This is a genomic window from Coleofasciculaceae cyanobacterium (assembly GCA_036703275.1).
Classification (GTDB): domain Bacteria; phylum Cyanobacteriota; class Cyanobacteriia; order Cyanobacteriales; family Xenococcaceae; genus Waterburya.
Window position 1 is genome coordinate 1 of the sequence record DATNPK010000108.1, and the last position, 57,671, is coordinate 57,671.

At 39.7% G+C, this 57,671-nt stretch carries 56 protein-coding genes and 1 pseudogene (1 of these 57 running past the window's edge); 10 read left to right on the forward strand and 47 right to left on the reverse strand.

The window, feature by feature from the left end; all coding sequences use genetic code 11:
• The first annotated feature begins 435 nt into the window (after positions 1-435).
• A complete protein-coding gene (locus tag V6C71_23710; GenBank protein ID HEY9771463.1) occupies positions 436-651 on the forward strand; it encodes a hypothetical protein in 216 nt (71 codons plus the stop codon).
• Between the two features lie 225 nt (positions 652-876).
• Here the strand turns inward: V6C71_23710 and V6C71_23715 are convergent, their stop codons facing one another.
• The 35 genes from V6C71_23715 to V6C71_23885 form a co-directional block, all read right to left on the reverse strand.
• A complete protein-coding gene (locus V6C71_23715; GenBank protein HEY9771464.1) occupies positions 877-3,480 on the reverse strand; it encodes a condensation domain-containing protein in 2,604 nt (867 codons plus the stop codon).
• Between the two features lie 48 nt (positions 3,481-3,528).
• Positions 3,529-3,792 carry an acyl carrier protein gene (locus V6C71_23720; protein ID HEY9771465.1) on the reverse strand — a complete coding sequence of 88 codons (264 nt, stop codon included), beginning with the start codon at positions 3,790-3,792 and terminating at the stop codon, positions 3,529-3,531.
• A gap of 112 nt (positions 3,793-3,904) precedes the next feature.
• Positions 3,905-5,035 (reverse strand): 3-deoxy-7-phosphoheptulonate synthase, encoded by a 1,131-nt coding sequence (locus V6C71_23725; GenBank protein ID HEY9771466.1) that lies wholly within the window; start codon positions 5,033-5,035, stop codon positions 3,905-3,907.
• Between the two features lie 12 nt (positions 5,036-5,047).
• On the reverse strand, positions 5,048-6,577 hold the full coding sequence (locus V6C71_23730) for an AMP-binding protein (protein ID HEY9771467.1): 1,530 nt from the start codon (positions 6,575-6,577) through the stop codon (positions 5,048-5,050).
• A 76-nt stretch (positions 6,578-6,653) separates the two neighbouring features.
• Positions 6,654-7,250, reverse strand: coding sequence for a chorismate pyruvate-lyase family protein (locus V6C71_23735; GenBank protein HEY9771468.1), 597 nt, complete (start codon positions 7,248-7,250; stop codon positions 6,654-6,656).
• A gap of 47 nt (positions 7,251-7,297) precedes the next feature.
• A complete protein-coding gene (locus V6C71_23740) occupies positions 7,298-8,509 on the reverse strand; it encodes a GDSL-type esterase/lipase family protein (protein HEY9771469.1) in 1,212 nt (403 codons plus the stop codon).
• A gap of 53 nt (positions 8,510-8,562) precedes the next feature.
• Positions 8,563-9,885 (reverse strand): Gfo/Idh/MocA family oxidoreductase, encoded by a 1,323-nt coding sequence (locus V6C71_23745; protein ID HEY9771470.1) that lies wholly within the window; start codon positions 9,883-9,885, stop codon positions 8,563-8,565.
• An 88-nt stretch (positions 9,886-9,973) separates the two neighbouring features.
• Positions 9,974-10,522 carry a dTDP-4-dehydrorhamnose 3,5-epimerase gene (gene rfbC, locus V6C71_23750; protein ID HEY9771471.1) on the reverse strand — a complete coding sequence of 183 codons (549 nt, stop codon included), beginning with the start codon at positions 10,520-10,522 and terminating at the stop codon, positions 9,974-9,976.
• Between the two features lie 90 nt (positions 10,523-10,612).
• Positions 10,613-11,434 (reverse strand): sulfotransferase family 2 domain-containing protein, encoded by an 822-nt coding sequence (locus V6C71_23755; protein HEY9771472.1) that lies wholly within the window; start codon positions 11,432-11,434, stop codon positions 10,613-10,615.
• A gap of 66 nt (positions 11,435-11,500) precedes the next feature.
• Positions 11,501-13,813 (reverse strand): YCF48-related protein, encoded by a 2,313-nt coding sequence (locus tag V6C71_23760; protein HEY9771473.1) that lies wholly within the window; start codon positions 13,811-13,813, stop codon positions 11,501-11,503.
• 130 nt (positions 13,814-13,943) lie between these two features.
• The gene (locus V6C71_23765) at positions 13,944-16,313 is read right to left on the reverse strand and encodes a YCF48-related protein (protein HEY9771474.1); all 2,370 of its coding nucleotides are present in this window, start codon (positions 16,311-16,313) and stop codon (positions 13,944-13,946) included.
• 47 nt (positions 16,314-16,360) lie between these two features.
• Positions 16,361-17,782, reverse strand: a complete 1,422-nt coding sequence (locus tag V6C71_23770; GenBank protein HEY9771475.1) for a DUF4038 domain-containing protein — start codon at positions 17,780-17,782, stop codon at positions 16,361-16,363.
• Positions 17,783-17,828: 46 nt separating this feature from the next.
• Positions 17,829-18,629, reverse strand: a complete 801-nt coding sequence (locus V6C71_23775) for an acyltransferase (protein HEY9771476.1) — start codon at positions 18,627-18,629, stop codon at positions 17,829-17,831.
• A gap of 47 nt (positions 18,630-18,676) precedes the next feature.
• A complete protein-coding gene (locus V6C71_23780; protein ID HEY9771477.1) occupies positions 18,677-19,687 on the reverse strand; it encodes a beta-1,6-N-acetylglucosaminyltransferase in 1,011 nt (336 codons plus the stop codon).
• Complete coding sequence (locus V6C71_23785; protein HEY9771478.1) at positions 19,644-20,513, reverse strand: heparin lyase I family protein; 870 nt, start codon at positions 20,511-20,513, stop codon at positions 19,644-19,646. The genes V6C71_23780 and V6C71_23785 overlap by 44 nt, the downstream gene beginning before the upstream one ends.
• Positions 20,514-20,533: 20 nt before the next feature.
• Positions 20,534-21,610, reverse strand: a complete 1,077-nt coding sequence (locus V6C71_23790) for an SDR family oxidoreductase (protein ID HEY9771479.1) — start codon at positions 21,608-21,610, stop codon at positions 20,534-20,536.
• Positions 21,611-21,713: 103 nt separating this feature from the next.
• On the reverse strand, positions 21,714-22,946 hold the full coding sequence (lhgO, locus tag V6C71_23795) for an L-2-hydroxyglutarate oxidase (GenBank protein HEY9771480.1): 1,233 nt from the start codon (positions 22,944-22,946) through the stop codon (positions 21,714-21,716).
• Positions 22,947-22,978: 32 nt separating this feature from the next.
• Positions 22,979-23,749, reverse strand: coding sequence for a glucose-1-phosphate cytidylyltransferase (rfbF, locus tag V6C71_23800; protein ID HEY9771481.1), 771 nt, complete (start codon positions 23,747-23,749; stop codon positions 22,979-22,981).
• A 17-nt stretch (positions 23,750-23,766) separates the two neighbouring features.
• The gene (locus V6C71_23805; GenBank protein ID HEY9771482.1) at positions 23,767-24,729 is read right to left on the reverse strand and encodes a glycosyltransferase family 2 protein; all 963 of its coding nucleotides are present in this window, start codon (positions 24,727-24,729) and stop codon (positions 23,767-23,769) included.
• Between the two features lie 27 nt (positions 24,730-24,756).
• Entirely contained in the window at positions 24,757-25,491 is a 735-nt protein-coding gene (locus V6C71_23810; GenBank protein HEY9771483.1) for an acyltransferase, read from the reverse strand.
• The gene (locus tag V6C71_23815; GenBank protein HEY9771484.1) at positions 25,484-26,023 is read right to left on the reverse strand and encodes a glycosyltransferase; all 540 of its coding nucleotides are present in this window, start codon (positions 26,021-26,023) and stop codon (positions 25,484-25,486) included. The genes V6C71_23810 and V6C71_23815 overlap by 8 nt, the downstream gene beginning before the upstream one ends.
• 32 nt (positions 26,024-26,055) lie before the next feature.
• On the reverse strand, positions 26,056-26,505 hold the full coding sequence (pssD, locus tag V6C71_23820) for a PssD/Cps14F family polysaccharide biosynthesis glycosyltransferase (GenBank protein HEY9771485.1): 450 nt from the start codon (positions 26,503-26,505) through the stop codon (positions 26,056-26,058).
• Between the two features lie 40 nt (positions 26,506-26,545).
• The gene (gene hepA / locus V6C71_23825; protein HEY9771486.1) at positions 26,546-28,399 is read right to left on the reverse strand and encodes a heterocyst formation ABC transporter subunit HepA; all 1,854 of its coding nucleotides are present in this window, start codon (positions 28,397-28,399) and stop codon (positions 26,546-26,548) included.
• Positions 28,400-28,426: 27 nt separating this feature from the next.
• Positions 28,427-29,164 carry an acyltransferase gene (locus tag V6C71_23830; protein HEY9771487.1) on the reverse strand — a complete coding sequence of 246 codons (738 nt, stop codon included), beginning with the start codon at positions 29,162-29,164 and terminating at the stop codon, positions 28,427-28,429.
• 67 nt (positions 29,165-29,231) lie between these two features.
• Positions 29,232-30,056 carry a sulfotransferase domain-containing protein gene (locus V6C71_23835; GenBank protein HEY9771488.1) on the reverse strand — a complete coding sequence of 275 codons (825 nt, stop codon included), beginning with the start codon at positions 30,054-30,056 and terminating at the stop codon, positions 29,232-29,234.
• Between the two features lies 1 nt (position 30,057).
• Positions 30,058-31,014: a glycosyltransferase gene (locus tag V6C71_23840; GenBank protein ID HEY9771489.1), complete on the reverse strand. Its 957-nt coding sequence runs from the start codon at positions 31,012-31,014 to the stop codon at positions 30,058-30,060.
• A gap of 310 nt (positions 31,015-31,324) precedes the next feature.
• On the reverse strand, positions 31,325-32,185 hold the full coding sequence (locus tag V6C71_23845) for a sulfotransferase domain-containing protein (protein ID HEY9771490.1): 861 nt from the start codon (positions 32,183-32,185) through the stop codon (positions 31,325-31,327).
• Position 32,186: 1 nt separating this feature from the next.
• Entirely contained in the window at positions 32,187-33,062 is an 876-nt protein-coding gene (locus tag V6C71_23850) for a sulfotransferase family 2 domain-containing protein (GenBank protein ID HEY9771491.1), read from the reverse strand.
• Positions 33,063-33,086: 24 nt separating this feature from the next.
• Positions 33,087-34,211 (reverse strand): glycosyltransferase, encoded by a 1,125-nt coding sequence (locus V6C71_23855; protein HEY9771492.1) that lies wholly within the window; start codon positions 34,209-34,211, stop codon positions 33,087-33,089.
• On the reverse strand, positions 34,208-35,410 hold the full coding sequence (locus tag V6C71_23860; protein ID HEY9771493.1) for a glycosyltransferase family 4 protein: 1,203 nt from the start codon (positions 35,408-35,410) through the stop codon (positions 34,208-34,210). The genes V6C71_23855 and V6C71_23860 overlap by 4 nt, the downstream gene beginning before the upstream one ends.
• A 42-nt stretch (positions 35,411-35,452) precedes the next feature.
• A complete protein-coding gene (locus V6C71_23865; GenBank protein HEY9771494.1) occupies positions 35,453-36,844 on the reverse strand; it encodes an O-antigen ligase family protein in 1,392 nt (463 codons plus the stop codon).
• Between the two features lie 6 nt (positions 36,845-36,850).
• Positions 36,851-39,091 (reverse strand): P-loop NTPase, encoded by a 2,241-nt coding sequence (locus V6C71_23870; protein ID HEY9771495.1) that lies wholly within the window; start codon positions 39,089-39,091, stop codon positions 36,851-36,853.
• 48 nt (positions 39,092-39,139) lie between these two features.
• Complete coding sequence (locus tag V6C71_23875) at positions 39,140-40,183, reverse strand: glycosyltransferase (GenBank protein HEY9771496.1); 1,044 nt, start codon at positions 40,181-40,183, stop codon at positions 39,140-39,142.
• A gap of 565 nt (positions 40,184-40,748) precedes the next feature.
• Positions 40,749-41,156 (reverse strand): hypothetical protein, encoded by a 408-nt coding sequence (locus V6C71_23880; protein ID HEY9771497.1) that lies wholly within the window; start codon positions 41,154-41,156, stop codon positions 40,749-40,751.
• A gap of 650 nt (positions 41,157-41,806) precedes the next feature.
• Positions 41,807-42,622: a DUF3102 domain-containing protein gene (locus V6C71_23885; GenBank protein HEY9771498.1), complete on the reverse strand. Its 816-nt coding sequence runs from the start codon at positions 42,620-42,622 to the stop codon at positions 41,807-41,809.
• 1,081 nt (positions 42,623-43,703) lie between these two features.
• Between V6C71_23885 and V6C71_23890 the strand changes: the two genes are divergently transcribed.
• Together V6C71_23890 and V6C71_23895 are read left to right on the forward strand one after the other, a co-directional pair.
• Entirely contained in the window at positions 43,704-43,931 is a 228-nt protein-coding gene (locus tag V6C71_23890) for a hypothetical protein (GenBank protein HEY9771499.1), read from the forward strand.
• 248 nt (positions 43,932-44,179) lie between these two features.
• Positions 44,180-44,563: an Hsp20/alpha crystallin family protein gene (locus V6C71_23895; protein HEY9771500.1), complete on the forward strand. Its 384-nt coding sequence runs from the start codon at positions 44,180-44,182 to the stop codon at positions 44,561-44,563.
• Positions 44,564-44,687: 124 nt separating this feature from the next.
• On the opposite strand, the gene V6C71_23900 is transcribed toward V6C71_23895, so the two are convergent.
• The 7 genes from V6C71_23900 to V6C71_23930 form a co-directional block, all read right to left on the reverse strand.
• Positions 44,688-44,825: a hypothetical protein gene (locus V6C71_23900; GenBank protein ID HEY9771501.1), complete on the reverse strand. Its 138-nt coding sequence runs from the start codon at positions 44,823-44,825 to the stop codon at positions 44,688-44,690.
• Between the two features lie 20 nt (positions 44,826-44,845).
• Positions 44,846-45,373 (reverse strand): hypothetical protein, encoded by a 528-nt coding sequence (locus tag V6C71_23905; GenBank protein HEY9771502.1) that lies wholly within the window; start codon positions 45,371-45,373, stop codon positions 44,846-44,848.
• On the reverse strand, positions 45,333-45,956 hold the full coding sequence (locus V6C71_23910) for a transposase (GenBank protein ID HEY9771503.1): 624 nt from the start codon (positions 45,954-45,956) through the stop codon (positions 45,333-45,335). Before V6C71_23910 ends, V6C71_23905 begins: the two co-directional genes overlap by 41 nt.
• Entirely contained in the window at positions 45,887-46,189 is a 303-nt protein-coding gene (locus tag V6C71_23915) for a hypothetical protein (GenBank protein HEY9771504.1), read from the reverse strand. The genes V6C71_23910 and V6C71_23915 overlap by 70 nt, the downstream gene beginning before the upstream one ends.
• Positions 46,190-46,785: 596 nt before the next feature.
• Positions 46,786-47,247, reverse strand: a complete 462-nt coding sequence (locus V6C71_23920) for a hypothetical protein (protein ID HEY9771505.1) — start codon at positions 47,245-47,247, stop codon at positions 46,786-46,788.
• A gap of 6 nt (positions 47,248-47,253) precedes the next feature.
• Positions 47,254-47,379, reverse strand: a complete 126-nt coding sequence (locus tag V6C71_23925; protein ID HEY9771506.1) for a hypothetical protein — start codon at positions 47,377-47,379, stop codon at positions 47,254-47,256.
• A gap of 7 nt (positions 47,380-47,386) precedes the next feature.
• Positions 47,387-47,722 carry a dynamin family protein gene (locus V6C71_23930; GenBank protein ID HEY9771507.1) on the reverse strand — a complete coding sequence of 112 codons (336 nt, stop codon included), beginning with the start codon at positions 47,720-47,722 and terminating at the stop codon, positions 47,387-47,389.
• A 611-nt stretch (positions 47,723-48,333) separates the two neighbouring features.
• Between V6C71_23930 and V6C71_23935 the strand changes: the two genes are divergently transcribed.
• The 6 genes from V6C71_23935 (at position 48,334) to V6C71_23960 (ending at position 52,680) form a co-directional block, all read left to right on the forward strand.
• Positions 48,334-49,134, forward strand: coding sequence for an SDR family NAD(P)-dependent oxidoreductase (locus V6C71_23935; protein HEY9771508.1), 801 nt, complete (start codon positions 48,334-48,336; stop codon positions 49,132-49,134).
• A 77-nt stretch (positions 49,135-49,211) separates the two neighbouring features.
• On the forward strand, positions 49,212-49,673 hold the full coding sequence (locus tag V6C71_23940; protein ID HEY9771509.1) for a BON domain-containing protein: 462 nt from the start codon (positions 49,212-49,214) through the stop codon (positions 49,671-49,673).
• A 458-nt stretch (positions 49,674-50,131) separates the two neighbouring features.
• Positions 50,132-50,281, forward strand: coding sequence for a chlorophyll a/b-binding protein (locus V6C71_23945; GenBank protein ID HEY9771510.1), 150 nt, complete (start codon positions 50,132-50,134; stop codon positions 50,279-50,281).
• 206 nt (positions 50,282-50,487) lie between these two features.
• Entirely contained in the window at positions 50,488-51,159 is a 672-nt protein-coding gene (locus V6C71_23950; GenBank protein ID HEY9771511.1) for a cytochrome b N-terminal domain-containing protein, read from the forward strand.
• Positions 51,146-51,952 (forward strand): fatty acid desaturase, encoded by an 807-nt coding sequence (locus V6C71_23955; protein HEY9771512.1) that lies wholly within the window; start codon positions 51,146-51,148, stop codon positions 51,950-51,952. The genes V6C71_23950 and V6C71_23955 overlap by 14 nt, the downstream gene beginning before the upstream one ends.
• Positions 51,953-52,101: 149 nt before the next feature.
• Positions 52,102-52,680 (forward strand): hypothetical protein, encoded by a 579-nt coding sequence (locus tag V6C71_23960; GenBank protein ID HEY9771513.1) that lies wholly within the window; start codon positions 52,102-52,104, stop codon positions 52,678-52,680.
• 226 nt (positions 52,681-52,906) lie between these two features.
• On the opposite strand, the gene V6C71_23965 is transcribed toward V6C71_23960, so the two are convergent.
• The 4 genes from V6C71_23965 to secD form a co-directional block, all read right to left on the reverse strand.
• Positions 52,907-53,122 carry an acetyltransferase gene (locus V6C71_23965; protein ID HEY9771514.1) on the reverse strand — a complete coding sequence of 72 codons (216 nt, stop codon included), beginning with the start codon at positions 53,120-53,122 and terminating at the stop codon, positions 52,907-52,909.
• Between the two features lie 118 nt (positions 53,123-53,240).
• On the reverse strand, positions 53,241-53,615 hold the full coding sequence (locus V6C71_23970; GenBank protein ID HEY9771515.1) for a hypothetical protein: 375 nt from the start codon (positions 53,613-53,615) through the stop codon (positions 53,241-53,243).
• Between the two features lie 18 nt (positions 53,616-53,633).
• Positions 53,634-54,587 carry a protein translocase subunit SecF gene (secF, locus tag V6C71_23975; protein ID HEY9771516.1) on the reverse strand — a complete coding sequence of 318 codons (954 nt, stop codon included), beginning with the start codon at positions 54,585-54,587 and terminating at the stop codon, positions 53,634-53,636.
• 8 nt (positions 54,588-54,595) lie between these two features.
• Positions 54,596-56,014, reverse strand: a complete 1,419-nt coding sequence (gene secD / locus V6C71_23980; protein HEY9771517.1) for a protein translocase subunit SecD — start codon at positions 56,012-56,014, stop codon at positions 54,596-54,598.
• 342 nt (positions 56,015-56,356) lie between these two features.
• Between secD and V6C71_23985 the strand changes: the two are divergent.
• Positions 56,357-57,177: pseudogene (locus V6C71_23985) on the forward strand (IS5 family transposase).
• 123 nt (positions 57,178-57,300) lie between these two features.
• On the opposite strand, the gene V6C71_23990 reads toward V6C71_23985, so the two are convergent.
• Positions 57,301-57,671: the 3' portion of a hypothetical protein gene (locus tag V6C71_23990; GenBank protein ID HEY9771518.1), read on the reverse strand. It continues 61 nt past the right edge of the window; only the last 371 of its 432 coding nucleotides appear in the window; the start codon falls outside the window, past its right edge; it ends in the stop codon at positions 57,301-57,303.

Consider the following 57,671-nt stretch of genomic DNA (forward strand, 5'->3'; position numbering starts at 1 on the left):
TACCGTTAATTTCTGTTGTCATGTATTTTATTTATGGTGCGAGAATTAAGCACAGCCTTACACAAAGGCTATATTTATATTCTTCCCAAACAACTAGTGAAAATTAAAAGCTACATTGTTAGATAGTGAAGATATGGCAAAAAGTAATAATTATATAACTATGCAACAGCAGTGCTTACAGCAGACAAAATACTATGAATTACTCACGGCAAGCTTATGCTTCCATTTAAAACTTTCGGCAATATTATGCTTCCTTAGAAGGTAAAATCATAAAAATTGCTTAACGTAAGAATAGGCATTCTCCGAGTTTGTTGTGGCAATATTATGCTTCCTCTTGTGGCAAAGTTATGCTTCCAGTCACAGCTTTGGTAGCTAAAACAACAGATTACTCTACTTTACTTGAATAATTAGGCAGCATCTATTCATGGCGGATTGATGGTTGCTGCAGAAGGAATATTATTTGGCATAGCTGCGATCGTGGCTAGAATTTTACCAAGATGGTCAGGATTATTGTTAATACTTGGAGTCAGTTTAAATCTTCTCTGCCGTCTGCTAGCATTTCCCGATCTGAGTCAGATTGTTGGCAGTATAGTTAGAAATATTGCTTTGGTTGGCATGGGTAGAGCTATTTTAACGTTACTTTCGGGTTAAGAGAGTTAAATTGTTAGAATAGCTCTAAGCTCTAAGCTCTAAGCCTTTTCAAAGTTTTTTTATCTCTTCAATTTTAAAATTGAACTAAGAAAGCGGTTTTTCAATTAACCGAATAGTAAAGGATTCAGCTTATCCCGAATTCAGGTTATTTTAAGTACCAGACAACAAAATAATAATACTTAAAAATGTAGTGTTATTTTTATGAGAATGGATGCCGTCTTTATTTTAAAATTTTAAATCCAAGCAATCTCTTAACTTAGCTGCCAAAATTCCCACGTAAGGTTCTTGGTCAATGGTGCCGTGGCTACCACCAACGAAATGACATTCAATCCCTTCTGTGGCTAATTTGTTCCAACTATCTTGCTGATCTAGTCTTAAAGTACCGCTAGCAAAGATCGTAATTTTGCCAGGATAACTACTCGATGGCATATAATTAGCTCTTGCTTTGAGATGACTGCGAAAAACCCGTCGTACATTTGCCATTAAAGGATCTGGAGATGTATTATCAGGGAAAAATCTCGCTTTCAGTTTTCGCAACTGCTGTCGATATCGATATTGAAGGATGGTCAATAATTGACCATTACGACAAAAATAAGCAAAACTTTGCCAATATTCAGCTAGAGACTTCTCTTTTTTACTGCCATCAGCGTTTCTTAACTTTGAATAAATATTGGGAGGTAATCCACCATCAATCAAAGCCAATAAAGCTACCTTTTGTCGCTGCTCTACGAGTTGTCGTGCCATTTCAAAAGCGACAATACCACCAAAACATCTTCCTCCCAGATAATAAGGACCGACAGGTTGAATTGTTTGGATTTCCTGAATATAGTGTGCCGCCATATCTTCTACTCGTTCATGGGGAGTCGTTTCTGCTTCTAAGCCCAGTGGTTGAGGAACATAAAAAGGCTGATCTGCACCCAGATGATGTACTAAATTGGCAAATCCTAAGAGGCTATTTCCAGCAGGAGGAATACAAAATAAAATCGGACGAGAATTTCCTGGTTGTGGGGGATTTAACCAAGAGCTAGCATTAGTATTCCCTTCTTGGCCGATTAGTTTGGCTAACTTTTCAATTGTTGGTGCTTGTAGCAAAGCAGATAGGGGTAACTTCTTGCCAAAAGAGCGATCGATTTCCGCAATTAAGCGAAATGCCAGTAGGGAACTGCCTCCCACCTCAAAAAAGTTATCTTGAAGCTGAATCTGTGGGATGTCTAAAATTTCTGACCAGAGCTTAGTAAGTCTTAATTCTAAGGCATTTCTCGGCTTGAGATTAGTGGCTTGAGATTTGGCTCGCTCGGGAGACAAACGATTTGCTTGTTTAGCTCGTAGTTGCTGGCGATCGCGTTTATTGAAGATTAATAAAGAATCAATAGGTTGCGTAGGATCGGCTACAATTTTTTCCAGCACTGTTTGCCAATGCCCTGCCATGGTTGCGATCGACGGAGATGAAAATAGATCGCTATTGTATTTCCAAACTCCAATTAGTCGATCGCGATCCTCCGTCAAAGACAGCGATAAATCAAAATCAGCCGTACCGTTATCGCTCTCTAATTGTTCAACAGTTAAACCAGATAGAGTTGGCGTACTGCTTGCGTTATTTTGGAGAACAAACATAACTTGAGATAGGGAAATTTGTCCCAGCCCCAAATCTTGGACTAGCTGTTGTAGCGGAAAATCTTGGTGAGCATAAGCCCCAGTTACAGTTTTACTTACTCGACCTAGTAATTCCTGAAAACTAGGATCGCCAGATAAGTCACTCCGCAGAATCAGGAGGTTAACCAAGTAACCCATAAGCTGTTTGAGTTCTGGGCGATTACGGTTGGCAATAGGAGTACAGACAAAAAGATTATCTTGCTCGGTATAGACATGAAGCAGAATCTTAAACGTAGTTAATAAAGTAGCAAAAAGAGTTGCACCAGATTGATAACTAAGCTGTTTTAGCTTATCAGTGAGTGAGGGAGAGAGAGTTAACTTATAGGTAGAGCTTTTACGGGTCGGTAGGGCTGGCGCAGGATAGTCTGTCGGTAAGGCTAATTCTTGAAGATTTGTGCCAAGTTTTGCTTGCCAATAAGAATTTAATGCGGCTAAAAAATCATTTTGTAACCACTGGCGTTGCCAAACTGCAAAATCAGCATACTGGACCGATAATTCTGGTAGAGATGAAGATTTACGCGCGGCAAAAGATTCGTAGAGTGCCGCTAATTCTCGCCAAAAAATTCCTTCAGACCAACCATCAAAGGCAATATGGTGAACGGTTATCAGTAATAGATGTTCTGTGGGTTCAAGCTGAACTAGACAAGCCCTTAAAAGATATCCACTGGTGAGATCGAAGGGTTGTCGAGCAACTTCTTGAATAAGCCGTGCGATCGCCGTTTCTCGTTCTTGGGAAATTAGCGATGATGGCAGTTGCTTTACGGTCAAACTCCAGTCGTCCTCAGTCTCAGTAACTATTTGAACTGGATAATTATCCACGGTAGCAAATTGGGTTCTTAAAGCTTGCTGGCGACGTAAGATTTCTTTAAAACTTTGTTCTAGGGCTGTAATATTAAGCTGACCTTGCAAACGGAGTGCGAAGGGAATATTATAAGCCGTACTTTCCGAGGATAGTTGTTCGAGCAACCAGAGCCTTTCTTGGTTAAAAGATAGGGGTAAATCGCGATCGCGATCGACAGGCACTAATGGTGGTGCTTGATTTTGCAGACCAATAATAGTTTTAATCGCTTGCCAAAGATCGTTTGGTGCTTCGAGTTTAGTCTCGGCAAGCGCGATCGCCTTGTTGTTCTGAGCTGTTGATGAGATGCTAGGCAATTCGGTTTCTATAGGTTTCATTGTTTATTACTTATTACCAATTTCTGCTGTGTAGTGGAACTAGATTTCTTACTCGATCTCTTGCTTTTTCTCAATTAATTCGACAATTTTGGCAACAGTTTGAAAATTATCAAAGCTAATTTCATCACTTTCAAACTTGACATCAAAAGCATCTTGCAAGCTAAAAATGAGAGACATAGCATTAATTGAATCTAGTCCCAGACTAAAAATATCGCATTCATCTGAGAGATTTTGCCCCTCAACATTTGGTAATAACTCTAAAATTACATTTTGAGTTTTTTGTTTTAATTCTTCAACAGTCATAGTTTTCATCGTGCTTGGCAAATATTAAATGTTTTGTAAAGTAAGTAAGTAAGTAAGTAAGTAAGTAAGCAAAAATTGCTGCTAATTCTATTACTTTCGCTGTTTAAAGAGCTAGCAATTTCTATCCTTTTGTAGTTAGCAAATTGCGGACGGGTATCCCAGACACAACCGTTCCACAGGAGTAAATAGTAATGTTTCTATCTGTATTGAGTCGCTCGTAAGCAGACAAAATAATTTTTTCGGTATCTGACCAACCTATGCATTTATCGGTCACGGAAACACCATATTTCAATTCTTCTAAATTTCGAGGAATCTTCTGATTACCTTCAAACAAATTAGATTCCAGCATCATGCCAACTATCGATTGATTGCCATCGGCTATTTGTTGCAGAATATTCTCCAGCACCGAAGCCTGTAATTGATGGTTTTTACTAGAGTTTCCATGGCTGCAATCAATGACGATCTTCTGAGGCAAACTGAGAGCTGCTAATTGATTTTCTGCCCTCGTTACCGTCGCAGCATCAAAATTAGAGGCGCGATCGCTGCCTCGCAAAATAAGATGACCGTAATGATTACCTTTAGTTTTAAACGTGCTGACTTGCCCTTGGCGACCGAGTCCGAGAAAATTGTGAGGCATCCTGGAAGATTGAATGGCGTTTAAAGCCACTTGAAAGTTGCCATCAGTATTGTTTTTAAACCCGACTGGCATAGACAGCCCACTAGCCATTTCCCGATGAGTTTGCGATTCAATTGTCCTCGCGCCAATTGCCGACCAAGAAATTAACTCGGCTAGATACTGAGGGGTTATGGGATCTAAGGCTTCGGTAGCAGCAGGTAGACCGATTTCGGCAATTTTAATGAGTAAATTACGTGCCGTAAATAGACCTTTGTGCACATTAAAAGAATCATCTAGATCGGGGTCGTTAATTAATCCTTTCCAGCCTACAGTTGTCCTGGGTTTTTCAAAATAAACCCTCATCACAATCAACAATTTATCTTTAACTTTTTGAGCCAAGGCTTTTAGCTTTTGAGCATAATGTTGCGCTCCTTCTGGATCGTGAATCGAACATGGGCCGACAATCATAAATTTTCTGGTGTCTTTTCCCTCAAGAATATTTTGTAATTCTTGCCTTCCTTGCAAAACCGTCTTAGCAGCAGCTTGGGTTAAAGGTAACTGATTTTTGAGTTGAACTGGGGTCAATAAAGCTCTAGAGGATTCGATGTTGACATCTAGTATGGCTTCGATATTCATAACTTATTACTTTTAAACCAGAGCTTTGCGCAGAATTTTGCCTAGTGGACTTTTGGGAATTTCTTCGCGGAATTCGATAATTCTGGGTACTTTAAATTCAGCCAATCTGGCTTTGCAGTAGGCGGAGATTTCTTTGGCATCACACTGTTGCGAACCTTCGGTAACGATGACTGCTTTAATTATTTCTCCAGCAAAAAAGCCTTTAACACCAACGACAACTGCTTCTTTGATGTTCGCGTGAGTAATCAAAACATCTTCTATTTCAATTGGATCGACCTTACGACCTCCCGTATCAATTAAGATTTTCTTTCTGCCAGTAATATAAAGATGACCAGACTCATCGATTTTCCCTAAGTCACCAGTAAAAAATGCTCTATCTTTAAAGGTTTGTTGATTGAGTTCTGGCATATTGTGGTATTCACTGGTTAGTGTCTCGCTTTTAATCACGATTTCGCCAATTTCTCCTACGGGCAATTGAGTTTCGCGATCGCCGATAATTTTAAGTTCGACATTTTGCATCGGACGACCAACCGAACCATAAGGTTTATCTGAATCTTCTAAGTCGATCGCCACCGAACCTGCTTCTGTGCAACCATAAAGTTGTTTGATAGAGATGCCAAATCTTGCCCGAAATCGTTCATAAATATCCTGAGAGAGAAAATTACCAGCAGAGAAGCATAGTCTTAAAGAGCTTAAATCGGCTTGAGTATCGGTCGGTGTTTCTGCCAAAGTATTAAAGATATAAGGTACTGCTGGCAAAATAGTAATTTGCTCTTGTTCGATTAGCTCTAAGACTCTCAAACGTCTAAAAATAAAGGGAACTTCCACTGGCGTTCCCTGTTGCCGAAACTGCTCTAAAATAACTAAAGTCGCTCCGTTATCAATAGAAGCAAGCAAGCAATTTCCCAAGCCATGAGCGTGATACATGGGAACTAAACATAAAATATTGTCTGCTGAAGTTATTTTGGCGGTTTGCGTAAAATTATTAACCTCATGGTATAAATTGTATTGAGTTCTGCCTACTCTTTTGGGTCGGCCTGTAGAACCTGAAGAATATTGATACAAGAAATTTTCCCCAGCCAAAACGATATTGTCTTCGATTTTGGTTTCTTCAGGCAAGATGAGATCGTAAAAATAAGTTGAAGAGGGATTAGCCCCATCAATCGTAATTAACTCGATTTGTCGCTCTGATTTTGAAATAATCTGGTGGCAAAGGTCGGCTCTTATAGTATCGGTAATAATTACTTGGGCATCACTATCATTGATATAGTAACTAAGCTCTTCTTCCTTAAATAGATGGTTTAATGGCAAGAAAATAGCATTTAGTTTGGCAGCAGCATAAAAGCTAACCACAAATTCGCTGCAGTTGGGCAAGACAACCGCAACACAGTCACAGTGAGAGATCCCTAAAGAGCTAAGACCTTTACTAAAGCCTTTAATTCGATCGTATAGCTCTTGATAGGCAATATTCGAGCGATCGTCAACAATAGCAGTCTTTTTAGGATATTTTTGGACAATCTTAGCCAAATTTTGTTCTAGCATATTTAACCTTTAACTACTGTACGGGCGAACGGTCGTTCGCCCCTAAATACTAATCAACATCAACCCATGTACTGATTCAAAACCCCGATTGAAAATAACTTGCGGGAAATTTTTCAGTAATCGTCATAATCGGCTGACCTTGAGAAAAGACGCGATAAGTGCGCGAAAAAATCTTATCTTCTGGTTTGAGTGGAAAATAAGCTAATAGTTGCTCCGCAGTTTCTTCAGCAGTATCGATTATTTCCTTGAATGTTTCCAGCTTGTGTTCCAACCAAAGTCTACCTAGGGGAGTTTTTGAATGTAACAATTCATTTTTAAACTTTTCGTCTAATCTTTCAATAACTAGAATTGATTCGGCATAAATAAAATTTTTGCGGCTGATTTTCCCTTGAAGTAAGACTTTTCGTTCGATTACTTCGCTACCCTGTTTTACTGCTAATGGCGCAATATTTTGGGTAATGGAAACTATTCCTTCAGAAAGTTTAACTATCCGAATTTTTTCAAATAAATAGGCTTCTAATATTTCGGTTAGCGTTCCATCAGTGGTCAGCACAATACGTTGCAGGGTACTTAGTTCTGACGGATTGATATGATTGCGGATTAAGGATTGATTTAAATCCTGACGCATCGTATCATTTTGATTTGCTGTGGTGGTAATCGTTTGAGCTGACATCTTTGTAATTCTCCTAAAGCTGTAAATCTTTTGAATTGAGGGAAAAACTAGGCGACAATCGTAATCTGTTCTGGGCTAAGAGAAGGTATGTTAGACAATATGGCAATTTCAGAGGCAACAATCGAGCCACTACCATCAGGATCGAAACTAAGTAGACCAGTATCAGTTTCGTAGAAAAAACTAGCCCCAGTTGCCAAAGAGTAAGAATTTGTACTACTAATAAAGTCTCCAGTTTCCGAATCGACTTCTGTTAAGTTTGTGCCAGCAACTAAGCCACCATCAAAACCAGAAGCGGAGAATAACAGGCGATCGCCGATGCTAAAATCTGTGATGGTATCAATCTCTAAATCGAGATTTTCATAAACGAAGCTATCTGCACCTTCACCACCACTTAAAGAATCTGCGCCACCATTACCAAACAAAATATTTGCCTGCTCGTTACCTGTTAAGCGATCGCTATATGCCGTCCCCGTAATGTGGTTGACTCCAGTGAGGGTAACTTGCCCTACCAGAGAGTCATACCAAGCATTACCGATCTCTTGATATCCCGCAGCATTGGGATGGATTCCGTCAGCTATTAGATCGTCGAGATTTAGCGCTCCGCCACCGTTGACGTAGGTTACTTGTGAACCCTGCTGTTGGGCTAGTTCTGGTAACTCTAGGTTAACTTCTTTGACAATACTGGCTCGCAGTTCGCCCCTAAATGCAGGATCGATAGGTGCAATAGAAGAAACCAATATCGGTACATCGGGTAGCTTATCTTGCAGGCGATCGATTAGTCGATTGAGATCTTCAATTACTGTAGCAGCATCATCAGAGTGCAAGATATCGTTAGTTCCTGCCATCACCAGCACGACATCAGGTTGATAGTTTTTTAATAACCCGCCCTCTACTAACCCTGTCAGCTGATCAATCGTCCATCCTGGGTGTCCTTCATGTTCTGCATCATCTAGATTAGTCTTATCATTAGTTTTAGAACCGATAAAATCGATACTCAAATCATCAGCAACAAAATTATTCTTTAACTGTATGCGATATGCACCAGGTGTAGGCTCAACGGGGTATTGGCCTGAGGTAATAGAATCCCCAATTGTGAGGATTTTTGGTTGCTCAATGGTTCCATATATCGGAGTAAGTACCCGAGCTGTAGCAAGATTGGCAATAATAACACTGCTACCTTGACTATAGTCAGCAGTGTTATTAAGATCGACAGTTAAGTTGCTAGAAGGATTGTTGAGCGAGATGAGATCGATTGCCATGACAAATATAATTAGAGAAACAACTTAATTAACCTAGAAATTGATTTTCAGCCCTAAGATAGAGCTATTTTCTGAACCCGTTTAGCAACTACGCCAAAATAGGCATCTTGTTCGGCTCTTAGGCGATCGCATAGTCTGCCACTAGGGAGTTCTACATCGTCATAGGTCAGTACAGAATCTTTAGCAACATCTCGCTTGAGACGACAACCTTCAGCTAATCCCATTGGTAATAGATTTTCCGCACGGGCTACATCGTAGTTTTCACACTGTCCGTAGGTCATGTAGTAACCAATTCCATCAAGCTGTTCTCCTGCTTTTAAGTCAATTTTAGCCGTTGTCACCACATCTACTTGAGGTTTACCCAGAGGACTCATCACCGCATCCTGCAATAGAACAACCCTGGCGACAGACAAAGGCACTTCAAAGTGGCAGAGATGATAAGGAGTATAAAAACTATAGAGAGGGCCTTCTCCCAGTTTGTATAAATTGAGATAGTGCTGTTGTTTGGGGTCATCGTGAGTAGCAAACACGTATACGCCAGGACCAGGTTTTGCCCCTACAACATAATCGACAATGCCACCCAACTGTTTGAGCTGCTCGACATCATACATTGAGGTCATTTCATCTACATGACCTTTAAATTCATATCCTAGCATCCCCCGCTTGGCTACCTGCATCCCTGTCGCATTAGCCACGATCGCCTGTTCAAAAGAAATTTTTGTTCCATCGGCAAAACTGGTTACCATGTGGGCTTTTTGTCCCCAACGTCTGGCAAAACCTTCCTGGGTCGTGGGATTGCGATAGGGGTCTTGTAATCCTTTAATGTTGCCGCAGAGCAAGGGAGTGAGTCCGATACTTTTGACAAAGCGGTAGAGGTTCATTTGTACCCCTGGTTGGTCGCCATCGCAGGCACTGATAATGACTCCTGCGCTGTCGGCATAAACCTTGAGAATCGAACCAATAGTGCCATCTAGTTCCGCATTCATCAAAATCACGTGTTTGCGGTTGGCGATCGCCTCCATGACAATTTCGGCTGCATATTCAATCGTCCCAGTCACTTCGATCAAGGCATCAATCTGTTCTGCCTGGCACAAAAGTTTGGGATCTTCGGTAATGGCGTATTTTCCTTGGTTAATTGCCTGTTCTAGTGCAGCAACTGTCTCAACTTCTTCTACTTGTTCGACTCCTGCTTCTGTATAGGCTTTTTTCGCCCCCTCTAGATGGCGATTAGCGATCGCCACTAATTTCATTCCTGGAACTGAGTTGATAATTTGATTGGCAATACCTCGTCCCATAAAACCAGCACCAGTCATTGCCACTCTGACAGGGTTTCGGGCTGCCAAACACTCTTGTAAAGCTCGATCTACAATAATCATGTTAGTTGTTAGTTGTTAGTTGTTAGTTGTTAGTTGTTAGTTGTTAGTTGTTAGTTGTTAGTTGTTAGTTGTTAGTTGTTAGTTGTATTTACCTGTGATTAACAACAGGAGTTTTGAATAAAGACCAGCTAGCATCTTTTTCAGAAATCTCACTAATGGGCAAGGGCCATTGAATTCCTAATGCGGGGTCGTCATAACGTATCCCTCTCTCTTGATTTGGCGTATAAAATTCGCTGACTTGATAGATGATTTCCGTATCATCCGTCAAGGCTTGATAACCATGGGCAAACATCTCAGGAACATATAAAGCGAGATGATTTTCTGCTGTAAGTTCAACACCAATATGCTGTAGATAAGTTTCCGAGTCTGGACGCAAATCGACGATCACATCGTAAATTGCCCCTTTAGTACAGCGAATAAATTTAGTTTCCGTTGCGGGGGGTATTTGATAATGCATCCCTCGCAAAGTTCCTTTACTGTAATTGAAGGATAAATTGCACTGGGCAACTGCTGGTCTTAAGTTATGTGCTTCAAATTCCTTGGCACAAAAGGTGCGACTAAAAAAGCCACGGTGATCTTGCATTGGTTTTAAGGCAATAATGAAAGCACCTTTGAGTTTTGTTTCTCTAAATTCCATAATTTTCTACCTACTTAAAGATTAAATTTTTGAACGGACAAATATACGCACAGCGCGAACTAAATCTTTTGACTACATGCGGAATCACGCCTACGATCGCAAACTAGCGTCAAATACTGTTTGATTTTCAGCAACTAGCCCATCGAAAGTATATTTAAATGCAGCTAATTCCTGAGCCAACTCTTGCTCTACAATGGCTCTAGCTTTGGGGGAATATTGTGCCTGATAGGATTTTTTGCCAGGGGTTTTATTGGTATGAGGTATTGGAATATATTCATCTATTCCTGCCTGACTTAAAATCTGGTTCAAATCGCTTTCTAGACGCTCATAACGAATAACGCAATCGACACCATTGATTAGCGGATAGGCAATATTCCTTTTGACGGAACTTTGGGTAAGTAACAGAGGTTGTTTTCTCAGCCAGTGTTTGAAACCAGATTTGACCCGTTGATCGAGACGTTGGGGAAACAAGATTTTTCTAGATAACCATTTTTCAAAACCTTCTTCTCTGGCTAGCTGAATTTGCTGTTGAACGTTTTGGACATATCTGGCGCGATATGTTGCCCCTACTCTATTGGCTGGGCAATTGGGATCGTCGCTTTGAATCATTTGTTCCCACCAAGAACTTATATATCTTTGGTAAGCACTAGCAAAGCGATCGAAGGGATTACGCACTGTGCCAAATGTCAGATAGGATTTTAATTCTTGTTCAGAAATAAGATTAAATCCAATCAACTGTTTGAGGGTGTTATGCTTTTCCCCGACTAGCTTGTATTTTTTTGCCAGCATGAAATCTTTTTCAGGTAGTTTTTCTCCCCCAAGCTTTTCTATTAATACTTCACTAATCGAAGAACAGCCTGTAGCTGGTACTTGGATAAACAGCAGTTTGTAATCGCGACAAATAATAGCCATCTTTGACCTCTTATTCAAGAATTGATTGGGAATAATTTTGAACTTTTCGATTGTGTCGGAGTTATCCTAGACGGACAACAAGCCTAATACGCCGATGAATGCTGTAAATGCAGCACCCGTTTTAAGCTGCCATTTTCTCAAGGGCAATCTTTTGCCTAAGCGTAAATAGCCTAGAAGTAAATAACTCAATAAAGCAGCGAGCGCAGCAACTAAATATCTTCGTTCGGGGGAACTGACCACAAAATGATCCAAAATGGTCAAAAAGTTGTAGTCAGGTTGAGGAACTACTATAGTTTGCCAAGCATCACCGCCATTGGTCGATCTATATAGTTCAGCCCCAGACGAACCATAAATAGTTTGGTCAACAGAATATGCAGGAGAGAACATAAGTTCTCCAGTTAAATAATCGCCAACCTGAGTAAAAGTTGTGCCTCCATCGGCAGTTTTAAATAAACCTTCCCCTCTGACACTAATAAGAAAAGTGCGATCGCTTTGGTAATTGGGGGAGACGGCAATAGTTTCGATATAGCTATCTCCACCATAAGCAGTGCCAGGCAATTTGCGCCAGCTTGTCCCGCCATCTTGGGTAACAAACAACCCTTTGGCAGTGCCAGCAAAAACCGTGCGATCGCTTTGGTAGTTGGGAGAAATCGCTAACTTGGCATAGTCGTCTTTAGCAACTAAACCCTTTATCGGTTGCCAGGTAGCACCAGCATCTACCGATTTATAAACCCCTCCAGTAAAATTACCTATATAGAGGGTTCGATCGCGGGCAAAATTGGGAGAGATTGCCAGAGAAGGAATGAAAGCAGCCTGTTCGCCAATTTCCCCAACCCGGGAAAAGTTCTTGCCTCCGTCAGTAGATTTGAGAATCTTACCTGGTAGCGTTACCAAATAAACAGTGCGATCAGCTTCGCTGCCAGGCTTCGCCTGATCGCTTGCGAAATTGGGAGAAACAACCATGTAGCTATCACGCCGTAAAGGTTTAGGTACCCAAAACTTGTGCCAGAACTTACCTCGATTGGTGGTTTTGGCTAAACTACCCCAAGAACTAGCCAGTATAGTGTCATCCGAACTGTAGTCGGGAGAAAAAACTAAGTTTCCTGTTTCAGCGATTAGATTTTGTTTGAGTAGACGATCTGTTCCTAAGCCACGATTAATCGGAGTCCAGGTAGCTCCTCGATCGCGACTCAGGTAAACCCCCTGATAGATAGTAGAAATGGCAACTGTAGAATCATGTTGGTAATTTGGTGATATGGCTATATTTCGGATGCTTGTCGTTCCTTTGCCGATGTTGACATCCCGCCAACTACGTCCTCCATTGGTGGATTTAAATACGCCATCAAAACCAGCTAGCAACAGGGTTTTATCTTGGCTATAGGTAGCAGAAATACTCAAGTCGCTAAAATGAGGGCTTTTATATAAAGTGGTATCTGCTTGGGCGTGTTTTTTCAGACCTCTGCTTTGTTTGTTCCAGCTTTTGCCACCATCAGTGGAGCGAAAAACACCCTCATGCCAGGTAGAAGCCAAGATCGTTAAATCTGTCTCATAGTTAGGCGAGATTGCCAAAGACATAATCGAGCGATCGCTGATGCCGTTATTGACTGGTAAAAAAGAAACACCACCGTCAAGTGTTTGCCAGATTCCCGCTTTTTCTGTTCCTACCCAAACAGTTCGATCTGTTTTATAGCGAGGCGAAATTGCCACGGCTTGAATTGCCCCACTATTTTCGAGGGTAGTTAATGGCTGCCAGTTTTTACCCCGATCCGTTGAAGAGTAAAGATTTCCGCGATCGTCCCCTACAATTATCTGGTTGTTCGGGTTAAAAGCGATCGCCTTAATTTTGTTCTCCCCTGGCGTAACGGTTGACCAACTTGTCCCACCGTTTTCTGTTTTATAGAGTCCCGATTCAGTTCCCGCAGCGAAAACTACATCAGCCGAATCAGGAGAGATCGCCACTAAGTCAATACTCAAAGTTTCTAGTCCCTGGTTCACCTTGTTCCAAGATGCTCCTCCATCTTGTGACTTATAGATTCCATCTCCCAAGGTTGAGAGAAAGAGAGTTTCCTTAGATTGAGATGAGACAGCCAAGGAAAATAATTTATGTTGATTATCCAAACCCTTTTCAATTCTTTGCCAGCGATCGCCTCCATCTTTTGACTTGAATAAATTACCCCAGATAGGCAGATAACCATCCAGAATAAAATATGCTGTCTGGTCGCGATCGTAGTTGGGTGAAAGTTCGACATCAACGATCGCGTCGTGGGGACTATGTGCCAATGCTGTATCTACATCAAAGCAGCAGCAAGTTAAAATTGACAGCAACAAAACTCCAATGCCTTTAACCGCATCTAAAGAGTTAAAACGAAACCATTTCATATGTTTTACTATTAGCCAATACAAAAAAAACGAATTTACGCTCTAACCGAAAGTAAGCTAAAAGAAGCTAACGGCTAAGAGCTAGGAATTATCGATCCTTTATGGCAATGAGGTGTCAACCTCATGTCAGCTAAATAGAAAAGAGCATGAATACGACCATAAATGCTGTAAACGCACCGCTGGCTGTAATGAGCATTTTTCTTACGGACAATGTTTTGTCTAACCTCAAGCGTCCTAAAATTAGATAACTAGCTAACGCAACTATGGCAGCAACCAAAAATTTAGTAATTGGAGCAACTGTTAAGCGGAGATAATAATAGGTTATTAGCTGCTTCAAACTCGTTCCTTGGGGTGTGGGTAGGGATAGATTTGCCCAGGTATTGCCACCGTCTGTCGATTTAAAGAGATTAGTTTCAGCTACTCCATAGATAGTGCGATCGCTTGAATATGCAGGTGAGAATTTAATGGGCATAGTTGGTGGCCAAAAACCGTACATATTTGCCAAAGAATGGTTTCTATTGAGCAAATTCTCGCCAACCTGAGCAAAGGTTGTTCCCCCATCAACGGATTTAAATAAGCCTTTGCCTCTGAAGCTGACAATGAGAGTGCGATCGCTTTGATAATTGGGAGATATAGCCACCGCATCTACATAACTACGCTCCGTATCTGCATTTACTGCTAATTTGCGCCAACTTTTTCCTTCATCTCTGGTAACAAAAAGACCTGCAGCCGTACCAGCAAAAACAGTTCGATCTAGTTTGTAGTTAGGTGAAATAGTTAACTTGCTTTCTTCTGGCATCGAGGGAATATCATTACCAGTCGGTTGCCAGGTTTTACCTCCATCCACTGTCTTATAGACACCATCATGAACCCCTGCATATAAAGTTTTGTCTGTAGCAAAATCTGGAGAAATAGCTAAATATACTATTGATTGACCGTTGATACTTCCTATCTGAGAGAAGCTAAGACCTCCATCAGTGGACTTGAGCATAAAGTCCTGCCCTGTACCCTGCATCGAACCTAAATAAATAGTTCCGTCAGAAGCAAAGTTAGGTGAAACAGCAATGGAATATTTAGTCGGTCTATTTAAGGGACTTGATTTATTACTAGTTAGGGGAATTTTCTGCCAATCTTGACCTGTGTTTGTAGACCTTAGAAAATAAGTCCATGAGGGTGAAAATATAGTTTTGTCTTGTCGATAGTTAGGAGAAAATTCGATACCGAATAATCTCCCTACATAACCATCTTGGAGAATTTGTTTGGAAGTGCGCTTAAGCCAATTGTCTTTGGCTAAACCTTGGTTGATAGTCATCCAGGTAACTCCTCGATCGTGGCTGATGTAAGCTCCCCCTAAGTAGGTAGTAATGGCAACGGTAGAATCATTTTGATAATCTGGTGACACATCCAAACCGACGATAATGTTTGATGATAAGGTATTCAATTCTTGCCAAACACGTCCACCATCAGTAGATTTGAATAACCCATCAAAACTAGCCATAAAGACGGTTCGATCCTGGCTATAGCCTTGGGACATACTCAAGCCGCTAAAATGAGGTCGATTAAAATTAGGTAGATCGGCTTGACCATCTTTAGTCAGACCCTTACTGTATTTTTTCCAGCTTTTACCGCCGTTATGGGAGCAAAAAACTCCCTCCTGCCAGGTAGAAGCTAAGATAGTTTTATCTCTTTGATAGTTAGGTGAGATTGCCAAAGACATAATCGAGCGATCGCGGATGCCATTATTTACTTTAGCGAAAGAAGCTCCAGCATCAACTGTTTGCCAGATTCCCTCTTTTTCTGTTCCCACCCAAAAAGTCCGATCCAAAGCAAAATCAGGAGAAATTGCTACAGCTTTGATCGCACCACTCTTTTCGAGGGTATCAAGCCACTGCCAACTTTCACCGCGATCGCGAGAATAGAAAAGATTTCCTTTGTTGTCGCCGATTACAATCATGTCTGGTTGAGCAGGGTCAAAGGCGATCGCCGTAATCTTATTATTCTCTGGCATAACTAGCGTCCAATTTGCCCCACCATTTTCTGTTTTATATAGTCCTTTTTCCGTCCCCGCAGCGAAAACTACATCAGCCAAATCAGGAGCGATCGCCACTAGATCAAAACTCAAAGTTGCTAATCCTTGGTTGACTTTATTCCAAGAATCGCCTCCATTTTCTGTTTTGTAAATTCCATCGCCCAAACTAGCTAAAAAGAGAATTTTTGGCGATTGAGCAGCAATATCTAAAGCAGATAATTCATGTTGATGATCCAAACCGTTTACTATCGTTTGCCAACTATCACCTCCATCTTGTGACCTTAAGATGTTTCCTCGCACATTAATAAATAAAGTTCGATCTTGCTGATAATTGGGAGATACTTCAACTGCCAAAATATCATCATGGGGATAATGGGCAAAGGCAGCTTGTACATTAAGAGTGAAGCACGCCAAAGTTAAAAGCAAACCTAAAATGGTAACTTTTAAATAATTTAATTTTGGCAAAACCATATAATTAACCAATTTTTACTTACTACTTCTAACTTCTGACTTCTTAATTACCGTCCCAGTACTAAAATCCAATCTCCTTCTTCTGGGGTAGTAAAATTGACTTGAGTTGCTTTTTGTACCGTACTTTTATTACTCAATGCCTTTGTTCTAGGGTTAAACCACAAAACCGATACCGACTCAGCACTCAACGAAGAAAGATTTAGTGCAAAATCACTCGTACCTGCGGTGTACACCAACCCATAGCTGCCGTCATTAGCCATAGTTGCTTGAATATGTCGCTCGTAATCGGCACTTTGTCCGCTAACAATCATTGATTGGGCTGGTCTTAACTTTAGAAAATCTTTGCCCAAGGCGTGCAGAAATTGACTGAGGTAGCCAATCTGTGTTGAACCCTCTAATTGCAGTGCCTCGTCAAAGTTAGACATTGCATCCCAGACTCCCGACCCGCCATAGGAATGTCCAAAACCGCCAGCAAAAATGCTGAAATAGGCACGCCGACGAACATTGTATGGTGTCGCAGGTGTCCCTCCTCCTAGATTAGTATTTTCATACCAGGCTTCAGCATCTAAAGTTGGTTTGGTCGGAGATTGTTGATAGTCGTAGGCGATCGCTTCCCAAACAGTCCAGTTACGCTCGTCCTTACGGGGAAGATCGTTAGGACAACACCATTGACTGGTTTGCCAGTTATTAAAATCTACTAAAGTATTCATCTTAGAAAAAGAAGTACCACGCTGGAAGTCGGCATGTATGGTTAAAAGCTTATTTCCCGTATCACCATCTCTAATTCCCTGCACCAGTGACTTAACCCGATCCAAATCCAGCTCGCTTTTACGCCGATGACCGCCAGACTCACCAGCACTCAACCAGATAACATTGTCATTATCTTTATAGCGATCGCCGATGAACCTGCCAAATTTATAGAGTGTTTCGGCATCATAGTCTCGAACAATCTGCCACCATCCTGTAGCGATCGCAACATACATACCTCGCTGGTTAGCTTCTGCTACTAAATGGTCTATTTCCTGAAAATGACTCTCAATCGGCTCTAAATTCTCATTAAATCCGATCGGCTCATTCACCTCCTCATTTCCCATGCCCACCCTAATCATCACCACGTTAAAGCCTTTACTCTGGCGATCGTCTAGTAGCTTAATCCGTTGTTGGCGAGTTAGCTTAGAAAACAGCCAAAAAGTATCCCCAATCCAGACAAAGGGACTGCCATCGGCACGTACTAAAAACCGCTCAGAGCTATCTATCTTAAGTTTGGTTGGCATGGGATATGCTGGCAGTTTAAGCTCCAGCCCTGGATAGGTTTCAGAATCAGAGGTAGCTGCTATTGGTTGTGACAAGGGGGACTTTTTAAGTGCGATCGTCTGAGCTCGATTAAAATCTACATCCCCAACTTTAGCTACAAACAGGAGCAAGACTAAGGTGATGGAAAATAGTGACAGATAAAAAAAACGTCTCATGACAAGCCTTTAATAAACGACAGAACGACCTTCCTACTTCTGACTCTCATGGCGATCGCAATCTATCAAGCTGTTGTTCGCGATTTCGCTGCGAGATTACCTTCGCAGGTACGCCAACTGCAACGGAATAGGGTGGAATATCCTTACTTACTACCGCTCCTGCACCGATGACGCTACCTTGACCGATGGTGACTCCATCGAGAACTTTTACCCCAGTCCCCAGCCAACAGTCATCCTCAATAACAATTCCTTTGCAGGTAATTCCTTGTTCGACAATTTTAAGTGTGGGGTCAGCAAAGTTATGATTATTGGCGTAAATTCCTGAATGGGAGGCAATGAGACAGCTTTGACCGATTTTTATCGAACCAGGGCCAGCTAGACAAGTGTATGGACCAATATAGGTAGATTCGCCGATCTCAATATATCCGCGATCGAGAGATCTCAGATCGACACCGCGATCGAGGATTACTTGCTTTCTCAGGTAAATTTGACTGTTGTTGCCAAAAGTATTAATTTGTACGCCAAATCCTAGGTTGACTCGATCCTCCAAACAGACACTATTGTTTCCTAGCTCAGTTTTACTTGTCCCAGCACTACTAAGATAAGTTCCACGATTGATAATGACGCGATCGCCAACTTCTATCTGGTTCGGCTGAACAAGTTCTACTCCTGATTGAATACGTACCGAACTACCCATTTTGGCAAAAAGAGAACGATAAATCCAATTTCTCAGAACAATACCTGGTGCTCTGGGAATCCATTCTACTAAGGCAGTTAAGATAGATTCTCGACGATAAGACCAAAATGAACTGGACTGTGTTGCTCGTTTGATAACAGAATTTAACATTCTTTCAACTCATTACTCATTACTCATTACTCATTACTCATTACTCATTACTTAAGCGCAGCGTTACCAGTAGCTTTACTATCGAGCAGTTCGTCCAGCAGATCCAGGATTTTATTGTCTGACTCTGACTCAAATTTTCGGGCAAAATGGGAGTTGCTACTGACGATTTTGAGATAGTCATCTACGGTTAAACTTTGAGCATAGCCAAAAAGCTCTGAAGGAAAATCTAAATAACGCATACAGTCATTACAAAGATTAAACTGATTGCTATTGACTAGCACAGTGGGAATGAGAGATTCTTCAGGAGCCAAGGTTCTTTGATAAAATTTCAATACCTCAGGATGTTCTTCTAGATAATTTCTCAAGAAGTCTAGACATTTTCTCGATAAGCTGTTCCAGTACCAACCCCCGTAACACCTGAAATTGTCATCAAAGGGGACTGATTTTGCTCCCAGTCCAATTAGAGCAAAACGCCACTGTATTTTCAAAAAAGGTATAAAAGGCTCAATTCTAGATATTTTTCTGAGCCACCACTTAGTCCATAGTGGCAGGGATATATACTGGGCAAAAAAGCGTTTTCGACCTGCTTCTTTTCCCCAAGGTGATTCTTCTCCCAGAATATCCCAGTAATTGATAAAGCCGTCGTATTCGGTCTGAGCCAGAAAAGCTTCGATCTGAGGAATTGGCTGAATCGGATAGTCTTGACCCGACAGACAAATCAACCAGTCAAAGTCGTAGTTATGCTCATGCAACCAATTAATAGCATCGAGATAAATTTCTAAGACAGAGTTGTCACCACGTCTTGCCGATTTCTTTCTTGTAATTAGTTCAATCCCTGAAAATTGTTGGAGGTTGGTTAAGTCTAGCTCGCAACAGCTAAAGTCATGACTGAGTAACACTAAAGAATTGGCACTGGACTTTTTAATTACTTTAACTAACCGACAAATTTGTTCTGGGTTTTTGTGACTTTGAATAAAATAGACAACCTTCATAGCAAAATATTCGACTCTAAGCTTAATTATCTTGAGGGGAGACTTCTTCAAAAGAAGAATTTCCATTTCCTACCCTCAGCTCATCGGTGTAGAGTAGTCGTTCACCATGACCAGGATCGCCCACGTATACACCAATTTTCCACGCACCCATAGCACTCACTCCAGGACGAAGCAGTGCCACCTTTTCATTGACGTAAAGTTTGCCATTTTTCCAAATTTTGACAAATCCTTGACTAGAATCTGAGGAAGGTCGAACATTGAGCACAAAGTCATCCCATTCATTAATTCTGGCGGGAATACTAAAATTCTTACAGCCAAAAATATATCTTCCTTGACTATCTTGTCCTTGATAAAAAGAAACAGTGTAATCAAATGTGCCACCGTCAGGAGAGATAGTCATGTAGCTACCTGGAACTCCTCTTGTTTTTAATGTCCCACCTCGGCTCGATTTGCTGTTACATTCAAAGAGCGTTATTCCCGCACGCTGATCGCGAAAAGATGCCTGATAGAACATTTGCTGCACGATCGAAAGGTCGGGTTCGCCTTCGACTGGCTTGAGGAAATCATTAGGAAAAAAGTAGCTCCAGCCAATCCAGTATTCTTGGTTTTCTTTAAGAATGCCATCAGGAATTCCAATCTCGCTGCGCTCATCACAATTCTGGACATGATGCTGCATTGCCAATCTGCCACCGCGAACGGGAGAAGTGACAAACTTAAACAGACTATTATCTACATAATCTGAGTTTGAGCTACATTGATGGCTTTGGAATTGTCGGTAAGTATTATCAAAAATCTCGTCATCAAAAGTATTTGTCCAAATGATGTTGGCTAATGAATGTCGAGGTAATAAAACGATGATTGAGAACAGCAGAAGCAATTTAAGGATATTCATGATGGCATCAAGATTTATCTTCAGGCGATCGCTGGTTCTTTGGTTGCTTCTGGTATGCTGACGACTGGGGATTGTCCCTTCCAGAAGAAGTCGCGATCGATTTGCCCAGTTTTAATCAAATATTCCAGTTGCTTGAGACGGGTAAATCCTCGGAAACTGAAAGTCTCTGCCGACATATCAATTCGATTAAACAAATCGTAAAACTGTTGCGCTCCCCTTTGAGCATTCCAATCACACTTGAATCCAGGCAGAGTTTGATTTATCTTCTCAAAAGAAACACGATAGCTGCGATTATCACCATCGCTTTGCCCAAAACTTAGCTCGCATCCTTTAAATACTCCTGCAATTGTCTGGGCAATTTCTTTTACCTGATAGTTATGAGCCGTATCACCGACATTAAAAACTTGCTGATGAACAATCTCTCTTGGAGCTTCCAGGCTACACAATATAGCTTTGCAGATATCTAAAGCATGAACTAGAGGTCGCCAAGGAGTTCCATCACTGGTCATCTTAATTTCATTAGTCGTCCAGGCTAATCCTGCCAAATTATTTAAGACAATATCAAACCGCATTCGGGGAGAAGCTCCATAGGCAGTGGCATTACGGAGAAAGGTCGGCGAAAAGCGATCGCTAGCCATTGGTTTTACATCCCGCTCGACTAGAGTTTTACACTTGGCGTAGTCAGTCTGAGGATTGACGGCAGATTCTTCAGTGACATAATCTTCTGTCGCTACTCCATAAACACTACAGGAAGACATATAAACAAACCTTTCCACTCCCGCAGCTTTGGCTAATTTTGCCAAACGTACTGAACCTTGATGATTAATTTCATAGGTAATATTTGGTGCAAGTTGACCCGTAGGATCGTTAGATAGTTCTGCCATATGAACCACAGCCTCAATCCCCTCAAGGTCTTCTGCGGTGATATGGCGGATATCTTTATTGAGAGTTCTAGGAGTTAACTCAGTCGCATTGTAAAGCCAACCGACTTTATAAAAACCAGTATCTACGCCAAGTACTTCATGTCCATGCTGCATTAAAAGTGGTGCTAATAAAGAACCAAGATAGCCTTCTGTTCCAGTAACTAATATTTTCATGATTGATGACAAATAATAAATTGTTAGTGATTGTAATTAACCTAAATACTCAAACGATGAGTATATTTTTGAATGTTGTACAGGTGGCAGAATATTTAACTTTCTACTTCCTACTTCCTACTTTCTGAGTTGGTGATACCTCGATCTGAGATTGCTCGACAATTTGTTCGACTATAGCTTTACCAATTTCGATCGAAGATGTGGCTGCTGGAGAAGGTGCATTGCAGACATGAACTGAGTTTTTGTTGAAGACGATCGAGAAATCGTCTACTAGTTTGCCATTATTCTTTAATGCCTGAGCGCGAACTCCCGCATGGGTAGGCACGAGATCTTCGGCTTGAACTGCGGGAATTAATCTTTGCAAACTGCGGACAAATGCCTCTTTGCTAAAGGAACGAATGATTTCTTGGATTCCATCATCGCTGTGTTTGGCAGCTAGTCGCCAAAAGCCTGGGTAGGTCATTACTTCCATAAAGTCCCGCAGATTGAAATCTGTTTTTTGATAGCCTTCACGTTTGAAGCTCAACACAGCATTAGGCCCTGCATGAACGCTGCCGTCAATCATCTTAGTAAAGTGAACGCCCAAAAAAGGAAAATCGGGATTAGGTACTGGGTAAATTAAGGTTTTAACCAGGTCGCGTTTTTCTGGGATGAGTTCGTAATATTCCCCGCGAAAAGGCACAATTTTAGCTTCAGGTTTGGCTTTACCTAACTTAGCAATGCGATCGCTATGCAGTCCAGCACAATTGACCGTGAATCGTGTTTCAAACTTACCTTGAGTTGTTTCTAATACCTGAGCGTTACTGGTATTGATGATTTTGACAACCTTAGTATTGAGATAAAGTTCTCCACCCTGAAGTCGAATTAAGTCGACATACTTTTGACACACTTGTTGATAATTAACAATACCCGTACTGGGTACGTGCAAACCTGCCAAACAACGCACGTGAGGCTCGATTTCGTTAACCTCTGACCCACTAATCTGACGCACCTTTAATCCATTTTGTAGACCTCTCTGATAAATATGTTCTAGCTGGGGCAACTCAGATTCTTCTACGGCAACTATAACTTTGCCACAGACATCGTAATCGATGTTGTGCTGCTGACAAAATTCCACCATTGAGCGATTTCCTGCACGGCAAAATCGAGCCTTAAAACCACCAGGCTTATAGTAAATCCCCGAATGAATTACCCCACTATTGTGTCCAGTTTGGTGAAATGCCCACTGAGATTCTTTCTCTAAAACGGCAATTTTGGCTTCTGGATAGGTTTTACCCAGAGTCATGGCAGTAGAAAGACCAACGATCCCACCACCAATAATCGTAAAATCGTACATAATTTATTTGTTGTTTAATTCGACCGATCTATTTACCAAACCTTCCAAGGTGCTTTGTCTTTTTGCCAAAGACTTTCCAAGTAACGTTTGTCGCGTAAAGTATCCATGGGCTGCCAGAATCCCTGATGTTTGTAGGCTGATAGTTGTTCTAAATGAGCTAATTTTTTCAAGGGTTCTTGTTCCCAAACCGTTGAATCATCAGCAATAAAATTAATTACTTCTGGTTCGAGGACAAAATAACCTCCATTAATCCACGCACCATCTCCTTCAGGTTTTTCCTGAAAGCTAGTAATTTTCGTTTGTTCTTGCCCCAAGCAAATTGCCCCAAAGCGTCCTGGTGGCTGAGTTGCGGTTAAGGTTGCCAAGCTCTCTTGTTCTTTATGAAAAGCAATTAGTTTTTTGATATTTACATCAGCTACCCCATCGCCATAGGTAAAGCAGAAGGTTTCATTAATATGCTCGCCGACTCTTTTAAGTCTGCCACCAGTCATGGTTGATTCTCCCGTATCTATCAGGGTGACTCGCCAAGGTTCGGCGTTACCCTGATGAACATTCATCTGATTAAACCGCATATCAAAGGTGACATCAGACCTGTGTAAAAAATAATTGGCAAAATATTCTTTAATGATGTAGCCTTTATAGCCACAGCAAATGATGAAATCATTAATTCCGTGGGCAGAATAGGTTTTCATAATGTGCCACAGAATTGGCATACCACCAATTTCTACCATCGGCTTAGGTCGAATGCTGGTTTCTTCACTCAAACGAGTTCCTAATCCACCAGCTAATATTACCGCTTTCATTAGTTAAACTCCTAAAATTAGCTTTTATTTACTTCAACGGAGGCAAGCTGTTTCGGCGGTTTTAGACTGCCTATTGAGAACAGCTTAATAATGGGCCACGCAGCAGCCTTAAGCAAATCTTTGGTTAACCAGACGCTGTTCCAAGTCAGCCATTGGAGCATCTGGAGATAGCATTGGACTCGCTCTTGCCAGTTTAAAGGTGCGATGTGAATTGCCTGGATGTATTCTCTTAACCACTTCCATCTGGTTAAGTGCAGCTTGCCTTTTTTGCTGGGGTCATACCAGGCAATGCGATCGCGGAAAGCATTGTGCGCTCTGACCGAGGCTTGGGCATGATCTCTTTTCCAAAATAAATAGCTGGGAACTTCATAAAACTTGCCATAAAGAGCCAGTTTTCCAAGTAAAATTAAATCAGAAGAGGGATAGCTTCCCAAAGGTAATAATTGTGTCAGTATATCTCTGCGTATCAAGCCGTGAAAGGGATGACATTGATGTCCATAACGGACTAGGTGATGATAAGTTTTAAATCGCTGGCTAGCTTGGTCAGATTGTAGATGAAATCGATCTTCATATTTTTCAATTTCTGACTCATGTTCATCGATAATCAAAGTTTTGGGATAAGCTAGAACAGTTTTAGGATCTTGTTCTAAAATATCGATACATCGCTGGAGAAATTCCACGGCGCAAAGATCGTCGTGACAAGCCCATTTAAAATATTTACCTCTAGCCAACTCAGTAACGCGGTCGAAATTCCATCCTGCACCAAAATTTTGTTGATTGCGAAAATAGCGAATACGTCGATCTGCGTTGGCATAGGTGCGGCAAATGTCTTCTGTTCTGTCCGTTGAGCCATTATCAGAAATAATCAGCTCAAAATCTGTAAAGGTTTGTGCCAGGATAGAATTTAAAGCATTTTCTAAAAAACGCTCGCCATTGTAAACCGGCATACCAATACTAACCAAGGGTTGATTTTGGTTCATGGTTTTTAATAGTATTGCTAAAAATGTTTAGCTACGCATTTTGATAACGCGAGCAGGTATGCCTACTGCGATCGCATTGGGAGGTATATCTTGAGTTACGACCGAACCTGCCCCAATTACTGCCCCCCGACCAACACATACCCCATCGAGAACAATTGTCCTATAACCCAACCAAACATCATCCTCGATGGTGATGCCTCCTTTAGTAGTTAATGGCTGTTCTTTAATCAGTCGATCTGCTGCAATACCATGAGCGTAGGAATAAAAAGCGCATTCGGGAGCAACCTGTACTTTACAACCAATCTTGATCGGTGCTTTATAACCAGAAAATTGGCAACGAGGTTGAATATGGGTATCGCTACCAATAACTACCGTGCCAGTATCTCCAGTTTGAATATAAGTATCGCCATACAGATGTACGCGATCGCCTAAAATAACTTCACCGCCATCGCGGTCTCGGTAAATTGTGACGCGATCGCCAATAAAAACATTTGCCCCTAGTTGCAGCAACTGATGATAAATTGTTGCCCCAGGCGCAATATAACCCTGGGGATGATAACGAGCCAGACAACGACGGGCATAGTATGGTGGAGCTAGCCAGGTAGCGATCGCCGTACTAATTTTTCCTAGATAACCTAATCCAGCCCCGCGCATCCAAAACCACATCCAGCCAGTGACAAACAGACCTCCTAGCCCTGAAACTTGCAATTTGGCTTTTAGTTGTCTCCAGGTAGTTGGAGAATTTTTAGGTAGGCTAATCATAATACAGTCCTGAGCTAGAGTTAATCGTGGGAAGCACTTGATCACCAATAAGGGAAGCTTGATACAATTCGCGAAAATACGTCCCTAGAGAAGGTGCATTAAATAGTTCTTCTTTTAAGGGCTGTGGTGGATGTTTGATGTAGTCAACTAAAGAAGCAAATTTAGTACAGTAGCTAATACCAAACGTTTCTACTGCCTGGGCAAATAACAGTTGATGATCGTCTATATGCTCGCCATAACGCTTTAGCCGAGGTAGCAAAACAAAAGACGCTCCCATTTTTGCCAGCATTCTAGTAGAACCCTGCCCCGCATGAGCGATTACTAAAGACGCTTGCTGGATGGACTCCTGCATTTCGGTTTTAGTCAGAGAAGGAACAGAAGTTAACAGAGGATGATGAAGCCTGTCAACTGAAGTTGCTCCATGTTGAAATAAAACAGGTTCGGTAATAATTTCTCTTTCTAATAAAAGATTCAACCAATCAACGGCGCGATCGAAAGGAAAAATAATCGTTCCTAAAGTAAAGACAATCATAATAAATTAAACGAATGATTTTGTTGTTCATATTAGGCAACCACTCCTCTATATTTGGCTTTTGGATGGCGTTCTAAAGATTCTGGCCATTGGACATAGAATTCATCAGCAACATAGTAGACAAGTTTGCCACTAAGACTAAGAGCTTTAGAGCGGGTAATGCTTTCGATAAAAACTGTTTTGATGCCAAAAAGTTTACTGGCGTAGATAAACGGTACGGACAAACTCGCTCCAGTAGAAATTACTAAATCTGGTTTGCTTTGGTAGATAATAAACATGGCGTGGAAAAAATTAACGATAGCTCTACCTAACATTCTGGCTTCCTGCATAATTACCCAGTGGACAATTTCTTGACGGCGCAGCCGTTCGGTATCGAATTTTGGGTAAGTAACCCATTCTCGATAATGTGCCGTCCAAAATTCTTTTAAACCCAGCATGGTTGCAAAATGTCCCCCTGGGTTACACACAAGTAGTAGTCGCATAATTTTAACTCCTGGATATATAAATAAGTAGCAAAAGCTTTTAATGAGTTAACTCAACTTCTTCATGCTGCATCTGGTGATATCGCCATAATTGACCGCGCTGCTGTAGTAGCTCTTGGTAAGTTCCCTGTTCTACAATGCGCCCTTTCTCTAACACCACTACTTTGTCGGCTTGCATAATCGTGGAAAGTCGATGGGCAATAGTAATCACCGTTCGACCAACAGCTAGTTTTTCCAAAGACTGTTGAATCAATCGCTCCGAAACTGAATCTAAAGCACTAGTGGCTTCATCCAAAATCAAAATATTTGGATTCCTCAGTAAAGCTCTAGCGATCGCAATTCGCTGACGTTGACCACCAGACAAGCGGACTCCTCTGTCTCCTAACTGTGTATCAAAGCCTTCGGGCATCTGGTCGATAAACTCCAAGGCATTGGCTAGTCGGGCTGCTTCTCTAATAGCGGCTTCATCTGCTGTTGCGATCGCATAGGCGATATTGTCACGCACCGATGCATTAAAAATAAATGTATTTTGACTGACTACGGCTAGTTTTTGCCGCAGGGAATTAATCTCAAATTCCCGCAAATTTACCCCATCGATGAGAATCTTACCCTCAATCGGATCGTAAAATCTAGGGATTAAATCCGCCAAGGTTGATTTGCCAGCACCGGATGCTCCAACTAACGCCACTGTAGTTCCTTGCAGAATGGACAGAGAAATTTGCTGTAAGATCGGCTCATTTGCATCATAGCCAAAATCTACATCTACAAATTCAATTGCTTGCTTCAACTTAGAAAATTGGACTTTTCCATTTTCTAAATAGGGTTTATCATCGGTTCTCAAAAGTTGGTAAATATTGTCAAACGAACCAGACAGATTACTCAACCTAGCTCTAATGCCATTAAGCTGACTTATTAGTGGCGTAATACGTAGCAACACTACTAAAAATGTCAAAAATGACGCTGAGTTTAGATATCCATTGGGGATGAGGAAAGCAAACCCTATAATCAAGATACCAAGAAGCATCAAAATTCCCGCACCTTCTGATAAAGGTTCGACTAATGCTCTGATCTCCATCGCTTTGTTCATCGCTTCCACAATTTCAGAGCTCGCCTTATCACAGCGTTGGCGTTCAAAGTCCTGACCAGCGAAAGCTTGAACTGTACGAATGCCTTGAATAAACTCCAGTGATACTGAGGAATACTTAGCATTAGCTGTAGTTACGTCAAAACTAGCTTCCCTTACCTTACGTAGCAGCGTTGATAGCCCTACCGACACTAGGATCAATAGCATCACTGAAATAATCGTCAACTGCCAGGACAACAATAACATTGAGATGGCAAAGACTACCAAGGTTTCTGCCTTAGTCAGTAAAGTAGAAACATTCATCAAAGCCATGATAATCTGGCCAATTTCACCAGTCAGGCTGTTGATTAAATTTCCCGAACGAGTCTTGCTAAAGTAAGCCAGAGAAAGAGCTTGCAACTGCTCAAAAATCCGCAGGCGCAGCCGATATCCTAAATTAATTTGCGCCTGAAAACTATAAAGCTGTCCAAAATAGGTAAAGCCTAGACGTAATAGGTTGGTCAGAAAAATTAAACCCGTAATTCGATAAAGTCTTTCAGTAGCAGGAGCATTAATTGCTAAAATCCAGATATCAATCCAGTTAATTCCGGTTTGAACTGGTGCTGCATTAGGATTAGTAAAACTTTGGATGAAAGAAAGGATAAAACCAACCCCGAAACCTTCAAAAGCTGCCGCTAGCAACGTAAACGTGATGGCTAATATAGTAATCCTACGAAAGTGTTTGAACTCTCGCAGAATAAAATATTTATCTCGCCAGAAGCTATTAGCTTTGAAAAACTTGCGGATTATTGTGGGAGTTTTGATGAGCATGTAGATTTACTAGACATATTTATATACTTACTTGCTCCGTGTGCCGATTACACGGGCGGGAACACCAACGGCGATCTCACCATCCTGTATATCTCGATCGACTACCGCACCAGAACCAATTACCGCGCCTTTGCCAATGCGTATTCCTTCTAAGACGATCGCACCATGACCTAACCAGACATCATCGTCTACAACAATGCCTTTTTTGGTTGGTAATGTTTGGTTTTGAATCAGTCCATCAGGTGTAATGTTACTATCGCCAAGATAAAATCCACAGTTTGAGGCAATTTGTACGCCACAGCCAATTTGAATTGGTGCTTGGTATGCCGAAAACTGGCAGCGTGGTTGAATATGAGTATCCGAACCAATTTTCAAACTGCCGCCATCACCAGTCTGAATGCAGATATCATTATGCAAATAAACGAGATCGCCTAGCTCCACTGAACCGCCATTACAATCCTCAAAAATTGTGACGCGATCGCCAATAAAAATATTTGCTCCTAGCTGTAAATTACTATGAGCAATAGTTGCACTAGGGGCAATATAACCAGCCTCGTAGTAACGAGCAAAAGTACGACGCATTTTATAAGGCGGGGCTAACCAAGTTGCTAACCAGGTAGTAATTCTGCCCCAATAGCCCAATCCAGCAAAGCGCAGCCAAAAGTATGACCAGGTAGTTGCAATTACCGTTTTGATTCCTTTAGCTTGCCAAAGTTGCCAAAAACGCTGCCAGATACTAAATTGAGACAGTTTAATTAAATTCATGAGCCAAGTTTAATCAGGTTTATAAGATTGAAGGTCAACAATTCACGGTTCTACTAACTCTTCTCTATTAATTCCAATCAAAATCCACCCCTAATAGTTCGTATAATTTTTGGTTATGAGGTTGGAAATATTCAATTAAACGTTTTCTAGTGTTAGGTTCTATCGTTTGGCAATAAAGATTGTTATTGTATTTCTGATATTTTTTGGGCGACCAATCGGGCAATTTTAAGAAATCAAGCACCTGTGTAAATATTGCTTCTGGATGATTGAAAAAATCTTCACTTTTTAAAATTAGTAACTGTTGTTTATTAAACAGCTTTAACCAGTTTTTAAGCTGCTCGGCATAAAGACCTGAAGCTAAATAGGTATAGTTATAGGCTGGACTACTTTTAAGCTCCAATTCTCGACTTTCATTTTCAATCTGCCTAACTCTCGATTCTTCTTGGGCGATCGCCTCTTCAAAAGAAAGGTTTTCTCTGCCAATCCTTTTAGTGTGATGATAGTGGGAGTAAGCTCGATCCACGGGGTTTCTGAGTAAGGCAATTAGTTTGACTTCGGGTAGCGTCGCCGCGATTCTCTCAGGAGCTTGAGGATGACAAATATAGCTAGCAGTTGCTTCTCCTGTAATTAAATCTTGTGAATCTAATTTGGGTAATGATATCGGAAAAAAGCTTTTATACCAAGCATTACCTCGGTCGTAATAAATATTGAAATAAGAAACCTCTTTCCAGGTTGGCGCACCAATATTGGGATGTCCGCTCAAGTAATGGAACAGAGAAGTCGTGCCACATTTTTTTGCCCCAATAATCAAAAAGCTGGGCATAATTCTCATTGGGCTGGTGGCAATTCTACCTGACCTATTAAATACTTTTTTAACTAATTTAATGTTCATATCAACTCGTTTTTTGCTCATATTTCACGTTACCTTGAACATCCGTAATTTCTTTTTCCACCGAATTATTGATAGCTCGATCTAAAATCTGCTCAACAACTTCTTGATACCGAGTTATGCTAAAGGTATTTAGGACTTTTTGGCGAGTTTGTTCCCAGTCCACAGGATTAGCTGTACCGTCGGCAATTGATAGAATTGATTCAGCGATCGCTTCAGGCAAAGGTTTGCAAGTCCACAGGTCTGTTTCTGGGTTTAAAAACTCTTGGAGGGATGGAGACTTCATAGTTAGAGTAGGAATTCCCATCGAGAGAGACTCGACTAGCTTGGTGGGGAAGGTATTATATGCTTTATCCGTATTGCCAAAGATGCCTAATGCTAGATCGCAATTTTCTACTAAATAGCGTGGCAAAGAATCATCGTAAAAAGTTAAATCCTTTCTCAGAAAAACAGAGGAATCGAGTTGAGCAAGTCGAATTTTTTCGACATAAACATTATATTCAGAGTTATTTATACCAAACAAATTACAGGTAAATTTTACTTCTCTTTTCTTTAAAAGCTCCATAGCTTTAATGATGTTGTCTAGTCCATGCAGAGGCAGGAATGAACCCCACCAGCAAATTTGCAAAATACTATTCTCTCTAAATATTTTTTGATGCACTAGTGTAGAACTACTAAAAAGAGGAGCAACGAAAACTTTATCTCGGTCAATTTTTATCCCTAATTTCTTTTCCCAGTAAGCAGGTTCGTAATTAGAGGTATTAATAATATAATCTGGTTGACACAGAGCTAATTTATCTCTACGTATCTCTATTGCTGTTTTTTGTATTCCTTCATTATATTTTTTTCTCTCTTCTAGTAAGTTATCGTAAAGAGAAACATGGTTTTCAAGAATCAGCTTTTTTCTGAATATTTTAGCAACTAAAATTGCATTCTCAACTAAGTGATTATTGAGGGGCAAAATATAAATTACGTCAGTAAAAAGTGTTTTTATTATTAGTTCTATTAAATGAATTCTGGATAATATTTTATTTATAAAAGAGTCAGAACTTTTTTGTGTATTACAATAGAAGTTGGGGCAAACAAAAGATGTAAAATATCTAGAATATAGCAAGAATTTGATTAAACTATGACAGCGATAATGGGCTGCTTGAATATTTCCGTACAATAAAATCTTGCATGGTTTTTGATTGGTTGATATGCTGTTTTGGACTAACATTTATTTGCTTGTTTATAATTATTGTGGCTTGGCTTGACAAATTTTGTCTCAATCACCATACTTGCCATTGATCGAGAGTGAGTCCAGTCAAAGAAGCTAATTGACGATTTTTTGGCATAAAATACTCGGAGAGAAATAATTGATCTGTCTCGGATATAGGAGGAATTTTTTTGCTGAAATCTGTAGTTAATTTTTTACAGGTTTTTCTTAAAAGAGATGGAGCAAAATGACTATGACCCCACATATCTAAAGTAAAAAATAACCTGTTACACTGACGACCGACCAAGTTTACAGACCGAGATTTATTTTTTGGTGCTTCTAAGTGTACTTTGATATTTTCCGAGCTAACTCCCATAAATTGGAAACATTCTTCAGCTACCTTTGCTGGATTTTTTTTCAGATCCTCAAACAAAATAAATAGAAAGGAATCAAGAGAGAAATATTCTAGCCATAGAGCTAGTTGTCCGTGGTAATTACTCACATCGAGGTAGAAAAAGTCACTCTTGATCGCTTCTCCAAATTTTTTGCCTTCGCACCCAATATTAAAATAGTGCCAATATGCCGAGTACGTTCTCTCTATGGGATCTCTTAGTAAATAAATAAATTTTGCCTTGGGAGAGATAGAATGAACTCTTTGCGGAACACCTTCTAAGCGCCCTCTCTTTCTTTTAGAATTATTTTCACTTAAGGGTGCCATAGCGTATGTTGTTGAAGCGTCAAGACACACAGAGCTTTCATAATTAGCAAAGTTACTCTGATACCAATCCAAACCTCTATAAAAGTAAGTTGTAAAAAAGTGTGGTTCTTTTGTTCTTGCGATACAAATATCGGGATGTTGGGATAGCAAATATGCCAGGCTCGTTGTCCCTGCTTTTTGTGAGCCAATGAGATATACTTCTGGTGGAAAAGACATCTTATAATACCTTTCTTTGATTTAATTCTTTATAAATTCTATTTACGGCTCGATTATAAATAGTATTTGCTCGGTAATAAAGTTTATTAGGGCTGGATATATTTGCTTGTTGAAATTCTTTAAGTTCTCGATTAAAAGAAACCTCTTGTCTCTCAATAAGCTCTTCAAAAATGGCTTTGGCATATTCATATAGCTGTAGGTCAAATTCATTGAGATTTTCAATTAATCTCAAGGTATCTTGGTCAATATCTTTTGGTTTTCTAGAAATATTACTTTTATCATAAAAAGGAATTTTCCAGCCCAAAATTTTCTGCAAAAGGAGCAAGCTTTCATCAAATCTTTCTGAAAGACCAATAAATTTAAAATACTTGTGAATATTTCTTTGAGCAATGTCTAGACTTTCCCGGTCACAACAAAGTTTTTGGCTTTTATTGTGGTCTGATAATTGACTTTGCAAAACTATTCCAGCAAAGTTCTTAGTCATGCCATTTTGCACCCCAGGATATGTTTGAACAAACTCTTTAAGCGATAGATCTAAAAATTCGGGATTTTTAGTTTTTTGATAGTAATAATACATCGAAATTACCCGACTAACTGGCTCACGTAAAAACGTGATATATGTATAAGGCTGCTGTAAAAAATTATGTAAGCCAAAGCCTAAATGGGTGTTAATAATCTTAATTTTTTTTCTTTGGGACTCAGATAAATTCTTAAGTTTATCAATACGTTGAGCATGAGGTCCTGAAGAACCGTAAAGTTCACAAATGGCACTCGGTGGAAACTGATATTGAATGATGTATCTTAATGTAGTTCCTGCGGTTTTGGGAATATGCAGAAAAATAATTACTGGTTTTTCCATAGCATTTAGCTTTTCCATAGCATTGTTTTATTTAATGCGAACTTAGGGCATTAAAGAATCATATATTTCTTCTAATTTGGCAGTTTGCTTGCGAATATCGAAGCTCTCATTAATTAACTCCCTTCCCTGCTGTCCCATCTTTTTGCCCAAGGGGCGATCGCTCAATAGAATATCTAGCTTTTGGGCCAAACACTCATCGTCTTTTTCTGATACTAAAAAACCTGTCTCGCCATCGATGACGGCTTCAGGAATGCCACTATGATAGGTGGAAACCACTGGCACGGCACAAGCAGAGGCTTCGAGAATTACAATCGGTAAACCCTCGCATTCACCACTTTTAGCTGTTTGACTGGGGAGAGCAAAGATTTCTGCTTGCTGCATTAGTTGCAGTACCTTCTCGTGAGGCTGCGCTCCTAAAAAACGGACACGGCGATCGATACCAAGCTGTTTAGCTAATGTTTGTAATTTCCCTGTTAAAGATCCGTGTCCTACCTGAAGCAACTTGACATCAGGATGTTTGGCAGCAATGCGGGCAAAAGCACGCAACAGTGTAGCAATGCCTTTTTTCTCTGTATGTCTACCTACACAAAGAATGTATCGTTTATCATCTTGTTGAGGAACAGGAGAGAACTTGAAAGTATCTACACCAATATAGTGCTGAATAATTTTTTCTTGAGGATAGCCCTGCTCAATAAGTTTGTGCTGAATAAACTTGGAAACGGCAATAAAGACTGAAGCCTTTCTTTTTAGCTCTTGTTCATGAAAAAGAAACTGATAATACAGTAGCTTTCCCGTACGCCAAATAGCTTTACGGGTCAGAGTAATATCATAACCATGAAAAGTTACTACCAAAGGAATTTTCAGCTTCTCAGCCAGGGGCATAGCATAAACTCCATTAGGACCAAAATGGGCATGAATCAAACTTAAATTATTAAAATTAGACCAATGATTTCTAAACAGGTCAGGATTTTGAGTCAAGAGATAATTTATTTGCCTGAGCTTAAATTTGTCATCTTGGCTGAGAGCAATGTGGGGTAAGGATGTTGACTTTAAAAGAGTATTAGTGACAAATGTTGGTTCGTATTGATGCAAATGATTACCTTGCTCGATTACAAAAGCCTCAGAAATACGCGGAAAAGTTCTGAGATAAATACCGATGGGTTTCATCTTTTAGTCACTAATGTGCTGATAGTTTGCTTTTGATTAGCTATGGGAGAATTAAGATTGACAATCTCCACGATCTTTTGAGCATACTTTGCAGGGCTACAATGGGACTCGACCCATTTTTGACCTTGAGCCAGAACCAGGGAAGTATTGGCATCCTCAGCAACACGAATAATGGTTTGAGCCACAGCCATCGGATTGTCAGGGTCAACAGTCCACTGGGACGCAAAGTTGTCCAAAATCTCGCCAATACCGCCAGTCTTGCTGCCAACTACTGGCACTCCACAGGCGATTGCTTCGACCACGGTACGTCCAAAAGGCTCGCGAGGAGCAAGAGTAACCACCACGTCGGCATATTGATAGTAGTCTTTGATCGCAAAAGTAGGAGGCAAAATTGTCAATCGTTCCGCGACACCTAATTGTTCTGCTAACTCCAGCAAGGTGCTGGTATGCAGCTTATTAGGAGAATAGTCCTGTCCGATAATGACTCCGTGGTAGTGGTGTCCTAAATGTTTCAGCTGGGCTAAGACTAAAATCAATCCTCGCAGATTCTTGTCATTGATATGTCCTGGCTCGGTGATCCGAGATGGGGTAAACATGATTTTCGCCCCAGAAGCCAGAATTGGCTGCAACCCTAGTGTGGGAGAATTAGTAGTGGGGCTATCGCTAAAGTCTGTAATATTTACTGGTTGATAGAGAATCCCTTCAATTTTGGCAGTAAAGGCCTGATTAATATGTTTAGCCGTGAAGTAAGAATTACAGATAGCATTAGGGGAAAGACAAGCAAAAATAAATCTTCTCGCTAAATTACCAAGAGGATTGTAAGAAGAGGCGAGATCGTGGAAAAAATGAAAGACGGGGCGCGAACTCCAGCACAGGGCAGGTATTGCTAGGGCAATGCTAGGTAAGAGATGACTACAGGAAAAACAATTATCTAATAATAAAGGCCAATCGTTGGGTTTTTGATTAACCCAACGATTGGCCAGCTTAAAAAACTGACGATTCGGTGCTGGGATTGACTGTAAACAGTAACCATAACCCAAGTGCTGTAGATAATCCTCCATGAGTGAACCAGACTGTACGAGGACACACAACTGGTCAGATAAGCCGCACTGCTCAAATCCCTTGATCATTAAACCTAAAGAAACTGTTATACCGCCTAGAGCGGCACAAGACGATGGAAAAATTATCAGCTTACGCATAATATCTAAATATATGTTAAATCCCCAAATCTCAGATTAAAGTCAGTAAGCCCTAAGTATTCCTCGATAAGTCTTTGGTTTGGTTTGACTCGGTTGATGAAGTAGCATACACATTAGCGTACAGATAATCATTGAGAATTGGATAATAGTCACGGCTGACTGAAGGCTAAAAAGAGCCAGAATAGGAAACCAGCACATCGGTCTCTCGCTGCGAGTCTCATAGAACCAAAAGAACAGGGATGCCCAAAAAGCCATAAATATACCCACACCCAGCAAACCCTTTTTGTAGAAAAGATCTCCGAGAATAAAGCTGTGAGAACCGATTCGAGGTGGGTTGAAGACAAAAACGCTTGGTCCGCTTCTAGCTGGTGGTCCTTCCACTTTATGACCAAAAAATGGCTTTTCGGGAATCTTTTCTAAAGTTGCCTGATAAACTTTGGAGCGTGCTTCAGTCGAACCAGCTCGCGCATCGGCGACTGTTGATGCCGTATCCGTGAAGGTAGCGAAAATCATCTCCGTAACGGGGGTAAGGGATAAAGTAGCAAAACTAAAGATGGCTAAGAAAGCGAATACTAGTGCAGTCAATCGCCATTTAACCAAAGTTGAGAACAAGCGGATTGATAACGCCACAGGTAAAGCTAGCCAAACTGAGCGAGAACCAATCAAAATTAGTAGAAAGATACAGATTGCTACTAGTAGGCATGACCAAACACGATTTTTGAGATCTATAGCGATTAGACTTACAAAACCTAAGTATGCCGCTGCTGCTTGGTAGTGACCAAAGAAAAATCTAACCCGATCCTCATCATAGAACGCTAGATAGTTTGTCCAACCTTCAACATCTCCTGGGGTAAAGTTGCTTTTGCCTGTCAATATGGCATAAAGATTGCGTGGTGGATTGTCAATCCATCCTGGAAAGGCAAATTGAAAAATCAGCCAGCCCAATAGCATCTGAATCACGCTAACCGAGCAGGCCCAGGCAACTACTTCCAGGCGAACTCTAGTATTGTTACTCTGGATATACCAAACTAACAAAGGAATTGAAAACTGAAAAACTGATTTAATTACGTTATTAAGACTAACAACTGAATCTGAAGGTATATCTATTGATGGGTAAGCATCCAAAAAGACGAATAATGCATCTATACTTTCGTAAGCATAAAACGCAAATAAAGCAATTACTGCCCAGCTAGGTCGTTTTAAGCTAAGTTTGCCGTAACGCCACCGTTCATAAACTACAATTCCTAACGCTAGAGATAAAAGTAAGTAGTTAGTAATACCCACTAACCACCAGACTGGCAACAAGACGATATTAGCGCAAACCACTTTTTCGGTTGTTGTTAAGCAACTCCAGCGTATAAAAATCCCCGTAAATAGCTTTTCGGGGGGTGGGTGGGACTGGAAATGATTCTGTTTATTTAAAATTTGATGCATAGGTTGCTACTGCAAGATCTCGGCAGCAAGAGCTGGTTGTGATTTTAGGTGATATCCGTAGCGATAATTGCTACTAGAAGAATTAACTTCATTTAAAATCAAGCCTTTGATTTGCGCTTTGCGTAATTTGAGCTGTTCCAAACTATCCATCACTGAATGGCGATCGCTTTTTCCTGGTCTGACAACAAACAGTACGTTGTCGATTATCGGAGTCATCAACATCGCTTCACTAGTTAAACTAATAGGGGGAGTATCCACCAGGACATAATCGTAATTACCTTCTGCCTGTACTCGCTCGAGATGTTGTTCAAACTGCCCCGTGGCAAAAAATTGAGCTATATCCTCTTTGGGTACTGCTGGAGCTGGCATTAAATTTAGTCCATGGCTGAGGTTAATAGTGGGTTTGATTTTTGTGTAGTCAGTTTTTTGTTGTTTTGGGATGACGCCAAAATGTCTGCTCAGGCTAGCTCTTTGCAGGTCGGCATCGACAACTAAGACATTGAAACCCAATTTTCTAAGAGCGATCGCTAGTCCTAAAGTGATCGTAGTTTTCCCTTCACCAGCCGTCGCACTGGTAATCATTACACGATGATTCTTTAAAACTAAAGAATGAAAAGTTGTTGCCAGACGCTCAAACTCTATTACTGTCAAATCGTTATCTTGCCAATCATCTACTACTTGGCCGTTTTTATATAATGGCAAGTTCTTTGATGGGGGTAAATCAGACGAAAGAGCAGGGTTCAAAAGAGGACGGGAATTTACTTCATTACTCTTTGCTTCCTTTAATTGTTGCTCGCAAGTGCTATTGCAGTTCAAATAGGGCTGTTTCAGACGAGCAATACTAAACAAAACTGGAATTTCTAACAACATCAAATCTTTAGGACTTAGCAGAGGGGCAGCAGATTCCAAAGACAATAAGAGACTAACGCTAGCAAATATTGAAGCCATTAAACCGCCAAATAGAATCAGTTTCTTACTGGGTTCTTCTGGTTCTGCATTGAGAATCGGTCCATCGATTAATTGCACATTAGGATAACTGTTAAAATTATCAATTTTGGCTCGATTGGTTTGAGCAACAATTCCTTTATAGACACCCTCGGCAATGTCGTGTTTTCTTTCTAGTTCAATTAGCTTGGTTTTGTTGGCGGAAATATTATTAAGTTCATTAGTTAGTTTATCAATCTGATTTTGAATTTGAATTGTTTGTTGTTGGAATCCTTGACTATTTGTCTGAGAAGCTAGAGACTCGGCAATTATATCCAGACGTTTGGTCGAGCCGTTGTTACCTAAGGTGGCATCAATCTCCTGACGACTAACACCAGGAAGTATCTTGCTGATTTTTTGTTCTAGTTCCTGGGTCAGTTGTTCGCGTTTAAACAAAAGATTTTGTACTTGAGGACTAGAGTCTTTATAGTTACCGCGAGCATCAGATAACTCAATTTCCGTTTGAGCTAACTTTTGTCTTGCTTCTTGATATTCTTGATTTTCTGCTAAATTTAGCGATTGGATTGCTTTTTCGGGAGTAGTTTTAAAATAATTAGCGGCAATTTCTGCTCTAGTTTGACCAGCCTCCGCCTCAGATTGAATAAGAGTCAGCTGGGTTCTAAGTTCATTAATGGAACTGACTAGCTGTTGAGTTTGAGCGTCGCTATCGACAATACCTGTAAGATGTCGAAATTCAGCCAGTTCTTGTTCAGCTTTAAGCAGGTTATCTTTAGCTTGTTTAAGCTCTTCTTGAGCAAATTCTTGCCGAAAATCAGCATCCGAATAGCGCAATTCATTCAGACGCTGTTGAAAAACTTCTACTAAATTAGTAGCTCTTGCTAAAGCCAATTCCGAACTAGAACCTTGAGTTTCGACAGAAATAACTGTCGATTGAGGCAGTGGCTCGACAGTAAACAGGTTTTTGAAGCTTTCTAACCCGGGAAAACTTTCTTTTTCAGGATCGTTTGTCCAAACTTCATTGATTACAGCATCGCTGGTAATGATGGTAGATTGAATTTCTAAAGGGTTTAATTCCTGAGAAAAACCTGTACTACTATCTTTGATACTCCCTAAAGTACCTAAATCAGCATTTAGATTGCCTCCGGAATTAGGTACGTTGAACTTTGCCTTCGCCGTCCATACTGGAGGAGAAAAATAATCGGCTAATACTGTTGCTGAAAATACTGTTGCAATTAAAAACATCAGATTGATCGCCAGCAAAGGATTACGATGTCTGCGAATAACATTAAAATTATGATTCATTACTGATCGAGTAATTTTATTATTTGATACTTCCTTTCATTTATCTAGTTATTTAGTTGCGACTGAAGTAAATCGTTGTCCTACACGAGTTAGTCGTCTACGAAAATAACCCCGCAATCCAAGACGCAAGATCGCTTTTCCTTCTGAGGGTATCAAGACACAAAGACCACGTCTTAATAGTCTTTCTAAAATATCTCTAGAGCTACGTTTAATCGCTCTGCTTTCTCGCCACGAGAGCCAAATCACCTGGATCATTTCGATGAAAGAGAAAGTCCCTTGTTGGACTGCTTTTAGGCTGCGATAGTCTGCGTCTCGCTCTAGGTCAAAGCGATCGCGCAATCCCACTTTTGCTGCCGTTGCATTGATATAATTAGCATTTGATTCACGCTGTTCGAGCAAAAATTGAATGTTATCAGTACGTGCCTGTAAGTTATTACCATGTATGCGATAAAACATTAGCGGTTCATCAATACAGCCGACTTCACCATAAAAAGGTACTGCTGCCGTCAGATATGTATCGGCAGCCTCGTTTCTCGTCGTGGGAATCGGCAAAACTTGTTCTAAAATTTGACGACGATAAGCTAATGCTGAAGTTATACTCATGGCATATCTACCCCATCGCAATAGTAAGTGGCTAACATCTCCTTGATTATGCGTTTTAGAACCCTTGCCAATAGGAGTGCCGTCGCGATCTACTGCAATCCTCCCATGAGATATTTGCACCCATCGGGGATGGGTGCAAAAAGCGCTAACGATTTTCCTCAATTTATCAGGATGATAATAGTCGTCAGCATCAAGAAAACAAATAATTTCTCCTTGAGCTTTAGTAATTCCGACGTTAAAAGCTTCACCCTGACCACTATTGGGCTGAAAGATTGCAATTAATTCCTGATAAGATTCAATAACTTCTCGTGAATTATCAGTCGATCCATCATCAACAACAATCAATTCAAAATGGCGATAGGTTTGTTGTAAAACGCTCTCTATCGCTTCAGCTAGAAAATAACCATAGTTGTAATTACCAATAATTACGCTAACCAAAGGGTTTTGCTGGCTCAAGCTAGGCTTAGCCAGTTGAAGTGATTTTATCATCGTCAAACACTCAAATATTGAGTAATGCTGAATAATTAAATGAGTTAATGCTTATTTAAAAATAGACACTATAATTCTACTTCCTAAGATTATTAAAGTTCACTCACTGGTGTCTTCTCGAATAATCTTCAACAGAAAATCTGTTGCTAAAGTTAGAACTATTAAACTGAATATTTAACTAGGAGTATATGAACGCCAATTCGTTTAAAAATCCAGATTAGTGCTTACTATTAATTTGATTTTTTAATAGTGTAATACTCTTGGCTTTGGCGCGTTTTATTTATCTCTACTAAAAGAACAATAAAACATTTTAAAGGCCATATTTGTGTAACTCGATACTTTTAAAATTATTACTTTGGAACTAATAATTTTGTTTATATTAACATGTTTTTAGTATTGCACACTGTAGATTTAATTTAATTATTATGAAATATTTCTTATCAAAGTTAATTAGTTAACAGAGCTACTTTCTCACAAAATTTAAAGCTCAAATATGACAAGAAAGTATGCTTTTGCGATTTAAACACTGCTCTTTATAGAAGAGATTTTATCTATCTGTGGTATTTTAAGTATTGGATTTTATCTGAGGCTTACGACTCATAGAATAGCTAAATTCACTAACAGAAGGGTTAGGAAAATTAGGATTAATCGTGCCAGTTGATTTTTTCCAATCTTCAACAGTAGCCAAAGATACTTTCATGGAACTATCAACCTTACGAGAAATTTTTAACCACATTGTTCCATGTTGTTCGCAACAAAAATCTTCAATCCAAGAGCTTCTGTCGAGATATATATTATTTTGAGCTATCAAAAAACTTGCCTTTTTGCGAGTAATATTGAGATGTTTTTGTACCTCTGATATTTCTTGATAATAAAGATAATGTTTTGGACTTCCCATGCGCCATAATTTTGTATGGCAATAAGGACAATTGAATTTTTGCTTTGTGCCTTTTCTGCTACGTTTACCTGGCATAGCCTAAATACTCCTAAAGGTATGAATTTTCTATTTACATTGATTGATAGGATAGCTTTTATCCACAACAAAAATACTTTTTCGTTATGGTTATTCGGTTGATATTTTGGGAAGATATATGCAAGTAACTTTAGCAATTATCATATCACAAAAATTTTAGATAAGAGATCATATTATGTTTGTTTAATACTATAAAATTTTGTAGTCAAAATTATGCCTTGAAACACCAGCTTAAAGTGTAAACAAAAGGAATATTTAACTAGTTAAATTAACTAGTTAATTACATTAATTTTTGCTTATCTGAGATATTAAAAATACAATTACTAGGCTAATAGTTAATTTCTAAAAATCACCAAGAGAATTGATGCTGTATTTTACCGATCTAAAAAACTGTAACCGGTGAGGTATTTGAAAGACGCAGGCATATTCGAGAAATAAAAGAATATTAAGTGTTATTTTAACGTCGGCAATAGCCTTTGAGAGTGCGATCGCTTATATACAAGAATGGCGAAATACACTTATATTTGTTTTATTTAAGACCAATACACATTCAATAATGTTAAGTAAAAAAAGCAGAGGAAATAGGAAAGGGTATTCAACCACCAAAAATACCAAGTAACATCATTACTCACTTAATCTGTTAGTTTTGGCTATTCAGATAACAATTCAGCTTGCCTGAAAATATCTTCAGCAAACTGAGGATTATCTTGCATTTTCTTGAATAAAATCGTCAAGTTTTTAGGGCTGCCCTCTACTGCAATACAATTACCAGCATAGATAATCTCAAAGTCCTGAATTCTGTCTTCAATGTATTTTGGACTTTCTTGTTTAATTGCAATAATTCGGACGCTTTTGTCAAAGTTTCTAGCAACATTTTTTTGAATAACATCAACTTCTGACAATATTTCTTGAGTATCCAATTCTTGAGTATTCAAGTGCGTTATATTACTCGAATTCAATTGGTTTGGTAGATAAGTATCTATCTTAGCTAATTCTTTGTGATGTTTGACAACTAATTTAGCTAGAGAATAAGTAATATTTTCTCCCTCAGCAGCAAGTTGCAAGGCATATTTTCTAGCACTTTCAGGCGTTGAAGGAGCAGCTAAAACATAGAGTGCAGAAGCAGCAAAATTAAAATGCGTAAAATTTACGTTTTTGAATTGTTCGCTTACCTGCATAAATTTTGTTGCTGAAGAAATGCTCCAATTGAATTCTGTTTTCAGCCAATTTCTAAACTCCCCATGTCTTAGTTGTTGTTTGACTTCAGATAGCTTTTGCCCCACCTTTAAAATGTCTTTTGCTGTTTGACGAATTAAGCCTTTAATCTCAGAGGTTTTTTGTTTAACGCTAATCTGTGTTTGACGATCAAGAATTTCGTAGTTAAAGTTATACTGGTCAGTAATATTCAACATTTGCTTGTGAGATGACTCAAAGCTTAAATTTTCTGCTAAGTTTGGCAAATTCAAAATAGATACCTCTCAAATAACAAAACAACAATATATTTTTAACTAAAAATATATTGTTGTTCAAAGCTGTTTCATAATCAAGATATAAGTTAAATAAAATACTTTAACTATAAAACTTGTATAATTTTATGCTTTTAGTATTGTCGTTACAAAAAGCAATGGCGACTCAAATTTTTAGATTTTAGAATTTCTAATCTTAAATTTTAAATACCATAACATACACATAGTATTAAAGAAAGTTTTTTGAGTTACACTTTATAATATCTTTATATTACATTGGCTAGCAATTACTCAAGAAATTTTGGCCGAGCCGATCGACCAAACTTCCACAGCTGAAATTTCAGCCAAGTTCCACAACACTTTAGTTGAAATAATTGTTGCTGTTGCCAGACGAGTTAACCGAAAACAGATTTTACTTACAGGTGGTTACTGGCACAATAAATAGACGCAATGTAGTCTTAGAAAATAAATTTGGCGTACCGCAAATTATTAATGAGACGAGGCATTGAAAAAGTTACCAATTATTTATTACAGGAAATTGCCGATCGCGCCAGTCCCGTCAATGATTTAAATGCGATCGCGAAGCGTGGGCGCAATTTCGGCTGGTAACGATGAAGAATAGGCAGAGGGGGGAAAAGGGAAAAGGGAAAACTTACCTTAGTGGAGTGTAATGCCGTGCGGCTTTAGCCCACGGATATAAACGAGCTAGGTTCGGAACGAGACTAGAGCTAAATTTATTTAGCAGTCCTAAAGGACGACGCGAAGCTATATGCCCTAAAGGACTAACTTCGTGTCGCGAAGCGGTATCCGTGATAGAGTCCTTTAGGGCATATGAAATATTTATCGATACATTTTTGACATCAAATCTTTATATATCAAAGGCTCTAGCCATTGTAAAATAGAATTGTCTACAGGTTAAAATGCCGTCGCACCGAAGTGAAAATTTCGGATGAAACAAGCCGACACTTTTGAGGAAAAAATAGAAAGACAAGAGGTAGCGATAACTCTTTAAACAGCCCAGTAACTGATAAAAATCGATGAATGATTCAGTCAACAGGCCGAGAGCGATCGCGACAAAGCAATGCAACTATTAGCAGATGCCCGTACTCAACTTAAGTTATCCCAGAAGTTGGGCTACGCCGAAGCCGACGTTGAATATGATGAACTTAAAATCAAGCTGAAAAACTTAGCCAAGCAACTCAAGGCTGGTGAACATTCCCACCATACCTTTAAGGAGTTGAAAACTAAACTTGCTAATTTCTTTCAACGGATTTCCAAAGCGAAAAAGCAATCAAACGTTGCAGATTGAATGGATAAAAATACGGAAATTTCAACCTGTTGAGGAGATTAAACTGAACTTGGTTTTCGTGTCATTATTGTACATTTAATGTTGTAAGCCAGCAACATAACAGATTACTCACTAAAGTCAATTTAACTTCAGAACTCGTTCGACCTCAAACACTAAAAATTGAAAATTATTACCTAGTTTAGGAGGTAAATATTATGTCTTTAGTTCGTTAACAACCCTTTTCAGAAATCGACAGCTTACAAAAAGAAATGAACCGTTTGTTTAACAATATAACATTAAGGACTACAGACGGATTAACCTCAGATTTTGTCCCTGCTGCCGAAATGTCAGAAACTCCTGAAGAAATCCATCTCAAACTAGAAGTTACAGGGATGGATGCCAAAGACATCGATATTGAAGTTTCGGCGGAAGCTGTCTCGATCGCTGGAGAACGAAGATCGGAAACTAAAACCGAAGCAAAAGGTATGACCAGGAGCGAATTTAGCTATGGTAGCTTCCGTCGTGTCATTCCTTTACCTACTCGCGTAGAAAATAATAACGTCAAAGCTGAATACAAAGACGGGATTCTCAATCTGACTATACCCAAAGCCGAATCAGAAAAAGATAAAGTCGTCAAAGTCAATATAGGCTGATTTTCTCTCAGGCGATCGACTTGTTCAGTAAATCAAAATACGGGTCTTGCACAATTTTGCTGAAACGAAAAACAGGGCGATCGCTACTGATTAAACAGGACACAAAAATCTTCTCTTTAGCAACTCATGATTGGCACGTCCACACCTCTGACGCTCTTTGCATCTTGAGTCGATTGACTTGACCTTCAACCTGCCCATTGCTCCATTGATAAGTCACTCCATTCCTGACTGCATCTAAATCATCTTGTAGTTTGGCAAGCAAAACCAGTAATAGCTCTGATTTTACTTTCCTCGACTTTTTTCAACCATTGTGCTAATTTGTCTGGTTTCTTGGTGCGCGTTCACGGTTAAACCGCACCGAGGCCCTTGCGTCTTACGCCGAACGGCACTATTCGTGCCATCGTCCTGCTTCGCAGGACTTTGCTTGCGAAGCAAGCTGTGGGTCGCACCGCTTTTCGACGAACTAGCTCGGCAAAATCCATCTGCTTGGGAGATTCCAGTATTGAGATCTCGATGTTGATTTTTTAGTAATTCAATGGCTTCAGTTTCAGCCTCGCTTTGGTTTATGGCTTGGCGTAAAATTAGCCATACTGCTTGACGTACAGTCATTAAAGACTTTTTAGGTTCAAACACTTTGGGCAAAGATTCAGGTGCCTTCTGTCTGGGCTTGAATCCTTGAGCTTGACGCAGACGACTAGTATATCTGGCTAAAGTAACATAACTGCCTTGATAACCCTGTGCTTTAATTTCGGCATAGAGTTTTTGAGTATCATGAAAGCCAGAATTCCATCTTTCTAAAAGATATTTCATTATAAGGAGAAACTTTACTGCGCCCCTTATCACTTTTTCCTTTCCTTTCAGGGAACGTTGGACTGCGAAGATAGCGAAATACACTACTTCTGCCAATTCCCAGTTGACGAGCAATAGCTCTTCCTGTGAAACCTTGTTTGTGTAAAGCCCATAGCTGGTCGTATTTTTCTTTTCTTTGCTCCCGTCTTACTTCGGCAAGTTTGAGAGCCTCTACAGGATTCGGAGGAGGTTGAATAGGTTGAGCTACAACTTTTTCAGATTCAATAATCGGACAATTATTGGTCTCATCTTCCACATTTTTAAGCAGTGTTCGATGTTGGTTTAATACTACTTCTAACATCTGGGCTAGATTTTGTAGTAAGTGAAAGCGGTCTGCCACCTGAATGGCTTCTGGACATCCTCTTGATGCTCCTTCTTTATAAGTCTTTGCTCGATCTCTAGAAATGATTTCTACTCCAGGATGTTCTTTTAACCACTCAGCTAAAGTTATAGCTGTGCGGTCGGAAAGTAAATCTATTGGTTGACGAGAGTTTCTAAATTTACCAAAATAGTACCGTAGGTATGACGCTTGCGATATGCCCAATCGTCTACTCCTAGAACTTTTGGTACCCGATGAGATGGTAATGGCATCTTCATTGTTAATCTCAATAAAGTTTGGCGACTAATTCTGATTCCCAAGTGCTGAGTCAAACGAGAACCAGGCAATCCTCCCTGTGCTAAACCTACTTTGAGTAGTTGAGTATTTAATCGTTCTGTTCGTCTCCCCCAAGGTGCAACTATTTTGGGCAATCGAAGAAGTGAAAATTCGACGCTCACAATTTGAGTTCGAGCCGAATAATTTCTGAGTTGAAAGTTTTAAGCAGACTTGATAGTTACCCCAAGATACATCTAATAGCGATGCAGCGGAGGCGACGTAAGGAGCTAATCCTTTAGGGCGGTCTTGGGGGAAACCCCCAAACTAAGCGGTGCAAGCCCCATGAGCGATATGCCCTAAAGGACTGCATCAAGACGCGATCGCTGATAATTACTATGAACTTTAGAGCTTTTTGAATTACAAATTGGACAAACTGCCTGTATATTCTGGGTTTTTACTTGTATCGTCAACTGATTTTCGGCTTCATTAATTGACCAAAAATTTATTTTGAGACAAAAAAATCGGGCAGTAAATATTGTAGTAGCAAGAAAGAATTATCACAGGGATGGATTTCCGACATAAATAAGCACTTTTTTGTTTCTCTACTATTTACTCATAAGTGAGCAAGATGATCGACGCTAGTTTTTTATGCTTGATTGGTTAGTTAAGAAAAACATCAAACTAATTTAAATTTACAGTCTCTTTGAAAGGGAGCGATCGCTCCCTTTTATTTTAAAATTTTAAAAGTGCGGAAGAAGACTCTGTATTTATTTCTTGCTCAACAAGGTAATGTGTACCAAATAGCCTCTTCTTGTTTACTAGATAATAATTCCAGACTACTTTTAACTCCAATTTTTTGGCATAGGAAAGCAAAATCTTGTAAGGTTTCTAATTTAGCTGATAGCTCGCTAAAAGTATCTAAATATTCGGCTATGGCGACTTGCTGATAAATCCAACCCAGATCAAGTTGAGAGGCATAAGACATTTGAAACTCAACCTCAATATCATCATACTTTTCCTGCTTTTGCTCTAGAAATAAATTGCGATCGCGTGAAGAAACATTGACGATTCTAGCTACTCTCTCCTGACTAATATGTTGCTTAAATACTGGGGCTGTAAATCGATAGGCTATATTTAGTTCAGGGCGTTCTGTATTTAATAAATTATTTGCCCATTGTTCGGCATTTTGTTGGAATTTTGAAACTTCTAAACTGAGTAATTCTTGTGCCTCATCAAACATTCCAACTTATAATAGTAAATGCGCCTCTGTTGCAATAGCTACAGCCCATCCCTGAGTAGCAACATCAGCCAATAACATTTTCTGAAGTTCTAATTCTGGAGCGATCTGTAATGCTTGGTCAGACATCATCATCCGTACTTTAGAAGCAACTTTTAAACTCCTGGGAATGCTTAATAGTTAATATACCCCCACTCATTTCTCCTGCTTCGATGGGGGCGATTTTACACCCAATTAACGCATTAACAATCGTTGATTTTCCTGAAGAAGTTGTGCCAATAGTCGCAATCGTAAAATGAGGATTTTCCAACCTAGTTACCGATTCTTCATAAGCCTGTCGAAATTCTAATAAAGACTTTTGAACATCAGAACTATCTAAAATATCTGCATGATCTTGAGCCAAATCAGCAACGCCATTACCTAATTGTTTCAAGCGCTCGCAAACTTGCTCAAATTTACTGTTAATTTCTGTCGTCATGAATTTAGGGTGCAAGAATTAAGCATAGCCTTACAGACAAGCTATATTCATATTCTTCCCAAACAACTTGTGAAAATTAAAAGATATATTGTGAAGTAGTGACAATACAGAAAAGTAATTATTATCTAATTAACCATTAAGAATAACTTTAGTTAATAAAATATTATGAATTACTCACGGCAAGTTTATGATTGACACCAAAACTTTCGGCAAATTTATCTACCAAGAGAATATCTACTTTAGTTATGATCGCTATCCATTTTTGGTTGAAAAGAGATCGCCATACCAAATCTTGGTAAAGTTGCCTATTCCCAATGAACTAAGTCTAAATAGGTATTTTCTATCTTGGCTCAAGTCGTCACAATTACACCAAAGATAGAGCACAATTTTAGCAAAATAGCGAAGAATGAAACGTAAAGGGAAGAAATAATTAATTTTATTCGACGAGTGAGCTGGTTAAAATGTATAGAGGATCGCTAATTATTGCCAGTTATTAGTTAATTTCAAATTACCGAAAATTATGAATAACTTGTAAATGCAAACTTACCGCCAATTCAGACTACATCTGTGATCGAGCAGGTGAGGTAATTCAAGGATAAATAGAGAAAAATATGGATTTTGGGATTCAAGGAAAAGTAGCTGTCATTACCGGCGGAGACTCAGGAATAGGAAAAGCCACCGCTAAGTTACTTGCAGCTGAGGGAGTAAAAATTGCGCTGTTGAATAGAACCGTAGACAAACTAAAATCTACCGCCGAAGAAATCGGTAAAATTAGTGAAGTATTAACAGTTACAGCAGATTTAAAAAATGTTGATGAGATTAAAGCAGCAAAGCAGCAAATCTTGGATCGCTTTGGTGCAGTTCACATTTTGGTTAATTGTGCTGGCATCACTGGGGCAACTAAAGAGTTTTTAGAGTTAACCGATGAAGACTGGCTAGAAACTATTGATGTTGATTTCATGGGTGCGGTACGAGTCTGTCGGGCTTTTATTCCGATTATGCAGCAGGAAGGCTGGGGCCGAATTATTCTAATTGGTTCTGAAGATGCAGTGCAACCATACACCGATGAAATGCCATACTGTGCAGCTAAAGCAGGAATACTCAACCTAACTAAAAACCTCTCAAAAGCTTACGCTAAAGATGGTATCTTAATCAACTCTGTTTCTCCTGCCTATATTGCCAGTCCCATGACTGACGCGATGATGGAAAAGCGATCGCAAGAAAAAGGCATGAGTTTTGACGAGGCGATCGAAACTTTTCTCGATGAAAAGCGTCCTCATCTAGAACTACATCGCCGAGGTAAAGCAGAAGAAGTGGCTGCGGTAATTGCTTTTCTTTGCTCTCAGCATTCCAGCTTTGTTGTCGGTGCAAATTATCGAGTAGATGGTGGTTCAGTAGCCACGGTGGGCTAGAAACACTTTACTCAAACTTTACTAAAAAGCCAGCTTCTCAGGCTAACAAACTCATTATTAATTAAATCAAAAACAAAATGAACAAACTAACATTATTCTTATTAAGCGGTACATTACTTTTGGCTGGAGTCGGTTGCGATGTAGCTAGAACTAGTGGTGATGCCCCTACTTCCGTTGAAGATGGTGCTCAAGTTGAAAACCCGGCTGAAGTTGAAGAAACTAATGAAGATGCTAGTAACGAAGTTCGTCAAGACCAGTTGAATGCAGACATTCGTGCTAGAGAACAACGCAACAAAGTTTTAGGAGACGAACAGGTAAGAGCCGATTCGGATCTAGAAAGCGAAGTTCGAGCTAAACTAGAGGCGAATATTTTTCGCTCTCAACTAACTGTCGAAGCCGAAAACGGTAATGTAGTAGTCGCGGGTACAGTTCCTAGTCAGGAAGAATACGAAACCATTGTGCCTTTGGCAAAGGAGATCAAAGGAGTTAAAGAGGTAACTACAACAGAAGTAAAAGTTGTACCTGCTAACGAATCCTAGATATTCTAAATATCAATCAATACAATAAAATATTTACCCAGGGGTTGGCAATGCCGACCCTTTTTTGGTTTGAGCAATTATTAGTAACGCATTGTAGCAATTCTCAGTTGAGAGAGATACACGGTTTCGTTTGAGAAAGCGCGTGGGCTATGCTGCGTCGCGCGTAGCTAGTAGAACCACGTAAGACGGGGAACAAAAGCAGATTAAATCAGATTAGACAGTGAGCGTTAATATACCTGATTATTAATTTGAGAAACGCTATATTAGGTGAACCTTATTGAGATAAGCTCAATTACTTTAACAATAAAATTTTAGCCTGGTGCTATTAATCTAAACTGTTCTGAATGAACATTTTAGTATTTAGATCTTATGACTTATGATAGAGTTGTTCAAAATAACATTTCGTTACATTATAAACAAGCAACTAGAAATAAATAAGTTTAACGAGGTCTAATAATATGCAAGCTCAAACACCAGAACCAAAACTAGGATTTACTCGATTTGCTGAACTATGGAATGGTCGTCTAGCGATGATTGGATTTGTCTCTGCCATTGTGGTAGAAATTGCTACTGGACAAGGCATTCTTGGGCAATTGGGTATTATGTAATTAGATATTTATTTTGCTAATTTAAACATTCTACTAGTTAAATTAGCAAAAGCAATTTAAGTAAAGCAAAGTACTGAGAGAAAGTAAGTTAATCAAAGTTTAATTTAACTGAAATCTCTTATTTTTTTGGAATTAAACCTCATCATATATTCCAAAAATCCAGTTGTAAACTAATAGGTTTGCTATATTCATCCACACAGCAACAAATGAATTCTCTTAAATACAACTTCATCTTACGGCGAAGCGCAACTGTCCTATCCGTCGTAATTTTGACCCTGGCAATTATTGCAGCTATCTCGGGCATATTAATTGGCTTTTATTATGAACCAGAGGCGGGGAATGCCTATAAGTCTCTTGTCACAATTGTTACAGACGTACCCAATGGAACGCTAATCTATGGACTACATCACTGGGCAGGAAACGGAATTATTGTAGTTTCTTTGGTTCAGCTAATAGTCATGTTTCTAGGCAGACAATTTAGACGTAGTTGGCTTACTGCCTGGATTAGCGGAATCGTTTTAACCTTGTCTACTATCGGTTTAGGCTGGACAGCAATGATTCTTTCTTGGACTCAGCTAGGCTTCTGGCGTTTAAAAGTTGAATTAGGAACGATCGCCGCCATTCCCCTAGTCGGAGAAACAATTAAAAATATTCTTACTGGTGGTGGTGGGGTTAATACCAGCACAATTGTGCGTTTTTACACCCTGCATGGCTATATTCTATCCGTAGTAGCGCTCGCTTTATCAGTAATTCACTTAGTAGCTTTGGTTATTCAAGAACAAGAATCCAAAGGTTTAATCCTTCAGCAGTTAGAAACATTGCTTGCACCCATATCTTCTCCAAAGCAAAATGCTCAAGCAAAAAATGTCACCAATTAATCTTAGTTTACCTATGGTCAATCGACCTAACTCAATCTCATTAAATACTCAAACTAATTCTTGGGTAAGCATGGCGATCGCTATTACGATTATAGTTCTGTGGGCAGTAAGTTTGATCGGATTATTGAAGCTAGATCTCGATCATTTGCCGTGGCTACTAATTATTGCAGCAATGTGGTTGAGAGCCTTTTTGCATACAGGATTATTTATCATCATTCATGATGCGATCCACGGTGTAGTTTGCCAAAATAAGCAGATCAATAGTTTGATGGGCTATTTAACTTCGTTTTTATATGCCATCTTACCTTATCAAACACTAGCTAAAAATCATCGGCTACACCATAATCATCCTGCTAGTGAACAAGATCCAGATTTTTATGCAGCCAATCCGTATAACTTTCTAATTTGGTACGGTAATTTTATGAAAGATTACCAAAAGGGAAAGCAATTTTGGATTTTGTTTTGGGGTATGTCAATTATCTTTTGGATCTTAATTTTCTTTCATATTTCTATTGCTAACATCTTCTTATTTTGGGTAATTCCGATTGTTATTAGTTCACTACAGCTATTTACTTTTGGCACATTTTTACCCCACCGCCCGAGAAAAGAAGGATATAGCGATCGCCATCGAGCTAAAAGCAGTAATTATTCAGACTTGTTTTCTTTTCTTACCTGTTACCACTTTGGTTATCATTGGGAACATCATCAATATCCCTATCTCCCCTGGTATAAATTACCTCGATCCCGTAAAACAATAAGCAATGATTGGCACGCTCAAGTCACATCGAGATAATTAAGTGCTAATCGCATTTTTTCGTCTTTCTAAAGTTATAAAAATTAATTGCTGTCGGCGATCAACCATAAGTTAGATGCTGCTGTTTTAATTTTGCGTCAGACTAAGAAGATTAAGTAATACAGTTAAAAAAGGAGCAATACATTATAATGCCAGAGACATTAGATGCAACCCAAAAAAAGGCGATCGCCACCAAGTTAGCAGATCTGAAAGTATTGCAAAATTTGATGATTTCTAATGAAGATAAGCTATTAGCAGCAACACAAGGTAACGAAAGAGTTACTAAATCTATTACTGATATGCTAGAAGACGATCGCAAAAGTATCACGGCGCTGGAAGAAGCCATTACAGAATTAGGAATGTCTGCCGAGTCTAGCGATACAGTGACTAGTATGTCCAGCAAAATTGAAGAAATAATGTCAGGAAATCAATTAGCTCTGTATGAAAAACTACTCCAGCATGAGGGTTTAAAACATCAGTTAGTTATGACAGGCTTGTTGATTCATAAATCAGCCCAAGCAACTGATGGTGTTCTGCAAAAATCTATCGACTCGATCAACAAGGTAAACTTTAAAAACCGCGCTCACCAAGAACAATTAAAAACAATTATTTACTACTATGGTGTGCGTGAACTAGTTGGAGAAGAGCCTGAAGCTAATATTTGGGGTGCTGCAGATGATGCGATCGCAGCTTTAAAAGGTGCCTTTGGTGGTTTAACTGAATCATAATTTTAAATAAGAAAATTCTCCGCTTTTGGGGTGCAAATAAATTATTTGCGCCCTTTAATTTTTTATTTCTTTAAAGCCGGAGTTTTTATGCTTGATAGATTACGTTTTGTCACCCCGTGAGAGGAATGATTATAAATAAAAGCACTGTCAACCAAGTAAATGGGTCAACAGCACCAATTCTTGTCAGCAAATTTAAAAATGCTGGAGCAATACACTTTCTGGTAATCTATTTAGATTTAGATTTATAGTTACTATCTATCCAGCATTGGGGAAGATTTTCGCCCGAAGGAAAAACTAGATCGGATTTCTTAACTGGTTCGGGAGGCTGTTCGTTCTGTCCTTCTTGAACTTGTACCATTACTTCTTCTTTAAAAGGATCGATTAAATCGATGACTTCAGCAATTTCCACCAATGCATCGTCTTCTTTGCTTTTTAATAGCATTTAGTAATTTCCTACCTATGTTGATACTTTGAATAAATTAGTTTCTTTCCAAAAGTACGATTAATCTAAGGCTGTTTCCATCTGACCAAAGACTTATATTTATGGCAATAAACAGCAGTTAATTGTTAATCCATCGCCAAAGAGGGTGTTTTTTGCCTCTTGCCTGAATTTTTTTGACTTGTTTTTCTAATTGACGCTGTTCCTCAGCAGGTAAACCCCAAATAATATTGCGACTTTGCCAAATTAAAACAGAAATAGTAACGCCGACACAAAAAGCCAAACAAAGAGTCGGCAAAAAATTAAAGTGAAATCCATAGTAAACTGCTGCCCAGGTAAAGTAGTCAAGCCAGAGGGCAATTTCTTCTTTTAAATTCCAAAGTGCATAAGAACCGAAAGTTAACCAGCTTACCAAAACAAACAACCAGCGACCATAAACTGTTAGTCGATGTAACCTGGCTACCTTCTGCTCAAAATCAGATTGATTTGTAGTCACTTGCTTTACTTTTGAATCTTATTCCGATGCTGGCAGGTCAGACAAGATCGCCTTTTTACCTTTTTTATTTCTCCACCAGGCTAGCAGAGTACTGGCAACAAAGATACTAGAGTATGCACCTATAGTGAAACCCACAATCAAAGCCAGCGCAAAGAACTTAAGTGTTTGTCCTCCAAACAGAAAAATACCGATTAGTGGTAGCAAAGTAGTCAAAGTGGTGTTGATCGATCGCCCTAAAGTTTGAATTACGGCACTATCAACTACCTGATTCATTGTTTGCTCTGGATTGGCAGCCAAATTTTCCCGAATGCGGTCATAAATTACGACAGTGTCGTTAACTGAGAAACCAACAATGGTCAGCAGCGCCACCAAAAACAAACTGTCTACTTCTACACCAGCAATCAGACCAAGCAGAGAAAATACCCCTGCGGTGATTAGCACATCATGAAGCAAAGCAGCGATCGCAAACAGGGCGTAATCAAACTGGAAGCGAATACTTAGATAGACAATGATGCCAAAAAATGCCACCAATAAGGCTAAGATGCCTGAAACAAAAAGTTCTTCACCAACGGTTGGTCCTACAGAATCAATTTGTGCGGTTTGGCGATCAAATGTGCCGATCGCCTCACTGAGAGAATTAAGTAATTCGCTACGGCGATCGCCGTCTAAATTTTCGGTTCGCACTGAAAGGATTTGTTGGTCATCTCCTAATAGCTGAATCGTACTGTTGCTTAATCCTTGTGCTGCTAAGACTTCTCGTACCTGAGCCGCGTCTATAGGTCGATCGCAGTTACCTGTTACCGAACAATCTCTGGCGATTTGAATGCGAGTACCGCCAATAAAGTCAATACCTGGGCGAAGCGGTGCGTTTATGCTGGTCAAAGAGAAAATCATGGCGGCAATACTGCCAAGAATCGCCGTTCCCGAAATAGCCCACCACAAGCCTCGCTGTTTAGTAACACTAAATTTCATTGTCTTGATTACTGATTACTGACATTTATATTAGGACAGAATAATTCTGGTTTTTGTCTTACCTTCGAGTTGCCCAGCACTACCAATAGCATTAGAGTACGGCTACAGGTAATGGCAGTAAACATACTAACTAATACGCCGATTAAAAGAGTGATGGCAAAACCTTTAACCAGACCCGAACCAAGCCATAATAAAGCGAGGCAGGCGATCGCGGTGGTTACATTACTATCCAAAATACTGGAAAAGGCGCGAAAGAAACCTGATTCCACTGAGCGATAGAGAGTTTTACCTGCCCGCAATTCTTCTCTAGTGCGCTCAAAGATCAACACGTTGGCATCTACCGCCATCCCAATACTCAGCAGAAAACCAGCAATTCCAGGAAGAGTTAAAGTAACTCCTACTAAAGCGTAACAAGCCATAGTAAGTAAGGCATAGACAATTAATGCAACATCGGCAATAATTCCTGGTAGGCGATAGTAAACCACCATGAAGATTAAGACCAATACCAAGCCAATAACGCCAGCAATAATACTGCGTCGAATGCTATCTTGACCCAAAGTTGCTCCGACAGTACGGTTTTCGACTACAGCAACAGGGAAGGGTAGTGAACCGCCTTTGATCTGAATTGCTAGGTCTTTTGCCCCTTCTAAATCAAAGTTACCTGTAATTACAGCTCGACCGCCTGAGATCCCTGTAGCGGCAAATTCTGGGCCAACTACGGGAGAACTAATCAGTTCATTATCGAGGAAAATACCAATACTACGACCAGTCCCCGCCAAATTTTTGGTTAGCTCGGCAAATCTTTTTCCGCCAGCATCATTAAAATTAATTGCTACTTCCCAACGGTTGCCGGAAGCGTCGGGCTGGGCACGTGCATCAGTCAAATTTGTCCCAGTTAAACCGACAGATTCAAACAAGGCTGCGATCGCCTGATTGGATTTTTGCAGAGATGCTTGAGCTTGGGCTAATTTTTCTTGATTTTGTGACTTTAGCTCGTTCCGACTTAAAATAGCTAGTTCTAATGCTTTTTGCTGTTTAACCTGAGATTCGGCTCTCAACTCGCCTTCCGTACCTGGCTTTTGTTGCTTAAACTCTAATTTTGCCGTTCCTTTTAAACGTCTTTCAGCTTCTTCGGGTTGGCTTTCTCCTGGTAGCTGAATCAAGATTTTATTTTCGCCGATGGTTTGAACTGTGGTTTCTGAAACACCAAATTCATTAATCCGATTTTCTAATACGCGCTGTACCGCCTCAACGTCGTCAAGAGTTGGCTGAACATCAGGCTGTTCTTGAGTAGGGTTGACCTGAATAGTCAATTGCGCTCCTCCTCTAAGATCTAGTCCTAGCTGCGGGGGAATCGTCGTGAGGATGGCGATCGCTGCTGCGATCAATGCCAAAATTAAAATAACATACGCTCTTTGTTTCTGCATTTACTATCACCTGCCTTGGTATCATATATACGAAACTTTTTCTTTTACCGATCACAATAAAACTCTACTGTATTATCAGCTCTCTCTGCGTCTTTGACGTAGCATTTGTTTTGTAGTTCATAATCACTTAATGAATAAGATTATTCTTAAAAAGGTTATTTAATCAGGATTAGATTTAGATCACAGCCAACTAATATAACGCCAAATTATCTTAAATATATTAGACCTCTTGCATGAATAGACAAAAAATGAGAAAAGTAGGCTAAAGAAGACATAAGATAAATGATCTACAAACAAATAAAAAATCTCAAAGAGCAAGAATTTAAACGTTTGTCCTAAAGGATACCGCTGCGCATATGCGGAGTCAAACCGAAGTTGTTCAAGGAAATGGTAGAGGTGCTCAAACCAGAATTACCGAAACCAAATCACAAAGGGGGACAGCCAAAGCTAGATCTAGAAGACCAATTGCTAATAGCTCTAGAATATTGGCGCGAGTCCTAAAGGATACCGCTCCGCATATATCGTACTTACTTGCATATTGCTCAGTCTTGGGGAGTTCATGAGTCTACAGTATGCCGAATAGTCCATCGAGTAGAAGACAAGTTGATTAACTCAAACAAGTTCAGTTTACCTGGAAAGAAGACACTGTTTGAGAAAGAAAGAGAATGGTCAGTAGTGAGAGTAGATGTGGGATAAAGCCCCATCGAACGTCCCCAAAAAAACAGAAAAACTACTACAGTGGGAAGAAAAAAAGACACACTTTAAAATCTCAGGTAGTAATTAAAACTCAAAGCCAGAAAATTATTTGTACAGCGCACAAAACAGGAAAAGAACATGATTTTCAGCTATTTAAACGAAGCAAAGTCAAACCATTAAACGAGATAGACCTCATGGCAGATAAAGGATATCAAGGGATTAAGAAAACTCATCACTCAAGTTATACCCCTATTAAAAAGTCAAAAAAGAAATCTTTCAGTCCAAGAGAAAAGGATTATAATCGACAACTAGCAAAACAAAGAATTTATGTAGAACACGTTATTCGCTGTCTCAAGGGTTTTCGGATTTTGGCACAGACATATCGCAATCGTCGCCGTCGATTCGGACTGCGTTTTAACCTCATTGCTGGTCTGTACAATCGCGGACTTAGTTTAGCAATTGCCTGATTCAGGCAAGAGGTCTAATATATTTTTCGTGATTGTAAGTTAGAATTGCAACACTTACTTTCATAAAAAAATCTCGAATTGTTTTTTTACGATCGCGCTTTAAATTAAATATATTTTCAAGTTTTATTTGAGGAATAACTTTGGTAATTTTTGCCATATTTTTTGGGTATAGAACCGAAGAAGATTCTTTTGCCTCTCCCAACTTATTTGTCGCCAAATACCGAACTTACTAAAAACAAAACTTTGTTCATAAGAATCTAATAATATTACAACTTGTTTTACCCCTAAAGCAAAATTTTGAGCTAACCATAATTGACATTCAGGCAGATCTTTTTGTTTAATAGTCCACCCGAGAACTCCGAAAAGATGTATTGCTCTAAGCAAAGGGAGGCTTGCCAATTCCAAATCTGAAAGCTCTATTTGCTTTTGGTATCCATTTAATAATGCTTTGTTTAAAACAGATAAACTAGTATGGCTCTTATTTTTATATTCCC

Excerpts from the sequence above, each read along its gene's own strand:
- V6C71_23710 (HEY9771463.1), top strand. The coding sequence starts at position 436 with ATGGTTGCTGCAGAAGGAATATTATTTGGCATAGCTGCGATCGTGGCT.
- V6C71_23715 (HEY9771464.1), bottom strand. The coding sequence starts at position 3,480 with ATGAAACCTATAGAAACCGAATTGCCTAGCATCTCATCAACAGCTCAG.
- V6C71_23720 (HEY9771465.1), bottom strand. The coding sequence starts at position 3,792 with ATGAAAACTATGACTGTTGAAGAATTAAAACAAAAAACTCAAAATGTA.
- V6C71_23725 (HEY9771466.1), bottom strand. The coding sequence starts at position 5,035 with ATGAATATCGAAGCCATACTAGATGTCAACATCGAATCCTCTAGAGCT.
- V6C71_23730 (HEY9771467.1), bottom strand. The coding sequence starts at position 6,577 with ATGCTAGAACAAAATTTGGCTAAGATTGTCCAAAAATATCCTAAAAAG.
- V6C71_23735 (HEY9771468.1), bottom strand. The coding sequence starts at position 7,250 with ATGTCAGCTCAAACGATTACCACCACAGCAAATCAAAATGATACGATG.
- V6C71_23740 (HEY9771469.1), bottom strand. The coding sequence starts at position 8,509 with ATGGCAATCGATCTCATCTCGCTCAACAATCCTTCTAGCAACTTAACT.
- V6C71_23745 (HEY9771470.1), bottom strand. The coding sequence starts at position 9,885 with ATGATTATTGTAGATCGAGCTTTACAAGAGTGTTTGGCAGCCCGAAAC.
- rfbC (HEY9771471.1), bottom strand. The coding sequence starts at position 10,522 with ATGGAATTTAGAGAAACAAAACTCAAAGGTGCTTTCATTATTGCCTTA.
- V6C71_23755 (HEY9771472.1), bottom strand. The coding sequence starts at position 11,434 with ATGGCTATTATTTGTCGCGATTACAAACTGCTGTTTATCCAAGTACCA.
- V6C71_23760 (HEY9771473.1), bottom strand. The coding sequence starts at position 13,813 with ATGAAATGGTTTCGTTTTAACTCTTTAGATGCGGTTAAAGGCATTGGA.
- V6C71_23765 (HEY9771474.1), bottom strand. The coding sequence starts at position 16,313 with ATGGTTTTGCCAAAATTAAATTATTTAAAAGTTACCATTTTAGGTTTG.
- V6C71_23770 (HEY9771475.1), bottom strand. The coding sequence starts at position 17,782 with ATGAGACGTTTTTTTTATCTGTCACTATTTTCCATCACCTTAGTCTTG.
- V6C71_23775 (HEY9771476.1), bottom strand. The coding sequence starts at position 18,629 with ATGTTAAATTCTGTTATCAAACGAGCAACACAGTCCAGTTCATTTTGG.
- V6C71_23780 (HEY9771477.1), bottom strand. The coding sequence starts at position 19,687 with ATGGAAATTCTTCTTTTGAAGAAGTCTCCCCTCAAGATAATTAAGCTT.
- V6C71_23785 (HEY9771478.1), bottom strand. The coding sequence starts at position 20,513 with ATGAATATCCTTAAATTGCTTCTGCTGTTCTCAATCATCGTTTTATTA.
- V6C71_23790 (HEY9771479.1), bottom strand. The coding sequence starts at position 21,610 with ATGAAAATATTAGTTACTGGAACAGAAGGCTATCTTGGTTCTTTATTA.
- lhgO (HEY9771480.1), bottom strand. The coding sequence starts at position 22,946 with ATGTACGATTTTACGATTATTGGTGGTGGGATCGTTGGTCTTTCTACT.
- rfbF (HEY9771481.1), bottom strand. The coding sequence starts at position 23,749 with ATGAAAGCGGTAATATTAGCTGGTGGATTAGGAACTCGTTTGAGTGAA.
- V6C71_23805 (HEY9771482.1), bottom strand. The coding sequence starts at position 24,729 with ATGAACCAAAATCAACCCTTGGTTAGTATTGGTATGCCGGTTTACAAT.
- V6C71_23810 (HEY9771483.1), bottom strand. The coding sequence starts at position 25,491 with ATGATTAGCCTACCTAAAAATTCTCCAACTACCTGGAGACAACTAAAA.
- V6C71_23815 (HEY9771484.1), bottom strand. The coding sequence starts at position 26,023 with ATGATTGTCTTTACTTTAGGAACGATTATTTTTCCTTTCGATCGCGCC.
- pssD (HEY9771485.1), bottom strand. The coding sequence starts at position 26,505 with ATGCGACTACTACTTGTGTGTAACCCAGGGGGACATTTTGCAACCATG.
- hepA (HEY9771486.1), bottom strand. The coding sequence starts at position 28,399 with ATGCTCATCAAAACTCCCACAATAATCCGCAAGTTTTTCAAAGCTAAT.
- V6C71_23830 (HEY9771487.1), bottom strand. The coding sequence starts at position 29,164 with ATGAATTTAATTAAACTGTCTCAATTTAGTATCTGGCAGCGTTTTTGG.
- V6C71_23835 (HEY9771488.1), bottom strand. The coding sequence starts at position 30,056 with ATGAACATTAAATTAGTTAAAAAAGTATTTAATAGGTCAGGTAGAATT.
- V6C71_23845 (HEY9771490.1), bottom strand. The coding sequence starts at position 32,185 with ATGTCTTTTCCACCAGAAGTATATCTCATTGGCTCACAAAAAGCAGGG.
- V6C71_23850 (HEY9771491.1), bottom strand. The coding sequence starts at position 33,062 with ATGGAAAAGCTAAATGCTATGGAAAAACCAGTAATTATTTTTCTGCAT.
- V6C71_23855 (HEY9771492.1), bottom strand. The coding sequence starts at position 34,211 with ATGAAACCCATCGGTATTTATCTCAGAACTTTTCCGCGTATTTCTGAG.
- V6C71_23860 (HEY9771493.1), bottom strand. The coding sequence starts at position 35,410 with ATGCGTAAGCTGATAATTTTTCCATCGTCTTGTGCCGCTCTAGGCGGT.
- V6C71_23865 (HEY9771494.1), bottom strand. The coding sequence starts at position 36,844 with ATGCATCAAATTTTAAATAAACAGAATCATTTCCAGTCCCACCCACCC.
- V6C71_23870 (HEY9771495.1), bottom strand. The coding sequence starts at position 39,091 with ATGAATCATAATTTTAATGTTATTCGCAGACATCGTAATCCTTTGCTG.
- V6C71_23875 (HEY9771496.1), bottom strand. The coding sequence starts at position 40,183 with ATGATAAAATCACTTCAACTGGCTAAGCCTAGCTTGAGCCAGCAAAAC.
- V6C71_23880 (HEY9771497.1), bottom strand. The coding sequence starts at position 41,156 with ATGCCAGGTAAACGTAGCAGAAAAGGCACAAAGCAAAAATTCAATTGT.
- V6C71_23890 (HEY9771499.1), top strand. The coding sequence starts at position 43,704 with ATGCAACTATTAGCAGATGCCCGTACTCAACTTAAGTTATCCCAGAAG.
- V6C71_23895 (HEY9771500.1), top strand. The coding sequence starts at position 44,180 with ATGAACCGTTTGTTTAACAATATAACATTAAGGACTACAGACGGATTA.
- V6C71_23905 (HEY9771502.1), bottom strand. The coding sequence starts at position 45,373 with ATGAAATATCTTTTAGAAAGATGGAATTCTGGCTTTCATGATACTCAA.
- V6C71_23920 (HEY9771505.1), bottom strand. The coding sequence starts at position 47,247 with ATGTTTGATGAGGCACAAGAATTACTCAGTTTAGAAGTTTCAAAATTC.
- V6C71_23925 (HEY9771506.1), bottom strand. The coding sequence starts at position 47,379 with ATGATGATGTCTGACCAAGCATTACAGATCGCTCCAGAATTAGAACTT.
- V6C71_23930 (HEY9771507.1), bottom strand. The coding sequence starts at position 47,722 with ATGACGACAGAAATTAACAGTAAATTTGAGCAAGTTTGCGAGCGCTTG.
- V6C71_23935 (HEY9771508.1), top strand. The coding sequence starts at position 48,334 with ATGGATTTTGGGATTCAAGGAAAAGTAGCTGTCATTACCGGCGGAGAC.
- V6C71_23940 (HEY9771509.1), top strand. The coding sequence starts at position 49,212 with ATGAACAAACTAACATTATTCTTATTAAGCGGTACATTACTTTTGGCT.
- V6C71_23945 (HEY9771510.1), top strand. The coding sequence starts at position 50,132 with ATGCAAGCTCAAACACCAGAACCAAAACTAGGATTTACTCGATTTGCT.
- V6C71_23950 (HEY9771511.1), top strand. The coding sequence starts at position 50,488 with ATGAATTCTCTTAAATACAACTTCATCTTACGGCGAAGCGCAACTGTC.
- V6C71_23955 (HEY9771512.1), top strand. The coding sequence starts at position 51,146 with ATGTCACCAATTAATCTTAGTTTACCTATGGTCAATCGACCTAACTCA.
- V6C71_23960 (HEY9771513.1), top strand. The coding sequence starts at position 52,102 with ATGCCAGAGACATTAGATGCAACCCAAAAAAAGGCGATCGCCACCAAG.
- V6C71_23965 (HEY9771514.1), bottom strand. The coding sequence starts at position 53,122 with ATGCTATTAAAAAGCAAAGAAGACGATGCATTGGTGGAAATTGCTGAA.
- secF (HEY9771516.1), bottom strand. The coding sequence starts at position 54,587 with ATGAAATTTAGTGTTACTAAACAGCGAGGCTTGTGGTGGGCTATTTCG.
- secD (HEY9771517.1), bottom strand. The coding sequence starts at position 56,014 with ATGCAGAAACAAAGAGCGTATGTTATTTTAATTTTGGCATTGATCGCA.